The sequence below is a fragment of the Streptomyces sp. NPDC029296 genome (assembly GCF_055569255.1).
On sequence record NZ_JBVHXT010000017.1, the window covers coordinates 52,629 to 107,849 of the forward strand.

A 55,221-nucleotide genomic window follows, 5' to 3' on the forward strand; every position below is an offset into this window, starting at 1 on the left:
AAGCAGATCTCCGGTGCGTTGGTGCGGATCGCGGTGGGGTCGCGCACGAACGTGTGGGGTGTGAACTCGGCGGGGAACATCTACCGCTACACGGGCAATGACGCGAGTCCGTGGGTGCAGATCCCTGGTGGGCTGTCGGACATCGGGGCGGGTGCGGACGGCGCGGTGTGGGGTGTGAACTCCGCCGGGAACATCTACCGGTACACCGGTGACCAGGAGTCCGGCCACTGGAAGCAGATCTCCGGTGCGTTGGTGCGGATCGCGGTGGGGTCGCGCACGAACGTGTGGGGTGTGAACTCGGCGGGGAACATCTACCGCTACACGGGCGACGACGCGAGTCCGTGGGTGCAGATCCCTGGTGGGCTGTCGGACATCGGGGCGGGTGCGGACGGCGCGGCGTGGGGTGTGAACTCCGCCGGGAACATCTACCGGTACACCGGTGACCAGGAGTCCGGCCACTGGAAGCAGATCAGCGGCGGACTGAAGGCGATCGCCTCGGGCTCCCGCACCACGGTCTGGGGCGTGAACTCCGCCGGGAACATCTACCACTACACCAACAACGACGCGAGCCCATGGGTGCAGATTCCCGGGGGCCTCTCCGACATCGGCGCGGGCACGGACGGGACCGTGTGGGGGGTCAACTCCGCCGGGAACATCTACCGTTACACCGGTGACCTGCCCGGCTGACCGGGTACGGCGGCGCCCCGGACATCAGCCGTCGAGTCCGGGGCACCGCGGCCGTACGGCCCTCGTGGCGAGGTCAGCCCGCGGCGAGCAGGTCGAGCGTGTCGAGCACGCGGTTCGAGAAGCCCCACTCGTTGTCGTACCAGGCGACCACCTTGACATGGCGGCCGTCGACGCGGGTGAGGGCCGAGTCGAAGATGGACGAGGCCGGGTTGCCGGTGATGTCGGACGACACGAGCGGGTCCTCCGAGTATTCGAGGACACCGGCGAGCGGCCCCTCGGCGGCGGCACGGTAGGCCGCCAGCACCTCGTCCCGCGACACCTCCCGGCTGACGGTGGTGTTGAGTTCCACGATCGAGCCCACCGGAACCGGCACGCGGATCGAGTCACCCGAGAGCTTGCCGTCCAGGTTCGGCAGCACCAAGCCGATCGCCTTGGCGGCGCCCGTCGTGGTCGGCACGATGTTCACGGCGGCGGCACGGGCACGGCGGGCGTCGCGGTGCGGACCGTCCTGGAGGTTCTGCTCCTGGGTGTAGGCGTGCACCGTCGTCATGAAACCGTGCTCGATACCGGCGAGTTCGTCCAGTACGGAGGCCAGCGGCGCCAGCGCGTTCGTGGTGCACGAGGCGTTCGACACGATCGTGTGCAGGGCCGCGTCGTACTCCCCGGTGTTGACCCCGTACGCGAGCGTGACGTCGGCACCGTCCGACGGAGCGCTGACGAGCACCTTCTTCGCGCCCGCGTCCAGGTGTGCGCGGGCCGCCTTCGCCGAGGTGAAACGGCCGGTCGACTCCAGCACGATGTCGACTTCGAGTTCGGCCCACGGCAGCCGCGCCGGCTCCCGCTCGGCCAGCACCTTGATGCGCCGGCCGTCGACGACGAGGGTGTCCCCGTCGGCGCTCACCGGGCGGCCCAGCCGGCCGGCCGTCGTGTCGTAGGCGAGCAGCCGCGCCAGGGCGGCGGGCTCCGTGAGGTCGTTGACGGCCACGACCTCCAGGGCGCTGTCGCGTTCGAGCAGCGCGCGCAGCACGTTGCGTCCGATGCGGCCGAATCCGTTGATGGCTATGCGGGTCATGAGTGCGCTCTCCTTCCGTTCACCCCCATCGTGGTCCGCCCGGACCAGCCATGACCACGGCGTGAACGCCATGGTTCGCAAGGATCGCGCCAAGCCACCGGGAGGTGGCTGAGGCGGGCACACTTGCTCAGATCTCGCTCAATTGCCGCCAATTGCGACCGCAGGTGTGGTGTCGTTCACCCGGACGCCGGACGATCACGTACGGCGCGGATGACGTCGTACCGCGCCCTGACCAGGGCGCGAGAGCACATGGGGGCGGCTATGGCGAAGGCGGTGCGCGCCTTGCTGGGCGACACGTGGATCACCTGTCAGATCTGCCGGGGCGATGTCTTCCGGGAACGCGGCGTGAAACTCAACAGCACCGGCTTGGAGTTCGCGAAACTGGCCTGGGCCGACGAGACGGCGACGGGGCTGATCTGCTGGACCTGTGGGTACGTGCACCTCTTCGCCAACCGGAACATCGAGTTGTACCGGGTCAAGACGTGACGGACCGGCCGCCCGTTCCCGCGTCCGTGCCGCCCTCGTCGTCGTCCCGTCCCTCCTCCGGTAACCGGGTGAGCCGGGTCGCCAGGCGGTAGTCGACCAGGGCGTCGCGGTAGTCCTGGCCGGCGACGACCTTTCCGGGGAGGTTCGTCCGCTCGCTGCGGGACGCCGACATCCGCTTCCCAAGGCCGGGAAAGCGGACGGACGTTCGCGGCTCCTCCTCGAAGCGGAGGTGACCGGCGCGGACGGTCGCCCGGAACGCGATGTCCCACACGGGCTGCCCGGCTTCCGGCCCCCTTCCGCCGGCCGTTCAGGGTGGCTGGTCCCGCTCCCCGGCGGCGCGGCGATCGGGCCGAGGCGCCGACTTCCCCTCCGCGTCGCGGACCCGACGCGCGCGGGTGGCCCGGCGGCTCCGGACGGCCGGGTCGTCGCCGTGTTCGTCGTCGGGCCGCCGTGGACGGGTCCGCCCGGGCGCCGGGGCCCGTCGAACGGCGCCACCCGCCCGGTCCGGTACGTCGGCGATGTCGGGGGCGGCGACAGCCGGTGCGTCGGCGACTTCCGGTACGCCGGCGACCTCCGGCACGTCACCGGCAGCCGGTACGTCCTGGACGACTCCGCCCACCCCGGTCGCGGCCCCCTCCACGGCGTCCCCCGCCACGCGGCCCACGCCTTCCACCGCCGCACCGGCGCCCCGGCCCACGCCTTCCACCGCCGCACCGGCACCTCGGCCCACGCCCTCCACCGCCGCACCGGCGCCCCGTCCCACGCCCTCCACCGCACGCTCGGCCCCGCGGCCCACGCGTTCGACCCCCCGGCCCGCGCCCGCGCCCACGTCCCGCACGGCGGCACCGGCTCCGCTGCCGATGTCGCCGACGGCCCTGCTCGCGCCCGTACCCAGCTCGCCGACGGCCTGCCGCGCGCCGACCCCGACGTCCTGTACGGCGGCCCCCACGCCACGGGTCAGGTCCTCCAGGATCTGCGGATTGCGGTCGAGCGTGGTGAGCACCCGGTTGATGATCAGCGCCACGTTGTCGAGCCGCACCTCCAGCCGGGCCCGCGCCTCCACCCCCGAGATGCCCAGGTGCACCCGGCCCAGTGCGACGTCGGCGCCCACGTTCAGCTTCAGCAGGTCCAGCACCTCGGCCTGGAGCGAGACGTGTGCCCGCAGGTCCTCGACGTCCAGGTCGATCTGGTCGACCTTGAGCAGCGGGACATCGAGGAACACGTCGGGTTCCGCGTCGGTCGCGCTCCTCCGGCCGACGGGCTCACCGTCCGGGCCGGCCGCGGTGTCGTCGATCTCCTCGTACGGGCCGTCCGTGTCGTCGTAGACCTCGTCGTCGGAACCGGCCGTCTGCTCGTAGAGCTCTTCCTCGGGAGTGCCCTCGTCCTCCTCGTGCAGCCCGGGCTGCTCCTCGATCGGCTCCTCGCCGCCCTCGGCGCTGTCGCGCATCACCGAGCCTCCGCTGGTTCGCCGGACATTTCGTCCCATTCTGCTGTGATATGGCCGCAGGCGCTCGGTGCGCGGTCCCATAGGAAGACCCTTGCGCGGTGGTCATCATTTCGTCTTTGACCTATGCGGCCGCCGGGCGTGCACTGGAAGAGAAGTCCCCGAGCGGTGCGCACACCGCCCCGGTCCGATATGGCCGGTGAGGACTCATCTGCCCGGTGTCCGGGGAACCCGGGACCGGTGCCCCGCACGTTTCACCGTCACGGAAGGGCGATCATGGCCGCGCAGCACAAGAAGATGGACCCGTTCGCCGTCGAGGGCGACTTCTTCCGGATCAAGGACCTGCTCGACCCCGGGGAACGGCGGACACTGGAGCGCATCCGCTCCTTCCTCGCCGACAAGGTGGAACCGTCCGCGGGCGAGCTGTGGGCCCGCGCCGAGTCCCCCCTGCACCTGGTGGACGCGGTCCGCGACCTGGGCATCACCGGCATCCCCGGCGACGCTCCCGGCATCACCGCCCGCAGCCCCCTGCTGAGCGGCCTCATCAGCATGGAGATGGCGCGTGTCGACCCCTCCTTCGCCACCTTCTACGGGGTGCACAGCGGGCTGGGCATGGGCTCCATCCGCGAGTGCGGCTCCGACGAGCAGCGGCAGCGGTGGCTGCCGCAGATGGTCGAGTGGCGCAAGATCGGCGCGTTCGGCCTGACCGAGCCGCTGGTGGGTTCGGGCACGGCCCGCGGACTGCTGACCACGGCCCGCCGGGACGGCGACGACTGGGTGCTCAACGGCGAGAAGAGGTGGATCGGCAACGGCACCTTCGCCGACCTGGTGGTGATCTGGGCGCGCGACGAGGCGGACGGGCAGGTCAAGGGCTTCGTGGTGGAGAAGGGCACCCCCGGTTTCACCGCCCGCAAGCTGGAGGGCAAGATCGCCCTGCGCGGCGTGCAGAACGCCCACATCGTCCTGGACGACGTCCGTGTCCCGGAGGAGAACCGCCTCCAGCGGGCCGAATCCTTCCGCGACACCGCGCGCGTGCTGAAGGTCACCCGCGGCGGTGTCGCCTGGCAGGCCATCGGCTGCTCGATCGGCGCCTTCGAGGCGGCCCGCGCCTACGCGGTGGAGCGCGAGCAGTTCGGCAAGCCGATCGCCGGCTTCCAGCTGATCCAGGACCTGCTGTCCCGCATGCTCGGCAACATCACCGCCTCCCAGGCGATGGCGGTGAGGATGGCCCAGCTGCACGCCGAGGACGCGCTGAGCGAGGCCCAGGCGGCCATGGCCAAGATGTTCTGCACCACCCGGATGCGCGAGACCGTCGCCTGGGCCCGCGAGGTCTTCGGCGGCAACGGCATCCTGCTGGAGTACAAGGCGGCCCGCTTCTTCGCCGACGCCGAGGCCCTCTACTCCTACGAGGGCACCCGCGACATGAACTCCCTGATCGTCGGCCGGGCGGCCACCGGCATCAGCGCCTTCGTCTGAGCCCCCGGCTCCCGCGCCGCCCCCGCGCCCGGGGACCGCCCCGGACCCCGTACCGCACACCTCCGCATTCCGCACAGGGATGAGACATTCCGCAAGGGGATGAGACGTCCATGAGCCACTCCACCCCGGCGTCCGGCACCCGGCCCCTCGACGGCCTGCGCGTCATCGACCTGGCCAGCGTCATCATGGGGCCTTACGCCTGCCAGATCCTCGGCGACCTCGGCGCCGACGTCATCAAGATCGAATCACCCGTCGGCGACGTGATGCGCCATGTGCACCGGCGGGACGCCGACACCATCGGGGCGCTGGCGCTCAACCTCAACCGCAACAAGCGCAGCGTCCGCCTGGACCTGAAGACCCCCGAGGGCAAGCGGGCGGCGCTCGCGCTCATCGGCACGGCCGACGCGCTGGTCACCAACATGCGCCCGCGGGCCCTGCGCAAGCTGGGCCTCACCTACGACGACCTCGCCGAGAGCAACCCGCGCCTGGTCTACTGCAACGCCCAGGGCTTCCGCTCCGACTCGCCGGCCGCCGACTACGCCGCCTACGACGAGGTCGTCCAGGCGGCCTCCGGCATGGTCGACCTGATGCGGCGGGTCACCGGCCGGCCCTACTACGTCCCCACGGCCATGGCCGACAAGGTCTGCGGCATGACCATCGCCTACGCCGTGCTCGCCGCCCTGCTGGGCCGGGAATGCACCGGCAAGGGGCAGCACGTCGAGGTGCCCATGGCGGACACGATGTTCGCCTTCACCCTCGTCGAGCACATCGGCGGCCAGGCGTACGAGCCCCCGGCCGGTCCCGTGGGCTTCCCGCGCTCCCTGGAACCGGGGCACGCGGCGTTCCCGACCAAGGACGGCTACGCCTGCGTCCTGCCCTACAACTACCGGGACGCCGAGGCCTTCTTCACGTTCGTCGGGCACCCCGAGGCACTGGAGGGCTTCACCCCCGAGAACTTCCAGTCGAAGATCGGGGAGCTGTACGAGCTGCTCGCCCACTACACCGACGGGCACACCACCGAGGAGTGGGAGGCGTTCTGCTCCGCGCACTCCATCCCGTTCGCCCCGGTCATGAACCTCGACCACGCCGGGGAGCACCCCTACTGGGCCTCCGGGCACATGCTCGACGTGCAGCGGCATCCGCACGTCGGCGCCTACCGGGTGATCGGCGACCCCGTCCGCTACTCCGACTCGCCCTCCGGGGTACGGCGTCCCTGCCCGGAACTCGGCGAGGACACCGCGTCCGTCCTGGCCGAGATCGGCTACACCCCCGAGCAGGTGGCCGCGGTGACCGGCGCGGAGCGGTGACGGACAGGACCCCCTCACGCCCTGGGCACTCCGCGGTCCGGCCCGTCGGCGGACCGCGCGGCGCACGTCTCCCGCAGGATGTCCAGGAATACCTGGCAGGCCGGGGAGAGGGGCTCGCGGCGGCGGGCCACGCCGAACGGGGCACGCACGGCCGGGCCGAGGGGGCGTACGACCCCGCCCTGTTCCGCGATGCGCTCGGCGTACCAGCGGTCCACCAGCGCCGCGCCCGCGCCGGTCAGCACCAGCGGGATCACCGAACCCAGGTGCGGGGTCACCACACCGGCCCGGGCCCCCTCCGCCGCCGGCTCCCGGCCGTCCTCGTCGTGTCCGGCGCCGGCCAGGGCCCGGCGGATCGCGTGCCGGGCGGAGCCGCCGTGCAACACCGCCACCAGAGGCATCGTGGCCACCTCGGCCGGCGACACCGGTCCCGGGGCGACGGCGGTGCCCGGGGCCATGGCCAGCCAGATGTCGTGGTGGCCCAGCTCCTCCGTCACCAGGGCGGGCGCCGGGGGCAAGGGCAGCGAGACCACCGCCAGTTCACGGCGCCCGTCGGTGAGCGCGTACACCAGCTCGTCGTCGCCGGGCGCGTCCTCGACCAGGACGCCCACCCCCGGATGGGCCCGGCGGAACGCGCCCACCGCCCGGGCCAGCGGGTCGGCCGTCACCGAGGCGTGCGCCACCAGTTCCAGCCGTCCGGCGCGCAGCGACGCCACGTCCGCGACCGCCCGGACGGCCGCCCGGCGGGCCGCCAGCAGCCGCCGCGCCGGTTCCACCAGGGCCCGGCCCGCCGCGGTGGGCACGACTCCGCGCGGGGTCCGCTCGAACAGCACGGTGCCCGCCTGCCGTTCGATCGCGCGCACGGTCTGCGACAGGGACGGCTGGGCCACGCGCAGCCGCCGCGCCGCCGCGGTGATGCCACCGCTGTCGACCACCGCCAGGAAGTACTCGGCCTGCCGCAGCCCGGTGAACGGCGACCCCCACCGCGGTTCACCCGGCAAAGGACCCACCGCCCACGCGCCCTTGCCACTCCGGCGCCGGAGCCAGGCCGGCCAGCGCCCGGGCGGCCGGCGACAGCCGGCCCGGCACATACGCCAGCCCGTACGGCTGGCGCAGCGGCGGATCGAGCCGGCGGACCCGCGCCCCCTGCCCGGCGGCCCAGCGCGCCACCCGTCCGGCGAGGAAGGACATGCCCGCCCCGGCCAGTACCAGGGGAATCACCATCTCCCGGTGCGCCACCTCCACGGTGATCCGCGGACGCACCCCGTGGGCCGCCAGGTGATCGCCCACCAGTTCCCGCTGCCGACTGTGCCCGGTGACGCCCACCGTCTCCCGGCCGGCCAGCAACCGGACCGGCAACGGGTCGGGCAGCGGCGGCTCGCCGGGCGGGAACACGGCCATGATCTCGTGCTCCGCCCAGGCGCGCACCACGATGCCGTCCGCGTCCAGGGGCAGATAGGTCACCCCCACCTCGGCCCGGCCGTCGGCCAGCATCTCGCGCACCTCCGCGTCGCGGTCGGTGACCCGGACCCGCACCCGCACCTCGGGATGCAGACCGCGGAACCGCCCGAGGAGGAGGGCACACGGATCGACCGCCAGCACCGGTGTCGTGACCAGGTCCAGCTCCCCGGCCGGTCCGCCGTCCAGCCGGCCGATCACATCGCCCGTGCGGCGCAGCTCCCGCAGCAGCAGCCGCGCATGGGGCACGAACGCCCGCCCGGCGGGCGTGAGGACGGCCCCCCGCCGCACCCGGCGCACCAGGGCCGCGCCCAGCTCCTTCTCCAGCGACCCCAGGGCCTGCGACAGCGACGGCTGACTCACCCCGCACGCCACCGCCGCGTGACCGAGGCTCCCGTGCTCGGCGACCGCGAGAAAGTACTCCACCTGCTGACCGTTCACGCTCGCACCGTACCCGCGCGGCCACCCGGCCCGTCCGCCCGCCGCCGGATGCCTAGTCCTGCCGGAAGAACGTGCGCCGGTATTCGCTCGGGGTGGTGCCGAGGATGTGCTGGAAGTGGGTCCGGAGATTGGTGCCGGTGCCGAGGCCGACGTCGGCGGCGATCTGCTCGATGCTCCGTTCCGTACGCTCCAGCAGCTCGCGGGCCAGGTCGATGCGGGCGCGCATCACCCACTGCATCGGCGTGTACCCCGTGTCCTCGACGAAGCGCCGGGAGAACGTGCGCGGCGAGACCGCCGCGTGCCGGGCCAGCGCCCTGAGGGTGAGGGGTTCGCCGAGCCGGTGCAGCGCCCACTCGCGGGTGGCGGCGAACCGCTCGCCGAGCGGCTCGGGCAGGCTGCGCGGCACGTACTGCGCCTGGCCGCCGCTGCGGTAGGGGGCCGCGACCAGGCGCCGGGCCGCGTGGTTCGACGCGGCCACCCCGAGGTCCCCCCGCAGGATGTGCAGGCACAGGTCGATGCCCGAGGCGGCGCCGGCCGACGTCAGCACGCTGCCCTCGTCGACGAAGAGCACGTTCTCGTCGACCCGGACCAGCGGATGCCTCGCCCTGAGCGCCCGCGTGTAGTGCCAGTGGGTCGTGGCCCGCCTGCCGTCGAGCAGGCCCGTGGCGGCGAGCGCGAAGGCGCCCGTCGAGATGGCGGCGAGCCGCGCGCCCCGGGCGTGGGCGGCGAGCAGCGCGTCGACCACGGCGGCGGGCGGGTCCTCGCGGTCCGGGAACCGGTAGCCGGGGATGAAGACGATGTCGGCCCACCGAAGCGCGTCGAGGCCGTCGGCGACGTGGTACGACAGCCCGTCGCCGCCGGTCACCAGGCCGGGCGCCGCGCCGCACACCCGCACCTCGTACGGCATGCTCGCCCGGGTCGTGAACACCTGGGCGGGAATGCCGACGTCGAGCGGCTTGGCCCCCTCGAGCACGAGGACGGTGACGCGGCGCGGACGGGAGGACGGCACGGGTACAGGGTACGAGTCCCGTGCCCCCGGCTCAGTGGCGCCCGGTGGTCCGCGCGGGGGCGGGATCCCGGCCGCCGGCGGGGGGCGGGCCGACGCGGGCGCGAGCGTGGAAGGACGGCCGGAGCCGGCCGGTCAGCGCCAGGAAGGCGGCGAACGTGCCGGTGACGACCCAGCCGGGCCGGCCGGCCATGCCCATGTGCAGCGGATCGAGTGCCGCCGTGGGGTCGGCGAACTCCCCGGCCATGTCGACACTCGCCGAACGCACGAACGCGTGGCCGATGACGGCGGGCACGACCGACCCGGACCGCAGCCGCAGCCAGGTGAACACCGGCAGGACGAGCACGCAGCCCACCAGCACGGCGGGCACCGACACGTACCAGGGGCGTCCCGGGTACTGGCCGCCCATCATCGCCGTCCCCGCCGGACCCGCTGAGCAGGAGCGGTGACACGGCCGCCCACATGCCGAGGTAGGCGGCACCGAGGAAGACGAACAGGCCGCGCCGCCGGCGGACGCGGGACAGGGATCCCGAGGAGAGCGTCATGCCGGGGGACGCTACGAGCCCGGCCGGTCGCGAGGAATGCGGCCGGGACCCGTACCGGAGGTGGTCCTGACACCACCTCCGCCGGCTCAGGCGTCCTCCGGCCGGGGCCGCCGCCAGCCGCCCGTCACCTCCTTCGTGGGCTTGTGCGGGAAGCGCCGCTCCGCGTACCGCTGCGCCGCGGAGCCCGGGAGGACGTACAGCGTCTCGGTCTTGTCCTGGAGCGGGCGCAGGACCGTGTCCATGAACCCCTTGCGGTCGTCGAGGTAGGGGCCGAGGACGTCCTCCCCGGCGGGGCAGACGGCCACGCAGTACCCGGACTTGTAGTTCGGCTTGAACGCCAGGCTCTGCCACATCGACGCGTTCTCGGGATCGGTGACGCGGGAGCGGAAGTCGGCGGCGTCCGTGCTGTCGGCCACCGTCTGCGCCCAGTCGGTGAATCCGCTCATGAACTCCCGGTAGTTGTGCGTGACGCAGGCGAGGAAGTCGAAGTCGCCGTCCTTGGTGAGGGCGCCGACCGGGCAGGCGGCGACGCACAGCTTGCAGTCGATGCACGGGTTGTCATCCAGCGGCCGCCCGTACGCGCTCACCTCCGCGTCCACCAGTACGGTGGCCAGCAGCACGAAGGTGCCGAACCTCGGGTGGATGACGTTGCGGTGCAGCCCCATCACGCCGAGGCCCGCCGCCACGGCGACCGTCTTGTGCGCCACCACCCAGATCCGGCCGGGGAAGCGCTCCATCTCCTGCGGGAAGCCGGCCGACGGGTTCAGCGCGCGGTGACCGGCGTCCTGCAGGGCCCGGGTGACCGCCCGGGCGGCGTGGTTGATCTGCTCGTCGGCCTGGTGGAACTCCTGGTTCGCCACGCTGCGGGCCGGCGAGCGGTAGTTGTCGCGGTTCATCCGGACCACGAGCGAGACGAGGGTGCGCGTGCCCGGCAGGGCGGTCAGCGCGTGCTCGCGCTCCCCGGCGAGATCGGGATGGCCGAGACTCACCGCCGCCGCGTCGTCGGCCCCGGCGGCGAGACACAGCTCGCGCAGCCACTCCGCGTCGATCACCGGCGGCGGCCCGTCCGCCGCGCCGGCGTCCCGGCGCGCGAGGACGGCCCGGACGGACGGATGGCCGGCGAGCTTCGCGGGCAGCTTCGGCCGCCCGGCTTCCTCCGTGACCCGTGGTTCGCGCATCCCGGCACCCTCCCTGAGAGTTGGATTTTCAAACTCACTATGCCGGGAGACGGACCGATGGGCAAGATCGCGGTGACCGGCCGGTGGGCGGGCGTCACCCGGCCGGGAGCAGCAGCACCGTGTTGGAGACCGCTCCCGCCGCCGTGTTCACCGGCGCCCCGGCGGGCGAGTCGGGACTCGCGTGGCGGACGTAGGCGCCAGCGGGGCGGCCGTTCAGCAGGAACGGCGAGAGAACGAACGGCACCCGGGCCGTGCCGCACACGCCGTCGAGGCTCCGGAACCGCATCCGGACGGTGTCGGGCACGAGCCGGTGCTGCAGCACGAGCGTCTCCTCGCGCGACCGCCGTTCCAGCAGGCCGAGCCACTCCCGCTCGGTGACCTCGGCACCGGAGACGAACCCCGTGCCCCCGTGGCCGCACGAGGGTTTGGCGACGAGGCCGGTCCGCTCCCGCACGGCGCGGGCCAGGAGGCACCGGCGTCGTGCGGCGGACTGGCGGGGCCCCAGCCACGCCGTCCACGGCACGTGCCCCTCGATCAGCTCCCGGTCCGCGGGCGCGTACCGGTCCAGGTCCTCGTGCATCCAGGCCAGCACCCGCTTGGCGCCGAGCAGGCACGACGCCTCCGGGACGAACAGCCGCACGCCGCCGGCGAGGACCGCCTCGCGCAGCACGCCGAGCGCCGCCGGGTCCGTCACCACGGACCCGAGGAACTGGTTGAACACCACATCGACGCGGTCCTCGCCCACCCACAGCCCGTCGGCGCCACCGCGCACCTCGGACAGATCCGCGACCGTCACCTCCAGTCCCGCCTCCCGGGCGGCCTGCGCGGCCGGGCGCAGATAACGGCGCAGCGCGCGGACGCCGTCCAGCTTCGCCGCGATCCCCGAGGCCGCCCGCCAGGTCGGCACCAGCACCCGGGCACGTCCGCCGGCCGGCTCCGGCACGGCCCCGGCCAGGGCCGCCGCCCGGGCGCGCAGGGTCGACGGCGGCGCCACCAGCGTGCCGTCCGGCCAGTCGCGGGCGAACGCCGCGCTGCGCCGGTCCAGCCCGGGGACGCCGTAGATGTTGGGGCCGGCGTTCAGCTCGACGAACCACGGCCTGCCCCCGGCCAGCAGCGCGTCGGGACGGGCCAGGCGCAGCAGCGCGGGGTCGGACAGCCGCTGCGCCGGGTCCAGCAGCCGGGGCTCGCGGTGGTCGTCCAGCGCCCGGTACAGCTCGCCGGCGGTCGCGGCCCGGCGCCGGCAGGCGAGGAGCGCGCACCGGAGCACGCCCGCCGCCAGCTTGCCGAACCGCTGGTAGTCCGGCGCGGAGAAGACCAGTGGGCGCAGCGCCTCCCAGCGGCCCGGCAGCGCGTCGAGGACCCACCGGCCGCGGGCCCCGGCGCTGCGGCGCAGCAGCTCCGCGCGGGCGTCGCGGGGCAGCCGGTCCCACAGGTCGTCCAGGGTCGCACTCGGGCCGCACACCAGGCACGCCTCCCTCCGCCCTCCATCCTGCGCGCCCGCTCGGCTCCGCGCCCGCGCGGTGCTACGCGGTCGGCCGCACCAGTACGCTCGGCTTGTCCGCCGCGGCCGCCGTGGAGGTGCGGAGCATCAGGTACGTGCACACCGCCACCGCGGCCGTGCCCACGGCCCCCACGTACAGCGCCGCGTGCAGACCGTCGAGGAACGCGGCGTGGAACCAGCGGCGCACCTCGCCGGCGCCGGGGCCCGCCAGCGCCGCCGCCGGCCCGCGGGCCAGGGCGCGGTCGGCCAGAGCCTCCGCCTGGTCCGCCGGCAGGACGGTCTCCGCCCGGCGCAGGAACGAGTCGCTCATCCGGGAGTTGAGCACGGCCCCGAGCGCCGCCACACCGGTCACACCGCCGAGTTCGCGCAAGGTCTCGGCGATCGCCGTGGCCATGCCGGCCCTGGGCCCGCGCACCCGCTCCACGACGAGGACGTTGACGGGGACGAAGGTCAGGCCCACACACACCCCGATGACCGGCAGGACCCAGCAGTACTCGGCGTAGCGCGCGTGGTCCCCGTACAGGGCGAGCCCCGCGAGGGCGACCGGGCACAGCGTGACCCCGGCCAGCAGCGGCCGGAAGGCACCCCAGCGCGCGGACATCCGGCCCGCCAGGGGCCCCGTGACCACGATGAACGCGGACGCCAGCAGGAAGACGAGGCCGGCGCCGGCCGGCGACCAGCCGAGGACGTACTGCAGGTACAGCGACAGGAAGAAGATCGCACCGAACAGGGCCAGGCTCGTCGAGAAACCGGCCAGCGCGGCCACCGCGCAGGGCCGGTCGCGGAAGAAGGACAGATCGAGCATCGGCTCGGCGGCCCGCGTCTCCACGGCCATCAGGGCGGGCAGCGCGAGCCCGGCCGCGGTGAACCCGGCCAGCACGGCGGGGTCGGTCCAGCCCTCGGAGGGGCCCTGGATGAGCGCGAAGATCAGCCCGCCGACACCGGTGACCGCCAGCGCCTGTCCGGGCAGGTCCCAGGAACGGCCGCGGCATGCGGGCGCGTACGGCAGGAAGAGCGCACCGAACACCAGCAGGCCCACGCCGATCGGCACGTTGATGAACAGGACGCTGTGCCAGCCGAACCGCTCCACGAGCGGACCGCCGATCACCGGCCCGAGGGCGAGGCCCAGCCCGGACGCGGCGCCGCGCAGCCCCAGCGCCCTGGCCCGGGTGGCGTCCTCGGGGAAGACCTGCCGCAGCAGGGCCGCGCTGGACGGCAGCAGGGCCGCGCCTCCCGTGCCCTGGACGACCCGGCCGGCCACCAGCATCTCCCAGCTGTCCGCCGTCGCCCCGAGGGCCGATCCGAGGATGAACGCGGCCAGTCCCGCGAGGAACAGGCGGCGCCGCCCCAGCCGTTCGCCGACGATGCTGCCCGGCAGCAGTAAGGCCGCCAGGACCAGCGTGTACGAGGCCACGACCCACTCCAGGCCGCCGACCCCCACCATCAGGTCCCTGCCGATGTCCGGCAGTGCGTTGTTCATCGCGAGGTTGTCGAGCATGACCATGAAGACGGTCACGGACTCGACGACGAGCACGGCCCCGGGCCGGCAGCGCCGGGGTCCGGGCGGAGAGGGGGCGGCGGGCGCGGGCGGGCCGGTACGCGGCAGTGACATGACGTCGTCCAGACGGGCGGAGGGACGGGGGGTCGGGGGAGCCGATGCGGGCCGGCGGACCCGGATCAGCGGATGCGCCCGGCGCCGGGCGGCGGTACCCACGCGGGCGAGGTGCGGCACGTCGCCCGGCAAGGCCGGGGAAACGCCTTGCCGGGATCGTCGAAACGGAGTCGGTCGAGCGCGTGGCCCGGGATGTCCCGGGCCTTGACGACGAGTTCCGGATATCGCCCGGGCAATTCCGCGCCCGTACCGGGGCGGTGGGCTCCTCGCCCGGGGAAAAGAACTGCGGTCACCTGGCAAAAGGTACGCCTTGCAGGCCGGAACGCGGGCTCACGGCTGGGAAGATCACTGACAGAGGTGAGGTACGTATGCCTTGCGGATTGTCGTAGGAACTGTCTCCCCGGCCGATGGCGGCCGGGTTCCGGTTTCCTTTTCGAGCTCTCCGGACCGGCGGAAGAGGTGACCGGCGATCCTTTTCGATCCGCCCCGGCCGTCGGCCGATGTGCGCGGTCCCCGGGGTTGCGGAAGCATCGGTAGGGGCGGCCCCCACCCCGCGGCCGAAGCGCGGGCCTCGCGCCGCCCCCGGTGAGCCGGTGCCTGACCCGGCCGGCACCCGGACAACCCCTTATCGTGCGTCCGTACCGGAGCACTCAGATGACCAAGCGCGACACCGGCCAGTCGTCGGCTGCCACGGGACCGCCCGCACGGCGTTCCCCGGCCCCCGGTCCTACCGCCGGCGACTGGGGACTTCTCCTCCTCCGGCTGGCCTTCGGGCTGCTCATGGCAGGCCACGGCGCCCAGAAACTGTTCGGCCTGTTCGGCGGCCCGGGGCTGACGGCCACCGGCAAGCAATTCGCCGGCCTCGGCTTTCACCCGGGGAAGCCGTACGCCCTCGTCGGCGGCCTCTCCGAGTTCCTCGGCGGCCTCGGCCTGGCCGCCGGCCTGTTCACGCCGCTCGCGGCCGGCGCGCTGGTCGGCGTCATGATCAACGCGATGGTCACCGTGACCGGTGCCCACGGCCTGTGGGACACGGACGGCGGCGTCGAGTACAACGTGGCCATCGCCGTCGTCGCCCTGACCGTGGCCGCGACCGGCCCGGGCCGCCTGGCCCTGGACCGCTTCTTCCCCTGGCGCGCAGGCGGCTGGCCCGCGGTCGGCATCGCCCTGCTGCTGGGAGGCATCGGCGCCGCGATCACCCTGATCCTGTGAGGGCTACCGGAGCCGGGGCGCGCTGATCAGAGCCGGGCGCGCACCCACCGCGGGTCGGGGTTGACGTACGCGTGGCCCGCCACCACCACGGTCGGCACGGTCTCGTCCCCGCCGTTGACCGCCCGCACCGCCGCCGCGCCGGCCGGATCGCGCCAGATGTCGACCCAGTGGAGCCGACGGGCGTCGCGGCCCAGCCGGATCCGCAGCCGCAGGCAGTACACGCAACCCGCCCGCCAGTAGACGATCGGCCGGCCGTCGGCCGCGCCGAGGTCCCGCGCCTTGGCCGCACCGGTCAAGCGCGGGAACGCCAGCGGGGAGTGCGACCACGCGAGCAGCGTGAACACCGGTGACAGCACGACGGCCGGTCCGACGGACCCGCCGGTGGCCGGGACGGCCGCGACGACCGCGCCGCAGGCCAGGAACAGGAGCGGCAGGTACCAGGCGCGCATCATGACCAGGCAGCCTACTGGTGGGGCGGGTTCGGCGGACCGGCAGGCGGGCGCTCCCGGCGCGCGGGGGCTCCCGGCCGACATCGGACCCGCCCCGACGAGTGCCCCTGCGCGCCGCCGTGAGAGGGGTCAGCCGGTGTGGTCGAGGCGGGCGGTGCGTCGTTCGTACGACTCGCGGGCCTCGATCAGTTCCTCCCAGTGCTGCGCGGCCCAGGCACAGGCGACCGCTATCGGTCCGAGCAGGCTGCGGCCCAGCGGCGTCAGGTCGTACTCCACGTGCGGGGTGCCGTTCGCGTGCGCGGTGCGCGTGACGAAGCCGTCCCGCTCCAGCGAACGCAAGGACCGGGTGAGGACCTTGGGGGTGACCCGCCGGAGCGGCACGCGCAACTCCGAGAAGCGGCGCGGCCCGTGTTCGAGGCAGCGGATGACGAGCCCGGCCCACTTGTCACCGAACCGGATCGGACTGAGCGACGACGGGCACAGCTCGTCGAACATGTCGGCGGGTAACGGTTCCCTCATGGTGCCACGATAGCCGGTATCCCCTTGGTAACCACGGCCGTTGTTAGCGTCGGCGCACCGGCCGGGCGCACGGGCCCGGCCCTGGTGAGAGGCGGTTCCTCATGGACATCGTGGTCTTCGGCGCGGGTGGCAGGGCCGGTCGGCAGGCTGTCGCGGAGGCGCGTCGGCGCGGCCACCGGGTCACCGCCGTGGTGCGCGACCCCGCGCGCCACGGCGGCCTCGGCGACGCGCGGCTGGTGGCGGGCGACGTCACGGACGCGGCCGACGTCGCGCGGGCGGCGGCCGGGCACGATGCCGCCGTCAGCGCCGCCGTGGACCTGTCCGCGCCCCCGCACGACTTCTTCACCGGCTCCGCCCGCGCCCTGGCCGCCGGTCTGACCCGGGCGGGGGTGCGCCGGCTGGTCGTGGTCGGCATCGCCTCCGTCCTGCCCGGGGCGACCGGCGTCCCGTTGATGGACGAGCCCGGCTTTCCGGGCGAGTACCGTCCGTTCAGCCTCGGCCACGCGGCGGGCCTCGACACGCTGCGGACCTGCGACCTGGACTGGGCCTACGTGGCGCCCGCGGGCGACTTCGACCACGACGGCACGCGCACCGGCCGGTACCGGCTCGCCGACCACGGCGACCCGGCGAGCCGGATCGGTTACGCGGACTTCGCGCTCGCCCTGCTCGACGAGATCGAGGCCCCCCGCCACCACCGGGCGACGGCCGGCGTCCGCCGCTTCGAGGAGACCGCAGGCCGGCCCGGCGCGGGCCGCTGATGGTCCCGGCGACACGCTCCTCGTGCGTCGGCGTCCCGCCGGCCGGCCGAAGGGCGAAGCCAGTCGTCGCCGGCGCCGTCGTGGCCCGCGGGGTTGACCTCAAGCCGAGTTGAGGTCGCAGGGTGGGCCGTATGAACATCGATACTGCGGACGCGGAGGCCGTCGTACAGGTGGTGGCCGGCGTCGAGCGTGCCCAACGTGCCAAGGACGTCGAGGGTTTCCTCGCGCTGTTCCATCCGGAGGCCTTCTGGACGACCGCCCACGGCGAGGTCCTCCTCGGCCTCGACGCCATCGCCCGGTTCACCCGCGCCGAGCTGCCCCGTGCCGGCTGGGACGGCGAGGTCACCTACGAGGTGGTCCACACCCGGTTCCTGCGCCCCGACGTGGCGGCTGTCAAGGTACGCCAGGTCTACCACTCGGCAGCCGACGGCGACTCGGAGGGCACCCCGCTGTACGTCATGACCAAGCAGAACGACGGGAGATGGCTGCTGCACGCGTGCCGGAACACCGGGGTGCGGGGCTGAGGGGGAGGGCCGGAAAGAGGAGATGAGCGGCGGAGCCCCCCTTTGCTATCGTGCGCCGATGTCAACGATCAGGCAGTTCCAGGTCACCTTCGACTGCGCGGAACCGGAGCGCGTCGCTCGTTTCTGGTGCGAGGTGTTGGGGTATGTCGTATCGGCCCCGAAGGGGTTCGCCAGCTGGGAGGAGTACGACCGCTCGCGGCCGCCCGAGGATCAGGGTTCCTGGTGGGCGTGCACCGATCCCTCGGGTGTGGGCCCGCGACTGTTCTTCCAGCGTGTACCCGAGGAGAAGGTCGTCAAGAATCGGGTGCATCTTTGCGTGCGCGTCGGCACCGGTCTCGTGGGTGAAGAGCGTCTGGCCGCGCTCGAGGCCGAGTGCGCGCGGCTGGTCCCGCTCGGCGCGGTACGCGTGCGACTCCTGTACGACGGCAATGACTCGTGCATCGTGATGCAGGACATCGAGGGCAACGAGTTCTGCCTCGACTGAGCGTCCCGGCCGCGTGCGCGGGCCCTGCCGGCGGAAGGATCCCGGCGCGCGGGATCCTTCCGCGGCCCGCTCACCCGGCCTCCGTGCGCTGCCGGACGTCCTCGGCGGCGAGCGGCGCCGGGGTGGTGTTCCGGCGCGGCGGGACCAGGGCGGCGCAGATGGCCACCGCGCCGATCGCGCACACGGCGGCCGTGCCGCATCCGTTCCCGTACTGCGGTCGCACGGCCTGGGGTACTGCCAGGACATCACTACCGCCATCGTCGAGACGCTGGCCGGCCGCACCGGCGCCGCCGCGGACGCCTTGCGCCTCCGCCTCACCGTGGAGATCTTCGTCGCCGCCTGGCACACGGTGTGCCTGGACTGGACGGCGCAGGGCGGCCGGGGAGGCCGCGACGGCCTGACGCGCCTGGTCGCGCGGACCTTCGCCCTGATCCCCGACGCCCTCACCTGCACCGCCTAGGCCCCGCCCCCTCGCCGTCTCCCGGCGCGGAGGGGACGGAGCCGGGCTCCCGGGCCCCGGAAGCCGAACGCGCCGGCGGCGGTCGGCCGGGGCCGTCGTCAGGAGTGGTCGTCCACGAACGAGTGGTAGTGCGTGTACCGCTTGGTGCCGGTGTCACCCGCCGCGGCGGCGTCGGCCCATTCCGTGACGACGACGGCGCGCTCGCCGTCGGGCGTCACGTGGAAGTGCGCCGCGAGCAGGCCGGGTGCCGGCGCGACCGCGCTCTCCGCGTCGGCGGCCGGCATCGTGCGGACGGCGAACAGGCCGGCCGGCCGTTCCGCGTCGTGGACGACACTGCGGACGAGGCGTGTCCGGGTCAGTCCGGGGCGCTCGATGCCGGGCACGCGTGTGTCGACGCGGCCGACGAGTCCGGCACGCTGGGCGCGGGCCCAGGCGAGGTGATCCTCGTCACCGGTCCACTGTGCGTAGAAGAAGAGGCCGGTGCCGTCCAGGGACAGGAAGACGTGCTGCGCGAGGCGCCCGGGAGGCGTCGGCGCCGTCGCCCACTGCTCGCGCACGGCGTCGACGGCCGCACGCGACCGTTCGGCGGTGCCGGTGAGCCACTCGCTCATCAACGTCGTTCCGGCGGAAGGGTGATGCAGATCCATGAGGCGTGTCATGGGACGCGACTCTGGTACCTCAAGCACCCTTGAGGTCAAGGTCCGTCCTCTGCCGTCGCCGGCGGCTCGGGCGCGCCGGCGGCCCCGCCCCTCCCCCCGGCGGGGGGCGCCGCGCGGGGCGGCAGAATACCGTCGGGGCCGCGTGAGTGACCGGGTTCCGTATTGCCCGCGAGGGCGATCTTCGTACTGCCTGTAAGAGGCAAACCCGTGCCGCACCACTCGGCTAGCATGATCGAACTCATGACGAGCGCACCCATCGCCCGTCATACACCGGAAAACCGCACTGTCCGGCGCGAAGAGTCACCTAATTAGACAACGACTAACAAATCGGCCAAACAATTGATACCTATACCAACAAGGGTGCTTACCCGAATAAAGGACGGAACCGGGGACGCGGCGGGCCGTCGGTCACGGGCGATCCTCTGGACCGCGGCGGCTGTGGCGACCCTCGGTTTCATGATCGTACTGGAGATCACCGCACGTCACTACGGTCTGCGGGGACCGCTCACCACCGAGGCCCGAGAGCTGGTGCTCCCGCCCAAATCAGGGTTCCTGCTGTACGCCAGCATGGGCCTGATGATGGTGGTGCTCACCTGGCGGCAGCGGCTCGTCGCCTTCGGCACCGCGCTCGGCATCGATGTCGTGTTCCTGCTGGTGCGGTGGGTGTTCGATCTCAGGATGACCGGGGGCCACCCCTTCGGCAACGGCGCGCTGTGGGTGCTCCTGGGCTGCGCGGTGTTCGCCGTCGTCCGCCGCAGCGGGCAGGAGCGCGCCCTTCTGCTGAAGGGTGTCGGTCTGGGCCTGCTGCTCATGGCCGGCCGCAAGACCGGTGACACCTGGCTGGTCATCACGTCGAAGGCGCACCCGATGGTGCTCGACCAGTACGTGGCGACCGCCGACCACGCGCTGGGCAATCCGTCGTGGCTGGTGGGCCGGCTGGTGAACGCCAGCGGCCCGGTCGGCACGCACCTGCTCGACTACGTCTACGCGCAGCTCGCGGTGGCCGCCGTCGTCGTCGCGCTGTACCAGCTGCGCAACGTGGCCGCCGAGCGCCGCTTCCCACGCCATCACCTGGTGCGTACCTTCCTGGTGATCGGCCTCCTCGGACCGGGCATCTACATGATCTTCCCGGTGGTCGGGCCGATCTTCGCCTACGGCCCGGGCGCCTCCGGCACCGGCGGCCTGGAATGGGCGGCGGCCAACTTGTGGCCGCACACGCCGACGCCGGTCACCACACCGCACCCGATGCTGTACGACGGGATCACCCCCCGCAACTGCATGCCCAGCCTGCACACGGCCTGGGCCACCGCCATTTTCATCCACTCCCGCAAGGGCCCGCGGGCTCTGCGGTACGGGGGCACGTTCTGGCTGATCGCGACGCTCGCCGCGACCCTGGGATTCGGTTACCACTACGGCGCCGACATCGTGGCCGGCGTGGTGTTCACGCTCACGATCGAGGCCGCGCTGCGCTCCCTGGCGCGGGGCTGGGACCGGTCCGGGACCCAGCTGGTCGCCTACGGCACGGCGGTTTTCGTGGCGCTCCTGCTGGCGTACCGCTATCTGCCCATGGACATGGCGAGACTGCCGTGGCTGTTCGGGCCGCTCGTCGTTCTGGCGATGCTCTCGGTGATCTACGGCTACCTGCGGACCACCACCCGGTGGGAACCGAAGATCGCGGCGGCGCCCCGACCGGAGCCGCAGCCCGAACCGGTGTGAGCCACGGCATCCGCCACCCTGACCCGGGGCCGGCATCGGTCCCACGGTCACGGCGACCGCCGCCGGCCGGGCCACCGACCCGGGCGGCGGCCGCCGCCGGCGCACGCTCCTCGAGTGCCGCGCGCCCCGCTCGCGCCGGCCGTCCCGCCCCCGTCGACGAGCGGCCCGGGCCCGCCGGAGACCGGCGGCAGCGGCCCGGGCGAACTGGTCGATCCGCGTCCCCTCGGCGGAACCCGCGCGATACGGCACTTCGACCCGGACACCCCCGCCAGGGCGCTCCGGCCTCAGATCCCCAGGTGGGCGAGCACCGTACGCACGGCGCGGGTCACCGCCTCGCGGGCCTCGTCCGTCGGGTCGTGCAGCTCGAATCCGTGGGCGCCGTGCGGCACGTCGACGATCCCGACCGGGGCCTTGGTCTCCTCCGCCGTGTCCAGGAAACGCGCGACCGTGGCGGCGATCTGCGGGATCTCCAGGCCCGCCCGGGTGAGCAGGAGCGGGGGCAGCCGCCGTCCGTCGGCCGGGAGCGCCTCGACGGGGCGGAAGCGGGGGGAGACGGCGTCCCAGCCGGGCAGCGGGGCCAGGACGGGATAGGTCAGGGCCAGGCAGCACAGCCACCGAGGCGGGGCGGTGAGCCAGTCCGCGGCGAGCAGCCCGCCGCCGGAGAAGAACCACAGGGCGATCCGCTCCGGATCCACGCGTGGGTCCGCCCGCAGCAGTGCGACGGCCTCGGTCACGTCGTCCGCGGCCCGCGCGTAGTCGGCGAGGCCGTGCAGGCGGTGCTCCACGACGGCGCCCACCGCGCCCAGGCTCGCCGCGAGACGGGCGTAGCCGAGGTAGACCGGCCAGTCGCGCGGCGTCGGCTCGACATCGGGTGCCAGGGGCCCGCCGTGCACGAACAGCACCGCCGGCCGGGGCCCGTCCGCGTCCCCCGCTTCCGGCAGGTGCAGGTCCACGCGGCCGGTCCGGACCCGCGGCCGCTCCGGGACGTCCAGGAGGAACGGGCGCAGGAAGGAGGGCTCGCCCTCGGGCACGGTCAGCCGGTGGCCCTCGCCGGCGGCGGCGCTCCGCAGCACCTCGGCCAGCTCGTCCGGACAGGACAGCATCGGCCAGTGCCCGGTGGCCAGCTCGAAGAAGCCCACCCGCGGATCGGCCAGCTTGCGCAGGTGCGGCGGCCCGACGCGCACCAGCGCCTGGATTCCCTCGATGGTCACCCCTCCGGCCGTGCACAGGACGGCGCTGACCGGCACGTCGGCCGCCGCGCCGGTCAGCCGCAGCGGCTGGGTGAGCGTGCGCGGCGGCTGGGCGACGGCCAGCCCGCTCAGGAACTCCAACTGGTCCGCGTCAAGCCCCTCGGTGCTGCCCCAGCGATGCCAGCCGGCCGGCCCGGGCGGCGGCACCGGTCGCGGGTCGTCACCGTCCTCCAGGAGCCGGCGCACCGCCGGATCCGGGACGAGGGCCAGCGCCGGGTCACCGGGCCGCGGCAGACCGGCGTCCAGGTGGACGACGCGGGCGACCCGGTCCGGGCGCCGGTCGGCCGCGCCCAGCACCGGGTGGATGGCGTAGTCGTGCCCGACCAGCACCACCCGCGGCACGTCGAGGGAGTCGATCAGCCGGACCACGTCCTCGATGTGGGTCTCCAGGTCCGCCCCGGGCCGCGTACCGAGGTCCACCGGGTACGCCCCGGCGCCCGTCCGCCGCAGCCGGCCGGCCACCGCACTCCAGATCCGCCCGTCGGTGAACGGGCCGGAGACCAGGACAAACGCAGACATCAGCGCCTCCAGACAGTAGGTGAGTCCCGGGTAACGTAGGAACTCCCCCTGAGGGAGGTTCAACTGGTGTCAACGGACGGCACACTGAGCATCGGCGAGCTGGCCGCGCGGGCACGCACCACGGTCAAGACCATCCGCTTCTATTCCGACCAGGGCCTGCTCCCCGAGGCGGCCCGCAGCGGCGGCGGCCACCGGCGCTACGGACCGGACGCCCTCGCCCGGCTGCGCACGATCCGGTCGCTGCGCACCCTCGACGTGCCCGTCCCCGAGATCAGACGCGCCCTGGGCTCCGGCGCCGGCCTGGAAGGCGTCGTGGCACGCCGGCTGGACGACATCGGCGGCCAACTGGCCGCCCTGCGCTGGCGGGAGGCCGCGCTGCGGGCGCTCCAGGAGAGCGAGCCGGAACAGTTGGCGGAGCGCCTGGAGCTGATCGGGTCGGTCGGTGTCCCGCCCGACACCTCCGCCATCGCCCACTACTGGCGCCGACTGCTGCCCGCCCGCCTCTCCGCCCGGCTCCGGGCCGCGATCACCGAGGCGGCCGTACCCCAGCCGCCCGCGGACCCCACCACGGACCAGGTCCTCGCCTTCGCCCGCGTGCACGCGCTGGCCACGGCCGCCACCGACCACTGCCTCGCCTCCCACCGGCCCCTCACCGAGGCACACCCGGACCTGCTCTACGACGGCCTGCACGAGGCCCACCGACTGGTGGAGGCCGCCGTACGGGCCGGCCGCGCCCCGGGCCCGGGCGAGGCCCTGGACTGCTACGCCGCCGCCCACGCGCGGGCCGCCGGCATCCGGGACGGACCCGTCTTCCGCCGCGCCCTCGCGGCCCGACTCGCCGCGGCGGACCACCCGGTGATGCACCGCTACTGGCACCTGGCGGGGAAGCTCACCCCCGGCCTCACCCTGGGCGCGGCCGACGCCTGGCTGCGCGACGCACTGGCCCGGGCCACGGCGACCGGCTGAGCCCGCCGGACGGCCGGAGTTCAGCCCCTCCACTCCCGGGCGAGCATCGCGTAGACGTACTCGCTGCCCCAGCGGTCCCCGTCGAGGTCGCTCTCGACCAGATGCGCCTCCCGGCGCATCCCGAGACGTTCGCACACCCGCGCCGACGCCGTGTTGAGGGCGTCGAGCCGGGCGTAGACCCGGTGGACACCCAGTTGCCCGAAGGCCAGCGCGATCAGCGCGGCCGCCGCCTCGGTGGCGTAACCCCGCCCGGCGTGCCGAGGGTCGAAGACCCAGCCGATCCCGGCCTGCCGGGCGTGCGCGCTCGTCAGGGTCAGGACCACCTCGCCGACGACACCGGGCTCGTCCGCCCGGCACACGGCCAGCAGCAGTGTGTCGCCGTCGGCCCGCCAGCCGGTGCCCTCCGCCCGGGCCGCGATGGACTCGGCACAGCCCTCGCGGGTGAGCGGCGGGCGGTACAGGTAGCGCGCCACCTCCGGCAGGCACTGGTACGCGTACCGGTCCTCGGCGTCGGCGGGTGTGAACAACCGCAGCACGAGCCGGTCGGTGGCGACGGGCACCGCGACGCGCCCCGCGGTGTTCTTCGAGACGGCGGTCATCGCGTTCCCCCATGTCCGGCTGCCGGGCCTGCCTGCCCGGACAGACTAGCCGGGCACCGCCGGCCGCTCCTCCGGCATTGCCCGGGGGACCGTCCCGCTCAGCCCAGGGGGACGACCACCTCGCCCGTGCCGGTCGCGCTCGCGCCGTCCGCCGCGACGCGGACGGTGAACGGGCGGTCGGTGCCGCGCGCGGTGACCCGCAGCCGGGTGCCCTCGCGGCGGACGGTGAAGGTCGCGGCGGGGGCGCCCGTCGGACCGGGCACCGTGACCTCGGCGGTGTGGTCCGGCGCGGAGGCGGGATGGACCAGCAGGGTGGGGGAGTCCAGCCAGTCGCCGTCCGGGCGGCCGTCGTCGGCGGCCAGCGGCAGGACGGCGCCCTCGCGGACGTACAGCGGCAGGCTGTCGTAGGCGTGCCGCTCGGTGCGCCAGGCCGGGCCGGTGACCCGCTCGCCGGACAGCAGATGGGTCCAGGTGCCCTCGGGGAGGTAGACCTCGACCTCGCCGTCCTCCGTGAACACCGGGGCCACCAGCAGATCGGGACCCAGCATGTACTGGCGGTCCAGCGGGCGGCACGCCGCGTCGTGCGGGAACTCCAGGACCATCGGGCGCATCATCGGCACACCGGTGCGGTGGGCCTCGGCCGCCGCGCCGTAGAGGTAGGGCATGAGACGGTGCTTGAGCAGCGTGAACCGCCGGGCGACCGTCACCGCCTCCTCGCCGAAGTGCCACGGCACCCGGTAGGACGTGGAGCCGTGCAGCCGGCTGTGCGAGGAGAGCAGGCCGAAGGCCAGCCAGCGCTTGAACACCGCCGGATCGGGGGTGCCCTCGAAGCCGCCGATGTCGTGGCTCCAGAACCCGAAGCCGCTCAGCGACAGGGACAGGCCGCCGCGCAGGGACTCCGCCATCGCCTCGAAGGACGCCCAGCAGTCGCCGCCCCAGTGCACCGGGTACTGCTGGCCGCCCGCGGTCGCCGAGCGGGCGAAGAGGACGGCCTCGCCCTCGCCCCGCTCCTTCAGCAGGAGGTCGAAGACGGTCCGGTTGTACAGGTGGGTGTAGTAGTTGTGCATGCGCTCCGGATCGGAGCCGTCGTGCCAGACGACATCGGTGGGAACGCGCTCGCCGAAGTCGGTCTTGAAGCAGTCCACGCCCTGGTCGAGCAGCGTCTTGAGCTTCGCCTGGAACCAGGCGCGGGCGCCCGGGCTGGTGAAGTCGACCAGCCCCATGCCGGCCTGCCACAGGTCCCACTGCCAGACGTCGCCGTCCGGGCGGCGCACGAGATGGCCGAGGGCCGCCGCCTCCTCGAACAGCGGGGACTTCTGCGCGATGTACGGGTTGATCCACGCGCAGATCCGCAGGCCCTTCTCCTTCAGCCGGGCCAGCATGCCCTCCGGGTCGGGGAAGACCGCCGGGTCCCACTCGAAGTCGCACCACTGGTACTCGCGCATCCAGAAGCAGTCGAAGTGGAAGACCGACAGCGGGATGCCGCGCTCGGCCATGCCGTCCACGAAGGACATCACCGTCGCCTCGTCGTAGTCGGTGGTGAACGACGTGGACAGCCACAGACCGAAGGACCAGGCGGGCGGCAGCGCGGGGCGGCCGGTCAGCGCGGTGTAGCGGGCGAGCACCTCCTTCGGGGTGGGACCGGCGATCACGTAGTACTCGATGCTCTGGTCCTCGACGCTGAACTGCACCTGCCCGACGGACTCCGAGCCGACCTCGAAGGAGACCTTGCCGGGGTGGTTGACGAACACGCCGTAGCCGCGCGAGGAGAGGTAGAACGGGATGTTCTTGTAGGCCTGTTCGCTGCTGGTGCCGCCGTCGGCCTGCCAGATGTCCACCACCTGGCCGTTCTTCACGAACGGGGTGAAGCGCTCGCCGAGGCCGTAGACCTGCTCGCCCACGCCGAGCGCGAGCTGGGCGAGGACGTGGTGGGCGCCGTCGTCGGTGGTGGCGAAGGCGGTGCCCTTGGCACCGGCCCGGGTCAGCTCCCGGCCGTCCGCGCCGGTGAACGCCAGCGCCCACGGGGCCGCCTCGTCCAGGCGCAGCGTCAGCGGTCCGCTGGCCAGCTCCGTGACCGTGCCGTCGCGGCGCACCACGCCCGCGCCGTCCGGCTCCTCGCGGAGGGCGAAGTCCGGTCCGGGCCGGAGCCCGCCGGCGTGGTGGGTGACCCGGACACCGATGACGCCCTCGGCGGGGGAGAAGCAGTCGACCGTGAGCAGCGGCGCGTTGAGCGTGTCCCCTCTCCGCGCCACGTTCTTCACGGCCGCATACGCGGTGAAGCGCTTCGATGACAGGCGTACGTCACGTGTCTGAGTGGCGTACGCGATCTGCACGCCGTCGCGGACGCGCCAGAAGCCGTTGGTGAACTTCATGTTCTTCCTCGGGGGAGCTGGAGTGATTCGAGTAGGGCGCGAAGGCGCCGCCCGGCGGTTCGATCGTACACAGAACACCTCGCCGCCCGGCAGGTGCGCGCATCGGTAAATCCCTTCTGAACAGCGGTGTTAGCGGATTTCTCGACAGGTCTCGCCGGGGTGCGCGCCGAACGGACACGTGCTCGGGTCTGGCGCGACGGCCCGCGCATGGCGTATTAGTCATCACCATAAACAAAGGCGTCCGGCATCGCTGCCGGACGGTACGACAGCAAGGGCCGCCCTATGTCGAAGCGCTTCAATAAACGCCCTCGCGAGGCCGTGATACCCCTCGCAGTGGTCTGCGCCCTGGTCGCCGGGGCGGCACTGACCGGCTGCGGCCGGCAGCGCGACGGCTCCGTCTACACCGTGCTGAACTCCTCGACCGACGAGACGTACCACCGCTGGGACGCGGAGGCGATGGCCCGCTGCGGCAAGCGGCTCGGCGTCACCGTCGAGCAGCAGAGCGTCCCGGCGGCCCAGGTGATGACGAAGGCGCTGCGCATGGCGTCCTCGAAGTCGCTGCCCGACATCGTGCAGTTCGACGCCTCGGAGATGCCTGTGTTCGCCGAGGCCGGCGGGCTGACCGACCTCAGGACGCTCGGACTGGACACCGGCGGCGTCCCGCGCGGGATCGTCAACTTCGGCTCGTACAAGGGGACGTACTACGGCGCCGCCCGGTCGGTGAACACCCTCGCGCTGTTCTACAACAAGGACCTCCTCGCCCAGGCGGGCCTGAAGGTGCCCACCACCTGGGCGGAACTGCGCGAGAGCGCGCGGAAGCTCACCCGGGGCAAACGGTACGGCGTCGCGCTCAGTGCGGGCGGTGCCGAGGACGGCGTCTTCCAGTTCACGCCGTTCATGTGGTCCAACGGCGGCGACGAGACGCGGCTCGACGGGCCGAGGGTGGTCGAGGCGCTGGACTACTGGAAGAGCCTGCTGAACGACGGCTCGCTGTCGAAGGCGACGGTGGGCTGGACGCAGGCCGACGTCAACGACCAGTTCATGGCGGGCAACGCGGCGATGATGATCAACGGGCCCTGGCAGGTCGAGACCCTGAACACCGAGAAGTCCCTGCACTGGGGCCTCGCGCGGATCCCCGTGCCGAGGACCGGCGCGAAGTCCGTGGCCCCGCTGGGCGGCACGGTGCTCACCGTCCCCGACACCGGCGACGAACGGCGGGAACGGATGGCGGGGAAGATCGTCGGCTGTCTGTCGGGCGAGCGCGAGCAACTGACCTACGCGCGCCACAGCTGGACGGTCCCGGCGAACGAGAGGGCCGCCGCCGTGTGGCGCCGTCAGGTGCCGGAGCTGGACGCGCTGGCCGACCAGGTGGCCGCGGCCCGCTCCCGCACGGCCCGGCTCGGCGCCGGCTGGCCGGGCGTGTCGCTCGCCCTGCAGAGCGCCTTCCAGGCCGCCCTGACCGGCCAGTCCAGCCGGGCCGCCCTCCAGCGCGCCCAGCAGCGGGCCACGAGCGGGAACTGAGGAAGACGCAGATGACCACGTCCACCGTCACCGCGCGCACCGCGGTGTCCGCGGCCGGCGTACCGGCCCCCGCCCGGCTCCGCCACCGGCGCCGCCTCGCCCAGTGGGGGTTCATCGCCCCCGCCGTCCTCTTCATGCTGCTCTTCTTCGGCTACCCGCTCGTCCGCAACGTCGTGATGAGCTTCCAGCACTACACACCGAAGACGTTCTTCACCGGCGAGGCACCCCTGAACGGCTTCGACAACTGGTCGACGGTCTTCCAGGACGCCCTGTTCGGCAAGGCGTTGTGGCACACGCTCGTCTTCACCGCGGGCTCGCTGCTCGGCCAGTTCTGCGCCGGCCTCGCCCTCGCCGTCTTCTTCACCCGCAGGTTCCCGCTGAACGGCGTCCTGCGGTCGCTGATCCTGCTGCCCTGGCTGGTGCCCATGGTGGTCTCCGGGATCGTGTGGCGGCGCATCCTCGACCAGGACACCGGTGTACTGAACTCCTTCCTCGACACCCTCGGCCTGGACGGCCATACTCCATGGTTGACCAGTCCGCACCTGGCCCTGCTCTCGGTCATCCTGGTCAACATCTGGACCGGCATCCCGTTCAACATGGTCATCCTGTACGGCGGTCTGCAGGAGGTCCCCCGCGAGCTGTACGAGGCCGCCGCCCTGGACGGCGCCTCCGCCTGGCGGACGTTCCGCTCCATCACCCTGCCGACGCTCCGTCCCGTCATCACGGTCGTCCTCGTCCTGGGCTTCATGTCGACGGTCAAGATCCTCGACCTCATCCTCGCCCTCACCGACGGCGGCCCCGCCGACGCCACCCAGACCCTGGGCACGCTCACCTACCAGAACTCCTTCGTGCGGCTCGACTTCGGGGCCGGAGCCGTCGTCGGCAACGTACTGATCCTGATCTCCGCGGTCTTCGCGGTGCTCTACCTGCGGGCCAACCGCACCGAGGGGAAGTGACCGGCCATGGCCGCTGAGAACGCGAAGCCGCAAAAGCGCGAGCGCCGCTGGGGCTCCACCGTGGCCGGTGTGCTCGTCCTGGCCGTGATGCTGTTCCCGCTGTACTGGATGCTCAACACCGCCCTCCAGCCCGAGTCCGGGCTGCTCGAGGTCGACCCGGTACCGCACGGCCTCGATCTGTCCGGCTTCTCCAAGGCGCTCGACGACCAGGGCGGGCACCTGCTGACCTCGCTGCTGGTCTCGCTCGGCGCGGTCGTCGTCTGCCTGGCGATCGCGGCGCCGGCCGCCTACGGGCTGGCCCGGTTCCGGCTGCGCGGCACGCGCACCCTGGTGTTCGGCACCCTGATCACCCAGATGGTGCCGGGCATCGTCATCGCCAACGCCCTGTACACCTCGTACGTCGACCTCGGCCTGGTCAACTCCTACGTCGGCCTGATGCTCGCGGACGCCTCCCTGGGCATCCCCTTCTCCATCGTGCTGATGCGCTCGTTCATGCAGTCCATACCCGGCGAGGTCATCGAGGCGGCCGAGATGGACGGGGCGGGACGGCTGCGCACCTTCGTACGGGTGGTGCTGCCGATGAGCCGCAACTCCCTGATCACGTCCGGTCTGTTCGCCTTCCTGTTCTCGTGGAGCGACTTCATGTTCGCCCTCACCCTCAACACCACCGACGACGTCAAACCGGTCACGCTGGGTATCTACCAGTACATCGGCGCGCACGTCGGCGACTGGGGCTCGGTGATGGCGGCGGCCGTGCTGTCCGCGATCCCCGCCGCGGTCCTGCTCGTCCTCGCCCAGAAGTACATCGCCGCCGGCATCACCGGCGGTTCCGTCAAGTGACCCCTGGAGGACCGCACATGACCGGCTTCCCGCGCTTCCCGCAGGGATTCGTCTTCGGCGCCGCCACCGCGTCCTACCAGATCGAGGGCGCGGTCCGCGAGGACGGCCGCGGCCCGTCGATCTGGGACACCTACAGCCACACCCCCGGACTGGTCGCGAACGGCGACACCGGTGACGTCGCCTGCGACCACTACCACCGCTACCGCGAGGACGTGGCGCTGCTGCGCGAGTTGGGCGTCACCTCCTACCGGTTCTCGATCGCCTGGCCGCGGATCGTGCCCGACGGATCGGGCCCGGTGAACCCTAAGGGGATGGACTTCTACGCGCGGCTCGTGGACGAACTGCTCGCGGCGGGCATCGAGCCGGCCGTCACGCTCTACCACTGGGATCTGCCGCAGGCCCTGGAGGACCGCGGCGGCTGGCGGGTCAGGGAGACCGCCGAGCGGTTCGCCGAGTACACGGAGGCCGTCGCCGGCCGTCTCGCCGACCGCGTGCCGCGCTGGATCACCCTGAACGAGCCGTGGTGCAGCGCCTTCCTCGGCTACTCGGTCGGCCGCCACGCCCCCGGCGCCCGAGAGGGCCGGGGCGCGCTCGCCGCCGCCCACCACCTGCTGGTCGGACACGGGCTGGCGGTCCAGGCACTGCGGGCGGCCGGGGTGCGCGAGGCGGGCATCACCCTGAACCTCGACCGCAACCTGCCCGCCACCGGGTCCGCCGCCGACCGGGCGGCCGTCGTCCGCGCCGACACCCAGCACAACCTGGTGTGGACCGAGCCGCTCTTCGCGGGCCGTTACCCCGGGACCGAGGAGGAGACCTGGGGCGAGCTGATCACCGGTCAGGACTTCCGGCGCGACGGCGACCTCGCCCTGATCGGCCAACCGCTGGACTTCCTCGGTGTCAACTACTACCGGCCGATCGTCGTCGCCGACGCCCCGCACCGGGAGGCCGACCCGGCGCGGCGTACGGCGACCGACAACCGGTACACGGAGGTACGGCTGGAGGGCGCCCGGCACACCGCGATGGACTGGCCGGTCGTCCCCGGCGGCCTCACCGATCTGCTGGTGGCCCTCAAGGAGCGGTACGGCGGCGCGCTGCCGCCGGTCCACCTCACGGAGAACGGCTCCGCCGAACACGACGAGCCCGGCCCGGACGGCACGGTGCACGACCACGACCGGATCGCCTATCTGCGCGACCACCTCACCGCCCTGAGGACGGCACTGGACGCGGGCGTCGACGTGCGCGGCTACTACGTCTGGTCGCTGCTGGACAACTTCGAATGGGCCTACGGCTACGGCAAACGGTTCGGCATCGTCCGGGTGGACTACGACACCCAGCGACGCGTCCCGAAGGACAGCTACCACTGGTACCGGGCGCTGATCGCCGCCCAACGGTCCTGACGCCGTTCGGACGGACGTGCGGACGCGGCGGTCGTCACCCGTCTGCCGCAGTGCCCCCGGCCGGGCCCCCGCGGGCCGTGGGGAAGCGCCCCGGTTCGCGCAGCGGCAGGTGGGAGCCGGTTCGACTTGCCGTCGCGGGCGGGCGGTCGCAGCATGGCCGGAAGACGGATCCGAGGGCGACAGCCGTAAGGCAGGTGAGACCCGGAGACACACGAGGCAGCATCTCGGCATTGTGCGCCCGCGGATGACGTGCCTCCGATCGACCCACCGTGGTTTCGGGCCGCCCGCTGCCGTTCACCGGGGCGCCGGGAGGCCGAGGACGTCTGGGAGGCCGGCCAGTGGTGTACTTCACGAACTCGATCGACCGAATGGTCCCCGACGCACTGGCCGGGTTCGCCCGCGTCCACGCCGACCTCGTCGTCCACGACGAGCGGGCCGGATTCTTCCGGGCCCGGAACCCGGCTCCCGGCCGCCGCGTGGCGATCGTGTCGGGCGGTGGCTGCGGACACGAGCCGCTGCACCTCGGTTTCCTCGGCGCGGGCATGCTCGACGCCGTGTGCCCCGGCCAGTTGATGGCCTCGCCGCACAACCGCCAGGTGTTCGACGCCTCCCGCGCCGTGTCGCGCGGCGCGGGCGTCCTGCACCTGGTGAAGAACTACACCGGGGACAGGATCAACTTCGGTATCGCCGCCGAGCGGCTGGCCCATGAGGGCATCGACTGCGCCCGGGTGCTGATCGACGACGATCTGGCGTCGGACTCGCCCGACTCGGCCACGGGCCGCCGGGGCACCGGGGCCGCCGTGCTGATCGAGAAGGTCCTCGGGGCCGCCGCCGACACCGGACTCGGTCTGCGGGAACTCACCGAACTGGGCACGGACTTGGCGGGCCGCTGCCGTAGCCTCGCGGTCGCCTCCGCCGCACACCGTACCCCGGCCACGGGACGGGCCGCGTTCGACCTCGCCGAGGGCGACCTCGAGTGGGGGGTCGGCATCCACGGTGAGCGGGCCCGCCGTACGGAGTCCCGGCCGGCGCTGGACGAGCTGGTCACACGGATGACGGAGGAACTGCTGGCGGCGCTGGACCCGGACGCCGGCGACTCGGTCGTCGCCCTGGTGAACGGGCTCGGCGGGGTGACGCGTCTGGAGTTGTACGGCGTGGCGCGGGAACTCGCGCTGCGGCTGGACCGGTGGAAACTGGTCCCCGAACGCGTCCTGGTGGGCGACTTCGTGACCGCGCTGGACATGCGCGGCTTCTCGCTCACGCTCATGCGGGCGGACCCGGAGACGGTCAAATGGTTCGACGCGCCGGCGCACACGCCCTCATGGCCGCGATGACCGGGGGCGGGCAGGAGGTGGCACGATGCTGGAGCACTATTCGGCACAGGACGACGCAACATCCCCGAACGCCGGTCTGCCGAGTGCGACGTGGACGGACACCACGTCCGCGGACGCGGCTTTCACCGCGGGCTGGATGCGGAGGTTCGCCGCCTCCGTCCGGGCCACGGAACCCCAGCTCACCGCGCTCGACCAGCGGGTGGGCGACGGCGACTTCGGCACGAATCTGCGAACGGGCCTCGACGCCTCCGTGCGCGCCCTGGACCGGGCGGCGGCGGTGTCACCGGCTGTCACCGGGCGGGCCGGCGAACCACTGCGGACGGTGGCGACGGTCTTCCTGGACGGCGTCGGCGGCACCAGCGGCCCGCTGTTCGGGCTGCTGCTGACGGAACTGGCGCTGGCGGCGGCCGGCCCGGTACTGGACGTGGCCGCGCTGCGGGCCGGTCTGGCCGGGGGACTCGCCGCCGTACAGCGGGTCGGCGAGGCACGGCCGGGGGACAAGACCCTGGTGGACGCGCTGTATCCGGCGTGCGAGGCGCTGCGCGTGTGTCCGGAGCGGATCGGCAGCCGGGTGGCCCTCGCCCATGCGTCGCGCGCCGCATGGGAGGGGGTGCGCTTGACGGCGCGGCTGCGTGCGCGCCGTGGCAGGGCCAGTTACGTCGGCGAGCGGGGCAGGGGAGTGCCGGACCCGGGTGCGGTGGGCGTCGGCCTGCTGCTCGCCTCGGCCGGCGGTGTGCTCACCGAACTGCCGCCGTCCGTGACGGAACCGGCGCCGGAGGGGCCGGAGTGACCGGGCGGCGACCCGCCCCCGGGGACGGGCCCGCACCCCGTTCACACGGGGGACGGCCGACTCGACCGGGCGGGGCCGCGACCGGCGTCCACGACTCCGTGGCGGGCGTCCCCGGGCCTCCTGGTGGCCCGTGCTGGTGAGGCCGCGGTCTCGCGTTCACGGCGTGGTAGCCCGCCGCAGCGCGGAGCCGGTCGGCGCGGGTGCCGAAGCGGGCTTCGGCGGCGTGGTGCGCAGCGGCGCCCGCTCGGCGGCCCAGCGGCTGATCCGTGGGTCCTCCAGCGTCTCGACCCACAGGTCGGTCAGGCCGGTGGTCTCCTCGCCGGGCCGGCGGCCGACACCGAGCACCGTCAGCCCCGCCCGTACCGCGGCGAGGACCCCGCAGTGCGTGTCCTCGACCGCCATCGTGTCGGCCGGATCGGCGCCGCAGCGCTGGGCGGCCGTCAGATAGACGTCCGGGGCGGGCTTGGGCCGGATCGTGCCCTCGGGCACCACCACGGCGCGGAAGTGACGGAGCAGCCCGGCCTCCTGCAGACCGGGTTCCACCACGTCACGGGGGCAGTTGCTGGCGACGGCCAGGGGGGCGAAGGCCGCCGCCGTCCGCACCAGGTCGCGGGCGCCCGGCATGATCACCGGGTGGTCGCAGACCAGGTCGCGGAAGTGCCGCAGCAGCCGGCCGGCGAGGTCCGGGCCCAGGTCGGGACGGCCTCCCTCGTCGGCCATGAGCTGCCCGCACTCGGTGTAGTGCAGGCCCTTGGCCCGTTCCGCGAAGCCCGCGGCGGGAGTGAGGCCCACGTCGTCGAAGACCCGCTCGCGAGCGGTCTCCCAGTGTCGTTCGGTGTCCAGCAGCGTGCCGTCGCAGTCGAAGACGACGGCCGCCGGTGTCCAGGAAAGGATGCGATGAAGCGTCATCTGTGTGCTTTCCGTTCGGATGGGCCGCGAGACCGCGGACCGGGGCGTGACGTCCTCTCACCGCAGGGAGGCGAGCGGCGTCGACGGGTCACCGTGTGCGCGGGGGCGGCGCAGGGTTCCGGGCGGGGCCGTGAGTCGTACGGCCGTTGACGTCCGTACGGACTAGTCCCACCAGGGAACATAACGATCGTTACGCTAGATTTAGTCACGTATGGCAGTCAAGCCGTTACGTCAAGTTACGCTCGCAAGGGTGAGTGATAGTGCAGAACGCCGAGAGCCGGATACCGGCCGCCCTGGCCGCCCTGGCCGCCCTGGCCGTCATATCCGTCCTGCTCGAACCGGAAGGCACAGGTGAGGCGGTGGGGCACGCAGACGAGCCGCGCGGGCGGGGCGAACTCCGTGAAGCGCACCGCGGTCAGCCGGGCTCCGGTGGGCCGGGACAAGGCTCCGTCGCTCGCCAGCGCGGCGGCCTGGCGTGCCGCCTCCAGCAGCACCATGCCGGGGACGTGGTCGGTGGCGTGGTCGAAGAAGAAGGGATGCCAGGGGTCGGCCGCGTCCACCAGCACGTCGGCGCCGCCGGGCCCGGCGTGCCCGCGCCGCCCGGCGAGGGCGATGACGACGTCCCGGGCGTGCGGCACGCCGAGCCGCGCCGGGTCGGGCCGCGGCAGCCCCGCCGACGCCGGGGGCTGGCAGGTGCCGGCGAGCGGCCCGCGCAGGGCGGCGTACCGTTCGGGGGAGAGGAAGCGGGCACCGCCGCCGGCCCTGGCGAACAGCGCGCCGCCCGCCAGGTACTCCGCGCGCAGCCGCAGCCCGGCCGTGGCACCGTCGGGACCGGCGCGCAGCCCGGTGACCCGCACCCGGCAGGTGATCTGGGTGGCGCCGTGGGAGGCCCGCGGCTGGGCTCCGGGACGCGTGGTGAAGAAGACGTCGGTGATGAGCATGCGGGTGTCCACCGGAACGCCGAAATAGCGCAAAGGGATGAAGATGCCCAGCTGCCGCAAGGTCTCCACCACCATCAGCGGATGGTGTACGGCGTGACCGTCGACCGGGAAGGTCGGATGGGACCGCGACCAGCAGGCGGCCGCCGCGAAACGCGTTTCGTCGACGCGTAGTACGTCGGTGAGCAGTACCTCCGCCACGGACGCCCGGTGGACCAGTTCCCGGGGGACCGTGCGCGACCAGCTCAGGGCCCGCGGCTCTTCGACGGTGCCACGGATTCGAGCGTCCATTCCCCCAGCAGACCCCAGTCCGGCGAATTCCGCACACCGGCTCGACAGTCCGGGCGGGGTCGGGTACTACATTGCCTAGCGGCAGGAGAGGTACGGGAACCTCGGAAAAGGTTGCGACGCGTGCGAGCGAATCTGACACGGCGGGCTCTGCTGGAAACCGCGGCACAATTGTTCGATGAACGGGGTTACGCCGGGACCAGTATCAGCGATATCAGCGCACTTTCGGGGCGCACCAGCGGCGCCATCTATTTCCATTACGCCAGCAAGGAGAAACTGGCGCTCGCCGTGGTCGAGGAGCACTTCGCCTCCTGGCCGCGCATGATCGAACACCATCGGTCCTCCGGCCGCCCGGCCCTGGAGAAACTGGTGGCGCTGAGCTTCACCGTCGCCCGTGCCTTCCGTGACGACGTCGTCGTACGGGCCGGCTCCCGCCTCTGGATGGAGCGCAAGGCCATCGCGGCGCCGCTGCCCACGCCCTTCGTGGAATGGATCGAGGTGGTCACCGAACTGCTCACCGAGGCCCGCGCGAACGGCGAACTGGCGGCCGGCGTCGATCCGGTGCCGGCCGCGCACAGCGTGGTCTGCGCCTTCTTCGGTCTGCACACCGTCTCGGACGCCCTGGACGGCCGCGAGCACATCGAACAGCGCCTGCGTGATCTGTGGCGGCTGCTCCTCAACGCCCTCCAGGCCCACCCGGACCCGGCGGCCCTGCTCGACCGCGTCCGCACCGCCCCCGCGTCCGGCTCCCCGGCCACGGAGCCGCCACTCGGCGGGGCCGTACTCGGCCGCGCCGAGGCATAGCCCCGCACGGAGAGGAACGGCGACCGGTATTCCGGAGACCCAGGGGCCCGCTCCGCGTTCTCCTCGGCCGCTCGGGATCTTCGTACTGCCGACGTGCGGGCAGGCCCCCGCGGAGCCATCCTGAGTGCGGGGGCGAACACCCCTCGCCGCCACTCGCCGCGGGAGGGCAACGTGCAGCACAACGACCTCACTGACGCCCAGAAGAAGGCTTTCGCGGAAAACGAGGCGGACTTCCGCAGATTCGACGATCACGTACGCGCCATCCGGGAAACCGCCCGAGCGCGGCTGAAGAACAACGGCTGGGAATCCGAGCCGAACGGTTCCATCCCCTGCTTGTCCTGCCCATGCCCCGACTTCCAGCCCGGCGGCCCGCAGGGCACCTGCGAACGAGGCAGCTGCCGGCACCCGTTCATCGACCACGACCTGCCCGTCTGACCTTCGCCCGCACGGAGGCCGGCCATGTCACGAGCAGTGTCGGGAGTGACCTCCCGGAAAGGCGGGGCGAGCCCGGGGCCCGCCCCGCCCTTCGGGGTCAGGCGGACGGGTTGAGGGTCAGCCTGGCCGAGTTGTTCCCGGGGTTCGGGTCGAAGGCGAACGACGTGCCGTAGTCGGGCCGGGCGACGACGCGGCCCGTGGCGTCGAGGACGACGCGGTCGACGCGCAGCCGGAACGGGAAGCTGACGTCCAGGTCGGGCTTGGCCCACATCGGCAGGGTGCAGGCGTAGTGGCCGCCGGACGCCCCCGCGCTCTCACAGGTGTCCGGTACGGACGTGGCGGTGGTGCCCTCCGGGAGATAGACGTCCAGCACGGCGACCGGGTCGCCCGAGCTGACGTCGCCGACCCAGGCCGGGCCCTGGTTGGTGAAGCGGAAGGCCGCGGTGACGGTGTCGCCGGCCGCGCCGCTCACCTCGGTGCCGTGCACGGCGAAGTCGGCGGTGTTGCGGGCGCTTATGCTCCAGGACCGGCCGTTGTCCGAGCCGTCGAGGTCGGTGGCGCCGCCGCCGGGCTGCACCTCGTAGTCGAACCGCTCGTACAGCGCGTGACCGGTGACGGCGAGCCGCAGCGGTTCCGGCAGCCCCACCGTGGCGCCGGGCGCGATCTCGGTGTCGAAGGAGCACGTCACGTACGTCATGGGCGTGTACTCGACGTCGTCGTCCGGCCCGGTGTAGGCGCACTGCGGGTAACGGGTGAGGACGTCGAGGCCGTAGGTCGCCCACAACCTCACGGTGAAGCCGTGGGCGGTCTCGTCGCCGGTGTTGGTGACGGAGAACGGCACGGTGAGGGTGGCACCCGGCGCGATGTCGCGGGCGGTCTGCGGGGCGTTCACACCCAGGTCGGGCCCGGAGCCGACGGTGACGGAGGTCTCCGTGCCCCGCGGGGCGACGAGCCTGCCGTCGGGACCGCCGGCGGCCTCGGCGGAGTACGCGATCGCGCCCCGCGCCCCCACGGCGGCACCGGCGGCGGCCCGCACCCTCAGCCGGACCTGGGCGGTGTAACCGGTGGGCACCTCACCGGTGTCGCACACGGCGACCGTACCGGCCTCGTCCGGCGCGCAGTTGTCGGGCCAGGCCACCTCGGCGACCCCGGCCAGCCCCGAGACGTCGACGGTCAACCGGCCGTCGGTCACGGTGAAGTTGGCGTTGTCGTGGTACAAGCCGAGGTCCAGCGACCGGTAGTCCGCGGTGCCGCCGTCCGGGCCGACGGTGACCGACTGCTCGGACGGCGCCTGGATCCACAGCTGATCGCTCTGGGGCTCGTCGGCGAACGCGACCCCGCTCCCGAGACCGGCGACCAGCAACGCCCCCACGGCTCCGGCACATGCACCGCGACGCAGCACACGGCCGACGGAGACAGAACTCATGGCATCTCCCACATCGGAATGGTGAAACCCGGCGCGGTGATCGGCACCGGACTCCGGTTGGACGGCCGACCGTGCCCACAGGTTGTAACTGACCTGCGACGACGTGGCGTTCAGCACGCGATCAGGAGCCCGCGCACACCTCTGGTCCCGACTCGGCGAGCGCGCTCAGGGCGCAATAGGGACGCCTTGCGGCCGGCGGCGCGGGCAGCTCCGCCCCCGGCCCCCACGTACTGCTGAACGGCACGCCGCGGTCGGTGCGCCCCGACGGCCTGGCGGCGCTCGCCCGCGAGGTGGCCGCGGACCTCACGCCGGGCCAGCGCGCCACCCCGGCCACCACCGTCACGGCGCTCGCGCCCCGGATCCCCCGCCCGCGCGCCCCCTCGGCACCGGACGCGCGGGCGCAGGGCGGTGGGTACCAGGCGCCCACGAGCGACGACGACCGGACCCTGGCGGTGGGGCTCGCCGGCGAGGCGGCGGTGGCCGAGTGGCTGCGCGAGCGGTTCGGGGTGGCGCCGCAGGACTCGTGGAAGTCCGACCTGCGGGTCCACGGGCTGCCCGGGGCCCCGCCGGGCGACGACCGGCTCGGCTACGACTTCCTCATCCACGACGGCGACGCGACCTACCTCTACGAGTCAAGGCGTCGCAAGGCAACAGCGGCGAGATCGTCCTCGGCGAGTCCGAGGCGCGCCGCGCCATGCGGCTCGCGCCGGGGGAGACGTACTTCATCGTGTACGTCTCCCCCGTCCTGGACCGCGACCGTCGCGCCCTCACCGTCCCGCCCAACCCGTTCGGCGCCCTGGACCTCGTTGGGTACGAACTGGTCGGCACCCGGCTGAGGCTCCGCTTCCGCACCGGCTGACCCCGCGCCGAAGGACGGGCGGTGACCTTTCCCGCCCGCTCTCTTGACGTGCACCTGGCATAGCTGGCTGTATGGGAGCGCTCCCACATATTTTCGGCCGACTTCTTCACCCCACCCATGGAGTCGCAGTGCGAACAACGCGAAGTACGACACCGAGGAACCCGGTCGCCGTGCTCCTGGCCGCCGTGGTCACCCTGCTGGGCCTGCTCGCCCTGGCCCCGTCCCCCGCCCGCGCCGATTCCCGGCCGGCCGCCGCCGCGACCGGTCTGCACATCGCCGACGGCCGCCTCCTCGAAGGCAACGGCAACGATTTCGTGATGCGCGGCGTCAACCACGCCCACACCTGGTACCCGGGCGAGACCCAGTCACTGGCCGACGTCAAGGCGCTCGGCGCCAACACCGTGCGCGTCGTCCTCTCCGACGGCTACCGCTGGTCCCGCAACAGCGCGCAGGACGTCGCCGCCGTCATCCAGAACTGCAAGACCAACCGCCTGATCTGCGTGCTGGAGGTGCACGACACCACCGGATACGGCGAGGACTCCGCCGCCGGCACGCTCGACCACGCCGCCGACTACTGGATCAGCCTCAAGGACGTCCTGGCCGGCCAAGAGGACTACGTCGTCATCAACATCGGCAACGAGCCGTGGGGCAACACGAACCCGGCCGGCTGGACCGACCCCACCATCGCCGCGGTCAAGAAGCTGCGCGCGGCGGGCTTCCGGCACACCATCATGGTGGACGCCCCCAACTGGGGGCAGGACTGGCAGGGCGTCATGCGGGCCAACGCCCGCGCGGTCTACGACGCCGACACCACCGGCAACCTCCTGTTCTCCATCCACATGTACAGCGTGTTCGACACCGCCCAGGAGATCACCGACTACCTCAACGCGTTCGTCACCGCGAAACTCCCCCTCGTCATCGGCGAGTTCGGCGGCCCGGCCGACCAGTACGGCGACCCCGACGAGGACACCATGATGGCCGCCGCCGAGCAGCTCCACCTCGGCTATCTGGCCTGGTCCTGGAGCGGCAACACCGACCCGATCCTCGACCTCGCGGTCGACTTCGACCCGGCGCGGCTCAGCTCCTGGGGACAGCGCGTCTTCCACGGCGCCAACGGCATCGCCGCGACCTCGCGCGAGGCCACGGTCTTCGGCGGCACCGCCCCCGACACCCAGGCCCCGACCGCGCCGGGCGCCCCGGCCGCCTCCGGCGTCTCGCCCACCTCGGTTACCCTGACCTGGCCCGCGGCCTCTGACAACGTTGGCGTGACCGGTTACGACGTGGTCCGCGTGAACGGCACCACGGAGACCCCGGCCGCCTCCGCCACTGCCACCACGGTCACCCTTTCGTCCCTGACGGCCGACACGACGTACACGTTCGCGGTCTACGCCAAGGACGCGGCCGGCAACCGCTCCCCCCGGTCGGCGACGGTCACCGTCAAGACCGAGAAGGGCACCGGCACTCCCGGCGCCGGCTGCTCCGTGCGCTACCGCGTCGTGGGCGAATGGCCCGGCGGCTTCCAGGGCGAGATCACCATCGGCAACACCGGCACGGCCGCCATCAGCGGCTGGACTCTGGGCTTCGGCTTCCCGAACGGCCAGACCATCAGCAACATGTGGGGCGGCACCCCGACCCAGAACGGCGCCTCGGTGACGGTCGCCTCCGCGTCGTACACCTCGACGGTGCCCGTGGGCGGCTCGGTCACGGTCGGCTTCACCGGCACCAGGCTGACGGCCAACACCGCGCCTGCGGCGTTCACCCTGAACGGGGGCGCCTGCACGACCGGTTGACGGGACGCGCGGACGCGTCGCCGGCTGTCGGCCGCCCGGTGGCCGGCTGTGGGCTCCCGCCCCGTCCTCGGCCTTCCTGGATGCCCACGGGGGCCGAGGACTGGTGCCGGGATGTCCGTCCCCTGTGTGAGAGATGCCCGGAGGACGGGGAACCCGTGCCACGAGCGGGCATCTCCCGGTGCCCGGCGCCACCGGCGACCGTACGGCTCAGGCACGCGTTGGGAGATGTCATGCAACCCCGCACCACGGCACAGCGGACCACCGCACGCAACGCCCCCGGGGCGGCGGCGGACGGGAGGCTCGGCGGGGGTGCCGGGGACAGCCCCGCACGGCCTGTGCGGGTCATGCCGCTGGGGGACTCGATCACGGCCGGCATGAACAGCACGGGGGCGGCCGGATACCGCGACGCACTCCTGGACCACCTCCACCACCTCGGCCACGACATCGACTTCGTCGGCCCGTACGTCAACGTCTGGCAACCGCGGGGGGATCCGCACTACGCCGCCGTCTGCGGCATCGCCATCCAGGAACTCACCCCGCTGCTGCCGCGGTGGCTGCCGGCCGCCCGCCCGGACTGGCTGCTGGTCCACATCGGCACGAACAACATGTACGGCCCCGACCACACCGACGCCCCCGGGCACCTGCGGACCTTCCTGGAGACCCTGCTGCGCCTTGTGCCGTCCGCCGGCGTCCTGCTCGCCTCGATCATCCCCTCGCGGCTGCCCGAGTGGCAGGCGCACATCGACGCGTACAACCACCATGTACGCGCGACGGCCGAGGAGTTCGGGCGCCACGGCAGGGTCTTCCTCGTCGACATGGCCCCCGCCCTGCACGCCTCGCCCGAGGGCGGCGACGACCTGTCCGACCTCGTCCACCCCGACGACCGGGGCTACGCCAAGATGGCGGCCGTCTGGCGGGACGCCCTCCACGCACGGCTGCCCGCCCCCGAGGGTGGACCGATCCTCAACCACAACCCGCACCTTCGGACCCCCTGGCTCTCCGAGGCGGCGCAGCGGGCCCGGGGCGACGCTCCCGCCTCCTTCCCGGGCTGGACGAACCGAGGGGTGAACGTCTGCCCCGGGCATCTCGCCGGCCTCGACAACGGCTCGAACGCGGTGGGCCTCGTCAGCGCCCCCGGCCACCTCGGCATCTCCACCCGGCTCGCGACCACCCCCGGGCGCCCGGTCCGCGTCACCTTCCGCGCCCGCGCCGACACACTCGGCGGGAGCGAGGCCCGCGGCGAGGGCGCGAGCCCGGCACGGACGTTCGGTATCCAGGCCGCCGGCCACCCGAGGGCCACCGTCACCGCCACCGACGACTGGCGCACCTGGACGTACGACTTCACCCCCACCGCCGCGGCCACCGACCTCCGTTTCACCCCGGGCACCCGGCCCGGCCGCGGCCCCCTGCTCACGGACGTCCTGGCCCGCGAGTCGCCGTCCTGAACGCACCCAGCCCCCTCCCTGCGCGCCGTGCGCTTCCGGCCGGGGTGAGCGTCGTCAGCGCAGGCCCGGTCTGCCGAACAGGTCCGCGTAACCGGGCGGCAGCCGGGACAGCAGGTGGTCGACCTCGCCGCCGGACACCACGTCGGCGACGGTGGACAGGACGGCGCTGGCGTCCCACTCCGCGGTACGGGGCCGGGCGCCGGTCCGCTCCGCCACGCGCCGCAGGAATTCCTCGTACCCGAGGGACTCCGGCCGGTCCGGGTGGGTGTGCAGGACGTCGTCCAGCGGCGCGGGCAGTCCCGCCGCCAGGTCGTCGGCCTCCTGTGAGGGGATCCGCTCGGCGAGCACCCGCAGCACCGACGTGCTGATGTGTTCGGCCTCCTCCTCGCTGCGGTACTCCCCTCGGTCGCGGACCTGGGCCAGAAATTCCGCCAGCTTCACGGTGCCCTCCTGGTGCTGGTTCCTTCGGCGTGCCCGGACAGGCCCTCCAGGGCCGCCGGTGCGCGCGGGCGGCACCTCCATGACTTCCGCAGGGTGCCCCACCGGGTCCCCGCCGCGCCGCACCCCGAAACCGGCCGCGCGGGAACGGTGCCGTGCCGCCCGCAGGAGGAGGACCCTCCGCCCGGCCGATGTGACGAATGTGATGTGAATCACACTGTGAGGCGCATGAAAGCCGCTTCACTCACCCAAGTGGGGGAATTCGGATAAAAAGCACATAAGCCCAATGCTGGAGAGGGGACGACGCCCATGTCGTATCCGCAATACTCCACCGGCATGACCGGACACCCCGAGATGGCGGAGATGAGGGATCGGCTCGAACGCACCGCCTCCACCGGCAAGGCGATCGCCCTGGAAGGGCTGATCCTCCTGACCGGTGTGTACACCGCCATCTCACCGTGGGTCGTCCACTTCTCCGGTCAGCCCAACCTCACCGCGAACAACCTGATCATCGGCATCACCACCGCCCTGATCGGTCTCGGCCTGGCCCTCGTGCCCGAGCGGATGTTCCGCCTGGCCTGGGCGCTGGTGCCGCTCGGCATCTGGCTCCTGATCTCGCCGTGGATCGTCACCCCCACGCACGGCGCACGGGCCGGCGTCATCTGGAACAACGTCCTGACCGGCGTCCTCACCATGGCGCTCGGACTGGCCGCCATGGGCCTCACCATCGCGGTCTCCCGCCCGGAGCACCGCTGAGCCGAGGAGCGCGCCGCACCGCACCGGTCCGGCGCGCTCCCCGCGCGGGCGCACGGTACGACATCGACGGCCGGGTGAACCGCTCCGTCCACGTCAGCCGCACGGAGAACCGCTGAGGGCCGCGAGGGCCTCGGACGCCCGGTCGTAGATCTCGAACACGCCGTCCGGCCCGGCCGCGCGGGAAGCCGACGGACGCCGGGTGGTCGGACAGCCTCGCCAGGCGCAGCGGCTCCGGATGCCGGATGAGCAGGCCCAGGATGCCCTCGCCGCGCGGATAGGGTCCGATGCGGGCGATGGCCTCCTCGTCCGTGCCGACCGTGACGAACTGTGTGATCGTGCCGTCCTCGCCCAGCACGCCCAGTGCCCCGTACTCGGCGTCGACCAGGGCGACCGCGGACTCCACTATCCGGTGCAGCACGACTTCCAGGTCCAGGTCCGAGCCGACCGCCAGCACCGCGTCGAGCAGCGTGTGGACCCGGTCCGGGCCGCCCGCACCTGTGCCACCTGCTGCTGGAGGTCGTCCAGCAGCGCGTCCAGCCGCAGCCGCGGAGCCCTGGCGGGTGTCTCCACCTCACGCGAACCCCGCGTGCGCTCGTCCACCCCGGCTCCCCTCACCTTCCCACCGGCCCGCCCCAGGATGCCCGATGGGCCGAACCCGTCCGGCGCCATCCGGCCGCGCAGCGACAGCGCTGCCCGGACATGCCAGGCCAACGGCTGATCTTCGTACGGCCGGGGCCGGATCGTCCCGCGGCCGGGCGGGGACGTACGCGGAGCACCGCCGTTCTTCCGCACGCCGTCGGTGTCACGGGCGTGCCCGAGGGCTCCCGGCCGCCCCGGCCGATCTTGGGTGTGGGGCGGTGTTCCACGGGATACCCGCAGGTCATGACGCTGCTATCGAAAGTGCGCGAAGTCGATCGGGTGGGGACGACACGGGTGGCCTCCCGTATCCCGCCCGGGGTGGGCAGAGCCCTGTCGGCGGTGGAGGAGGCGGCCGAGGGCACCAAGCTGTGGTGCGGCGCGGCGGCGGTGATGACGTGGCGCGGCGGGTGGCGCGGCCGGAAGGCCGCGGCCGCGGGCCTCGCGGCGCTCGCGGTGGCACAGGTGGTCTCGAACGGCCTGTGCAAGCAACTGGCCGGCCGCCCCCGGCCCCCCAAGGAATGGATCCCCCACGACGAGGTCGACGACCGTCCCGAATCGTCGTCCTTCCCGTCCGGGCACACCGCCGCCGCGGTCGCCTTCACCGCCGCCGTCGCCCCCTCGTGGCCGCTCGCCGGTGCCGCGTGCGCGGTGCCCGCGGTGATGACGGCCGTCGAACGGGTGCAGAGCGGCGCCCATTACCCCAGCGACGTGGCAGCCGGTGCCGTCATCGGCCTGGCCAGTGCCTGGCTCGTCCGCCGCGTTCCTCGTCTCTGCCGTCGCCATCCGGTGCGACTCGCCCGCCTGCTGTAGACGGTGGCCCGGTCCGCGGGGCCTGCGCCGGACCCCGGGCGAGCACCGGCACACAGGGCGCGGTGAACGGGGAATCGGCCGGCCGGTCGCTCGTGGCCGCGACGGTCTTCTGCCGGCGCCCCGAGCGCCGGCTGCCGTCCAACGGGCGTCTGTACCCGTCGAGTTCAGCCGCGCGCGAACTCGGGCCGGTACAGATGATCACCCAGCGCGCGGTGCACCAGCTCCAGGACCATGGCGATCACCCGGGGCTCCTCGATGCCGACGCCCCCGTCGCCCTGGCCGATGAGATCGTCCAGCAGGCCGTCGGCCGCGTGGTAGGCCATCCGGAACGCCGTGCGGGTGTCGCCGGCCTGGAACGCGCCGGCGTCCGTGCCCTGCTCGACGAACTCGCACATCAGGTCGATGACCCGTTGGTCGGCCTGCCGGCACAGCTCCAGCGCCTTGGCGTTGGCCGAGCCGTGGACGATCCGGTGCAGTTCGGCGTTCTCGACGGCATGGCCGACCAGGGCGCTCATCACCCGGTCGACGGTGGGCCACCAGTCGTCGCTCTCGTCCAGGATCTCCTGCGTCGTGGAGACGATGGCGTCGACACAGCGCTCCCACAGGGCGCCGAGCAGATGGTCCTTGGACTCGAAGTACAGGTAGAAGGTGCCCTTGCCGATCCCGGCCGCGTCCGCGAGTTCGGAGATGGTGGCGCGCTCGAAGCCCGTTGTGCCGAACACGCGCCGCCCCGCGCGCAGGATGTCGTCCCTGCGGTCGTCGGGGCTCTTGGTGACTCGCTTCCTCCGCGTCGTCGCCGGCATGCCCACCTCCGTTCGAGCGGTGTCGTGGAGCCCGGTCCGGTCGCCCAATATATCCGACCGGCCGTCGGTTCCCGACCGTTGACCGACCGTCGGTCACGCAGCCTTCCCGACCCGCAAACCGCCACGGACGGAGCGGTTTTGACGTGTCGTCAAACCATATGGAGAACCACAGGAGGCGTGGAAACGTCCCTCCAGACGTTCACAAGATCACGCACCCTGCCGGAGGCCCGACGCCATGACCACAACGGCTGCCCGCTACCTCTACCTCACACGGCACGGCGAGGCCACGCCGGACGAGAGCGGGCTCACGGACGCCGGCCGCCGCCAGGCCGGACTGCTCGGGAAGCGGCTCCGGGACACCCCGCTGGCCGCCGTGCACCACGGGCCGCTGCGCCGCGCGGAGGAGACCGCCCGGCTGATCGGCGCACAGCTCGACGGCGTACCCCTGCACATGTCCGAACCGGCCGGCGACTACATCCCCTACATGCCCCGGCGGGAAGAACTGCCTCCGGAATCGGCCGACGCCCTGCTGGACCGCCTGTCCCGGTTCCCGGCCGAGGAACGTGAGCGGGGTCCCGCGCTGGCCCGGGCGGCCCTCGCGCGGTTCGCGGGGCCGGTCGCCGGTGACGAGCCCCGCCACGAACTCGTCGTCACGCACAACTTCCTCATCGGCTGGCTCGTCCGCTCCGCCCTCGGCGCACCCAAGTGGCGCTGGACAGGCCTCAACCACGCCAACGCCGCGCTGACCGTCATCCGCTACGCACCGGACCGCCCCGCGTCCGTCCTCCTCTACAACGACACCGGACACCTCCCCGACGCACTGCGCTGGACCGGCTTCCCACCCGAACTCCGCGTCTGATGCCGGCGGCCACGCCCTCAGGTACGGCCATGGGCCGGGCACGCGGCGGGCCGGGACCGAGCCGACGAGCGGGCGAACGAAGGGGGCCCGTCCCCCGACGCCGGTGCCGCCGCGGGGAATGCGGGGCACCGCCCCCCGGGTTGCCGGTGACAGGACGCGCGGCATCCGCGCACCGGTGAGAGGGAGCGGCACATGGCCACGACAATCGCGTTTCGCAGCTACGGAGGGCCCGAGGTGCTGGCGGCGCTGGACGTGGAGGACCCGGTCGGTGTCCGTGCCGACCGACTGGCGGAACCCGGCGACCAGGCCGGCCGTGGCCTCCTCCCAAGCGGGGTAGAGGGACCGCCCGCCCGGATCGAGGAACACGTCGCGCGGCCGGTTGCGGTAGGCGGCCAGACGGGGTGAGAGCGCCGTCGCCAGCGGGTTGGCCGCCAGTACGTCGAAGAGCGGCCTGCGAGGAAGGCCGGCTGTGCCAGGGAGCCGAGGAGGCCGCGGATCCCGGCCGGCACGGACTCCCCGCGGGGCCGGCGACGGGTGCGGCGGGGCCGGTCGGAACCCGGGCCGAGCAGGTACGCGGTACCGGCGTCGTCGAGCTGGAGCACCCGGGCGAGCGATCCGAGCACCTGGACGGAGGGGTTGCGGTCCCGGCCCTGTTCGAGGCGCAGGTAGTAGTCCGCGCTGATCCCGGCGAGCAGCGCGGACTCCTCGCGGCGCAGGCCGGGAACGCGGCGGACACCGATCCGGGGCAGGCCGGCACTGGCCGGCGTGACGAGTTCGCGAGGGGCGCGCAGGTGCCACCCATGACCCCCGCGCTCCAGCGAGGGCGGCCGCGGCCGGCGGGCCGGCCGTCAGGCGCGGCTCGGCGCCGGGTCCGGCTCGGGGCGGGACGTCGCGGCGCGGCGGGGGAGGAGCAGCGGGGTCGCGAGCACGAGCACGCCGGCCAGTCCGAGGGCCGTACGCGGACCGAGCAGGCCGCCCAGGACTCCCCACCCGGCCGTCAGGAGCGCGGTGGCGGACCTGGTCGTCACCGTCCACGCGGACAGTGTGCGGGCGACCCGGTCGGGCGCGGTGCGCTGGAGACGGTAGGTGGCGCAGACGGGGTTGAACACCCCGCAGCAGAAGATGAGCCCCAGCTCGACCGCCATCACCAGCAGCAGCCCTCCGCTGCCCGGTCCCAGGAACGCCAGGCCGACGGGCCACAGCGTGCGCAGCGTCCCGGACCACACCAGGACCCGGTGCTGCCCGAACCGGGTGACGAGCGGCCGGGCCAGCCGCGAGCCGGCCAGCCCGCCGAGGGAGGGTGCGGCGAAGGCGAGGCCGTACTCCCACGGCGTGAACCCGAGCCGGCCCAGCATCAGGACGGCCAGCAGGGGTTCGGCGGCCATCACCAGGCCGTTGAACAGGGCGGTGTTGAAGAACAGCGGACGCAGCGCCGCGTCCGCGAGGATGTACCGCCAGCCGTCGAGCAGGTCCCCGGCCCGCATGCGCGCGGCCCGCCGGTGCCCGGGCCGGGCCTCGGGGCCGCCCATCGCGCGGATGCCCAGGGCCGAGAGCAGATAGCTGACCGCGTCGGCCACCACCGTCGCCACCGGGCCGAGGAGCCCGATCGCCACGCCGCCCAGCGGCGGCCCGACGATCGTGGTCGTCCAGGCCGTGGACTCGAACCGGGCGTGGGCGACGAGCAGGTCCCCGGCCGGCAGCAGCGTCTTCAGATACGCCCCGGAGGCGGCGCGGAAGGTGATGTCGGCCGCCGCCACGACGACCGAGACCAGCAGGAGCTGGAGGAAGGTGAGGGCGCCGAGCGCGAACGCGGCCGGGATCGTCAGCAGTGCCGCGCACCGCGCCAGGTCCATCGCGATCAGCACCGGCCGCTTGCGGCGGAACTCCATCCACGGACCGAGCGGCACCGCGACGGCGGCGCCCACCGCGGCCCCCACGGAGGAGAGCGCGGCGACCTCGGCCGGCCCCGCGTGCAGCACCCGGACGGCGATCAGCGGGAACGCGCCGAAGGCGAGCCAGGTGCCGAGCGCGCTGGTCCCGTACGCCGCCCACAGCCACCCGAACTGCCGCCCCAGCCGATGTCCCGGCCCGTGCCGCCCGCTTCTCATACCCGCATCCCCTCGCCCTGCCCACAACCGATCCGCGACCGGGAGCATCAAACCGAGCGCCGTACCCTGCGATCAAACAACCGCCGAGCCACACACCACAACCGACGGTTGTGGCCTTAGGGTGACCGCATGGACCTCGACACCGTCCGGACCTTCGTGGCCGTCGCCGACGCGGGGCAGTTCCAAGGGGCCGCCGCCGAGCTGTCGCTCACCCAGCAGGCCGTCTCCAAGCGCATCGCCGCGCTGGAGCGGAACCTCGGGGTGCGGTTGTTCACCCGCACCCCGCGCGGCGCCGAACTCACCATCGACGGGCAGGCGTTCCTGCCCCACGCGCGGGAACTGCTGCGCCTCGCCGAGCGGGCGGTCACCTCCGTGCGCGCCGGCCGCCGTCCGCTGCGCGTCGACGTGATCGCCTCGCGTGGCGCGGCGTCGGGCCTGATGCGGGCCTTCCACCGCGCGCACCCCGGGATCGAACTCGACGTGCTGTGGCTGTTCGACATCGAGGCGGCCGTCACCGCCCTGCGGTCCGGTGAGATCGACGCGTCCTTCCGCGCCGTGGCCGCGCCCGGCCGGCCCCTGCCCGAGGACATCGAGTCCGTGCGGGTGCTCGACGAACCCCTCGAACTCCTCACCGGACCCGCCCACGCCCTGGCGGGCGCCCGCTCCGTGCCCCTCGCGCGGCTCGCCGGACACCGCATCTGGATGCCCGGCGTCGTCCCGGGCACCGAATGGGCCGCCTACTATGACGACCTCGTGGCCGAGTTCGGCCTCACCCTGGAGGCGACGGGACCCAACTTCGGCTCCGACGCGCTCCTGGACACCGTCGCCGACACCCCGGCCCTGGCCACCTTCATGGGCGGGCACACCCGCCTCGTCTGGCCCGCCGGTCACGGCCTGCGCCGCATCCCGGTGACCGACCCGACCCCCGTCTACCCGCACTCCCTGCTCTGGCACCGCGACAACCCCCACCCGGCCCTGGCGGCCCTCCGCGCCCACCTCGCCGCCACCACGGCCGGCCACGACGCCGCCGGCACCTGGGCGCCGCGCTGGGTGCTGCCGCGCTGACCATCGCCGCGCCGGTGCCCACCCGGCCCGACGCGTGGACGGCGGCCCACCGGGCGCGGGCGGCCACCCTGCCCGCGCCGCGGGCGGCGCACGCGGCCGGGTCCCGGGCCCGGCACGCCGGCGAGCGGCTCGGCCGTGCCCCGCGCCGCGCCCTCCGGGCGGGGAACCGCAGGCAGGCGGCGACCACTGCCGTGACGCGCCCCGGGAAGCCCGGGCCGCCGGCCGCCGTCGGACCGCCGGCCCCCGGTCGCGACCGCCCCTCAGCCCTCCGGCGTACGACCCCGCCCGTCACCCGATCGGCCCGCGTCCGGGCGCGGCCGGGCGTGCGGCCCGCACCGTGGAGACGGGAACGCAGACGGCGGGAGCGACCATGAGCGACGACACCACACCGGCGGACGGCGGGCTCACCTGCCTGGTGACCGGCGCCACCGGCTACATCGGCGGCCGGCTGGTGCCGGAACTGCTCGGCGCGGGACACCGGGTGCGCTGCCTGGTCCGCACCCCGGCCAAGCTGCGCGACCACCCCTGGGCCGGGCAGGTGGAGATCCTCCGGGGGGACGTGACCGACGCCGGGTCGGTGGCACGGGCGATGGACGGCGTGGACGTGGCCTACTACCTCGTGCACGCCCTCGGCACCGGGCGCGGTTTCGAGGACACCGACCGCGCGGCGGCCCGGATCTTCGGCGGCGAGGCCCGCCGGGCCGGCGTCGGCCGGCTCGTCTACCTCGGCGGTCTGACCCCCGCGTCCGTGCCCGAGGAGGAGCTGTCGCCGCATCTGCGCTCCCGTGCCGAGGTCGGCCGGGTCCTGCTCGCCTCGGGCGTCCCCACGGCCGTACTGCGCGCCGCCGTGATCATCGGCTCGGGCTCCGCGAGCTTCGAGATGCTGCGCTACCTCACCGAGCGGCTGCCGGTGATGGTCACCCCGCGCTGGGTGCGCACCCGGATCCAGCCCATCGCCGTACGGGACGTGCTGCGCCTGCTGACCGGCTGCGCCCGCCTGCCCCGCGAGGTGCACCGCGCCTTCGACATCGGCGGCCCGGAGGTGCTGACGTACGTCGGCATGATGCGTCGCTACGCCTCCGTGGCGGGGCTGCCCCGGCGGCTGATCCTGCCGGTGCCCGTCCTCAGCCCCGGACTGTCCAGCCACTGGGTGGGCCTGGTGACGCCGGTCCCGGCCTCGATCGCCCGCCCGCTGACCGAGTCCCTGCGCCACGAGGTGGTGTGCCGCGAGAACGACATCGAACGGTACGTGCCGAGCCCCCCGGGACACCCGATCGGCTTCGACGACGCCGTCCGGCTGGCCCTCCGGCGCATCCAGGAGGCCCAGGTGAGCACCCGGTGGTCGTCGGCTTCCGTGCCCGGCGCGCCCAGCGACCCGCTGCCCACCGACCCCGACTGGGCGGGCGGCAGCCTCTACACCGATGTCCGCGAACGCGACGCCGATGTCTCGCGGGAGGCGCTGTGGGACGTCATCGAGGGCATCGGCGGGGAGAACGGCTGGTACTCCTTCCCGCTGGCCTGGGCGGTGCGCGGGCGGCTCGACCGGCTCGTCGGCGGCGTGGGCCTGCGCCGGGGCCGGCGGGACGCCCGCCGCCTGCGGGCCGGTGACTCCCTGGACTTCTGGCGGGTCGAGGAGATCGAACGCGGCCGGCTGCTGAGGCTGCGCGCCGAGATGCGGCTGCCCGGCCTGGCCTGGCTGGAGATGTGCGTGGACGGCGGAGACGGCGGACCCGTCCGGTACCGGCAGCGGGCGCTGTTCCACCCGCACGGACTCCTCGGCCACCTCTACTGGTGGGGTGTCTCACCGTGGCACGCGGTCGTCTTCGGCGGCATGGCCCGCAACATCGTCCGCACCGCCGAGCGCGCGGCACCGCCACCGGCCGGGCGCCGGTGAACCGGCCGGGACGCAGAAGGCACCGGGCCGTGGGTCAGAAGGCGTACCGGATGCGCAGCCAGGGCGCGTGGGCCGCGACCAGGTCGCGCAGGGTGTGCACGGCCCGCGCCTTCACCCTGCTGTCGTAGCGGATGTTCAGCGCCCCGTTCTCGGAGCGCTTGTCCTCTTGCAGCCCCGGCTGCCAGAGCAGTTCCTCGGCCCGGGGGTGCCAGCCCAGGTTGACCTCGTGCAGGTCCCGGTTGTGGGTGAGCAGGATGACCTCCGCGGCGGCCTGCCGTTTGACCCGGCCGGGCAGGACGTCGTCGAGCTGCCGGAGCAGCTCGGTCCAGGCCTCCTCCCAGCCGGGGCGCAGCACCACGGGGGAGAGGTTGAAGTGGACCTCGTAGCCGGCGTCCAGGAAGTCCGCCGCGGCGGCGATCCGGTCGGCCACCGGTGAGGTGCGCACGTCCAGCAGCCGTGAGTCCGCGGCGGGCATCACGGAGAAGCGGACGCGGGTGCGTCCCCGTGGGTCCAGCGCCAGCAGGTCGGGGTTGACGAACTTGGTGGCGAACGAGGCCTTGGCGGTGGGCCAGCGGCGGAAGGCCCGCACCAGGTCGGCGGTGTTGTCGCTGATCAGCGCGTCCACCGAGCAGTCGCCGTTCTCGCCGATGTCGTAGACCCAGGCCGAGTCGTCGCACTGGTTGGGTTCCGGTTTGCGTCCCTGGCGCGCGATGTGCCGGGCCAGGTGGGCGATCACGGCGTCGATGTTGGTGAAGACGGTGATGGGGTTGGCGTACCCCTTGCGGCGCGGGACGTAGCAGTAGGCGCAGGCCATGGCGCACCCGTTGGAGGGGCCGGGGGCGATCCAGTCGGCGGACCGCCCGTTGGGCCGTGTGGCCAGCGTCTTCCGCTCGCCCAGGACCAGCGTCTCGCCCTTCACCCGCACCCAGCGCTCGATGTTGCCCTCGTTGCCGTGCAGCCCCGGGATGCCCCAGTGCGAGTCCACCTCGATCAGGTCGGCGTCCGGGAAACGGGCGAGGATCCGGCGGCCGCGCGCGGAGGAGGCGGCGGCCGGTTCCGCGTAGATCGTCCGGACGGACAGCAGACGGCGGGCCGCCGGCGACTCGCGGAACGGGGCGCGGCCGTCCGGCCCGCTCCCGAGTCCGGTGCCGCCGCACTCGGGCGCCCCCGAGGCGGCGTCCAGCGCGTCGAGGCCGAACAGGGCGTCGAGGCCGTCGTCGCCGGGGCCTGCGGAGGGATACGTCATGCGCGTTCTGCCGATGGGTAGGGGAAGGGCTGCCCGTGGGTCGGGGAGCGCCTTCCACTGTAGGCGTCCGGCGCGCACCGCCGGCGCCCCGTTGGGAGCGCGGGGGCGTGCGGAGCGCGGGCGTCACTTCTTCCGCTTCAGGGCCGACGGCTTGTGCACGGCCGTACGTCCGGACTTGTCGCTGCGCACCTCGTACTGGGGTGCGTCGGGCGAGGCGTCCACCGTGCGCCCGGACGCCTCGGTCCGCTCGGTGATCTTCTTCTCGACGGTGCCCGTGGTCTCGCCGCCGTGACTGCGCCAGGCGACCTTGTCGCCCTTGGCCGGCTCTCGCCCGCCGGAGGTCTTCTTCGTCCTGGCCATGCCGGGTGCTCCCGTGCGGAGGTGGGGGGATGGGCTCACTTCCAGCGTGCGCGCGGGAGCGGCGGCCCGCATCCGCGCACGCGCCGGAGGCCGCCGGTCCGGTCACGGCTCCCGCTCGCGGCCCCGCGGATCACGCAGGCTCGCCGCCTTGTCGGCCTCGCCGCCCGCGCCCAGCAGGCCGGTCGCGGCGAGGCGGCCCTCCATGCGGGACAGGCCGTGCCGGGACAGGCGCAGGATCAGGGGCGGGAGCGCGGCGCGCGCCGGTTGCACCAGCCGTAGCCAGCCGGGGGCGTACACGGCGGTCCTGCGGTGCTCGATGCCGCGTACGATCCGCTCGACGACCGGCTCCACCGGGTGGACTCGGCGGGCCGGACCCGGCATGCGGCCGCGCAGCTCGCGCAGCGCCGCGTGCCGGCCGGCGTCCCGCACCAGGTCGGTGTCGGTCCAGTTCGGATACGCGATGCCGACGGCCACGCCCTGGCAGGCCAGCTCGGCGCGCAGCGCGTGCGCGAAGGCCTCCGCGCCGGCTTTCGAGGCGCAGTAGGCACTCATCAGCGGAACCGCCCCGAGGGACGCGAGGGACGCCATCAGCAGGTAGTAACCGGCCGTGGCCCGCAGATCCGGCAGGAAGGCCCGCGCGGTCTGGGCGCTCCCGGTGAGGTTGACGTCGATCACCCGCCGCCAGTCGGCCGGGTCCGTGGCGGCGAACGGTCCGCCCTGCGCGACACCGGCGTTGGCCACGACGACGGACGGCGGCCCGAGACGGCGCCGCACCTCGTCCGCCGCGCTGCGCAGGGCCTCCAGGTCGGTCACGTCCGTCTCCACCGCGATCGCCGGCGCCGGCAGCCGGGCGGCCAGCTCGTCCAGCAGGCGCTTCTCGTGCCCGAGGAGCGCGGGGCGGGCGCCCCGCCGGGCCACCTCGCGCGCGAGTGCGGCTCCCAGGCCCCGGGCGGCACCCGTGACGACGACGGTCCGGCCCGCCAGTGGACTTTCTCGCACGACCTCCGCCTTCCGTTCGCGGGTGCTGCCCGGCCCCGTTCAGCGCTTGCGGCCGGTGCGGTCGCGGCCGGTCAGGAGGCGTTGCGCGCCGGCCAGGGCGGTCGTCCGGGAGGTGCGCAGCGCGGCGCGGGCCGCGTTGGCGCCGGGAGCGCCGTGCACCCCGCCGCCGGGATGGGCGCCGGCGGAGGCGAGGAAGAGACCGTCCACGGGTGTCTCCGGACGCCCGGTCCCGGGCACCGGGCGGAACACGAGCTGCTGGTGGACGGCGGTGGTGCCGCCGTTGATGGCGCCGCCCGGGAGATTGGCGTCGAGCGCCTCCATCGTGGGCGGCGCGAGGACGCGCCGGGCCCGGACGAGGCGGCGGAAACCCGGGGCGAACCGTTCCACCTGCCGTTCCACCCGGTCCGCCATGCGCTCCTGGTCGGCCGGGCCCCAGGCACCGGTGATGCCCTCCTCGCCCGCGTCCGCCCGGATGTCGTGCGGGACGTGCGTGTACGCCCAGGCGGACTCGGTGCCCTCGGGCGACCGGGAGGGATCCGCCGTGGTCATCTGCCCGAACAGGGCGAAGGGGCGGTCGGGCACCTGGCGCATGGCGATCTGCGCGGCGAAGCGGGTCAGCTCGTCCACCCCGTCTGCCAGATGCACGGTCCCGGCCCGCGCGGCCTGCGGGGCCCGCCACGGCACCGGACCGTCGAGCGCCCAGTCCACCTTGAACGTCGCGAAGTCCCACTGGAAACGCCGTAGGTCCTCCATCAGCTGCGCGGGCAGGTGCTCGGCTCCCACGAGCTGCCGGTAGAGGACGGGCACGGCCACGTCGG

Annotated in this window: 54 protein-coding genes and 2 pseudogenes (1 of these 56 cut by a window edge); 27 read left to right on the plus strand and 29 right to left on the minus strand. The window is 73.5% G+C overall.

Translation table 11 applies throughout. The annotated features are described in order from the left end of the window. On the plus strand, positions 1–687 hold a 687-nt coding region (locus ACZ4W9_RS16910), incomplete at its 5' end, for a tectonin domain-containing protein (RefSeq protein ID WP_467936309.1). A 73-nt stretch (positions 688–760) separates the two neighbouring features. Here ACZ4W9_RS16910 and gap read toward each other — a convergent pair. Beyond that, positions 761–1,759 carry a type I glyceraldehyde-3-phosphate dehydrogenase gene (gene gap / locus ACZ4W9_RS16915; RefSeq protein WP_467936311.1) on the minus strand — a complete coding sequence of 333 codons (999 nt, stop codon included), beginning with the start codon at positions 1,757–1,759 and terminating at the stop codon, positions 761–763. Between the two features lie 261 nt (positions 1,760–2,020). Here gap and ACZ4W9_RS16920 point away from each other — a divergent pair, with 261 nt between their 5' ends. Further along, on the plus strand, positions 2,021–2,245 hold the full coding sequence (locus tag ACZ4W9_RS16920; RefSeq protein WP_467936313.1) for a hypothetical protein: 225 nt from the start codon (positions 2,021–2,023) through the stop codon (positions 2,243–2,245). Here the strand turns inward: ACZ4W9_RS16920 and ACZ4W9_RS16925 are convergent. Further along, on the minus strand, positions 2,235–2,417 hold the full coding sequence (locus ACZ4W9_RS16925; protein WP_467936315.1) for a hypothetical protein: 183 nt from the start codon (positions 2,415–2,417) through the stop codon (positions 2,235–2,237). The genes ACZ4W9_RS16920 and ACZ4W9_RS16925 overlap by 11 nt on opposite strands. A 135-nt stretch (positions 2,418–2,552) precedes the next feature. Then, positions 2,553–3,692 (minus strand): hypothetical protein, encoded by a 1,140-nt coding sequence (locus ACZ4W9_RS16930; RefSeq protein ID WP_467936317.1) that lies wholly within the window; start codon positions 3,690–3,692, stop codon positions 2,553–2,555. Between the two features lie 273 nt (positions 3,693–3,965). Here ACZ4W9_RS16930 and ACZ4W9_RS16935 point away from each other — a divergent pair, with 273 nt between their 5' ends. Both ACZ4W9_RS16935 and ACZ4W9_RS16940 read left to right on the plus strand, forming a co-directional pair. Then, positions 3,966–5,165: an acyl-CoA dehydrogenase family protein gene (locus ACZ4W9_RS16935; RefSeq protein WP_467936319.1), complete on the plus strand. Its 1,200-nt coding sequence runs from the start codon at positions 3,966–3,968 to the stop codon at positions 5,163–5,165. A 110-nt stretch (positions 5,166–5,275) separates the two neighbouring features. Further along, complete coding sequence (locus tag ACZ4W9_RS16940) at positions 5,276–6,472, plus strand: CaiB/BaiF CoA transferase family protein (RefSeq protein WP_467936321.1); 1,197 nt, start codon at positions 5,276–5,278, stop codon at positions 6,470–6,472. Positions 6,473–6,486: 14 nt separating this feature from the next. Here the strand turns inward: ACZ4W9_RS16940 and ACZ4W9_RS16945 are convergent, their stop codons facing one another. The 7 genes from ACZ4W9_RS16945 to ACZ4W9_RS16975 form a co-directional block, all read right to left on the minus strand. After that, entirely contained in the window at positions 6,487–7,470 is a 984-nt protein-coding gene (locus ACZ4W9_RS16945; RefSeq protein ID WP_467936323.1) for a LysR family transcriptional regulator, read from the minus strand. Beyond that, on the minus strand, positions 7,460–8,368 hold the full coding sequence (locus ACZ4W9_RS16950; RefSeq protein ID WP_467936325.1) for a LysR family transcriptional regulator: 909 nt from the start codon (positions 8,366–8,368) through the stop codon (positions 7,460–7,462). Before ACZ4W9_RS16950 ends, ACZ4W9_RS16945 begins: the two co-directional genes overlap by 11 nt. A 52-nt stretch (positions 8,369–8,420) precedes the next feature. Then, positions 8,421–9,377, minus strand: coding sequence for a GlxA family transcriptional regulator (locus ACZ4W9_RS16955; protein ID WP_467936327.1), 957 nt, complete (start codon positions 9,375–9,377; stop codon positions 8,421–8,423). 31 nt (positions 9,378–9,408) lie between these two features. Further along, on the minus strand, positions 9,409–9,786 hold the full coding sequence (locus ACZ4W9_RS16960) for a hypothetical protein (RefSeq protein ID WP_467936329.1): 378 nt from the start codon (positions 9,784–9,786) through the stop codon (positions 9,409–9,411). 219 nt (positions 9,787–10,005) lie between these two features. Continuing rightward, complete coding sequence (locus ACZ4W9_RS16965; protein WP_467936331.1) at positions 10,006–11,097, minus strand: 4Fe-4S binding protein; 1,092 nt, start codon at positions 11,095–11,097, stop codon at positions 10,006–10,008. 94 nt (positions 11,098–11,191) lie between these two features. Beyond that, entirely contained in the window at positions 11,192–12,559 is a 1,368-nt protein-coding gene (locus ACZ4W9_RS16970) for a hypothetical protein (protein ID WP_467936333.1), read from the minus strand. Between the two features lie 61 nt (positions 12,560–12,620). Next, positions 12,621–14,210, minus strand: coding sequence for an MFS transporter (locus ACZ4W9_RS16975; protein ID WP_467936335.1), 1,590 nt, complete (start codon positions 14,208–14,210; stop codon positions 12,621–12,623). 654 nt (positions 14,211–14,864) lie between these two features. On the opposite strand from ACZ4W9_RS16975, the gene ACZ4W9_RS16980 reads away from it, so the two are divergent. Continuing rightward, positions 14,865–15,419 (plus strand): DoxX family protein, encoded by a 555-nt coding sequence (locus ACZ4W9_RS16980; RefSeq protein ID WP_467936337.1) that lies wholly within the window; start codon positions 14,865–14,867, stop codon positions 15,417–15,419. A gap of 26 nt (positions 15,420–15,445) precedes the next feature. On the opposite strand, the gene ACZ4W9_RS16985 is transcribed toward ACZ4W9_RS16980, so the two are convergent. Both ACZ4W9_RS16985 and ACZ4W9_RS16990 read right to left on the minus strand, forming a co-directional pair. Then, a complete protein-coding gene (locus ACZ4W9_RS16985) occupies positions 15,446–15,871 on the minus strand; it encodes a glutaredoxin domain-containing protein (protein WP_467936339.1) in 426 nt (141 codons plus the stop codon). Positions 15,872–15,997: 126 nt separating this feature from the next. After that, positions 15,998–16,387, minus strand: coding sequence for a winged helix-turn-helix transcriptional regulator (locus tag ACZ4W9_RS16990; RefSeq protein WP_467936341.1), 390 nt, complete (start codon positions 16,385–16,387; stop codon positions 15,998–16,000). A gap of 101 nt (positions 16,388–16,488) precedes the next feature. Here ACZ4W9_RS16990 and ACZ4W9_RS16995 point away from each other — a divergent pair, with 101 nt between their 5' ends. The 3 genes from ACZ4W9_RS16995 to ACZ4W9_RS17005 all read left to right on the plus strand — a co-directional run bounded on the left by ACZ4W9_RS16995 (position 16,489) and on the right by ACZ4W9_RS17005 (position 18,153). After that, positions 16,489–17,145, plus strand: coding sequence for an NAD(P)-dependent oxidoreductase (locus ACZ4W9_RS16995; protein ID WP_467936343.1), 657 nt, complete (start codon positions 16,489–16,491; stop codon positions 17,143–17,145). A 131-nt stretch (positions 17,146–17,276) separates the two neighbouring features. Then, positions 17,277–17,669, plus strand: coding sequence for an SgcJ/EcaC family oxidoreductase (locus ACZ4W9_RS17000; RefSeq protein ID WP_467936345.1), 393 nt, complete (start codon positions 17,277–17,279; stop codon positions 17,667–17,669). A gap of 58 nt (positions 17,670–17,727) precedes the next feature. Further along, a complete protein-coding gene (locus tag ACZ4W9_RS17005) occupies positions 17,728–18,153 on the plus strand; it encodes a VOC family protein (RefSeq protein WP_318199673.1) in 426 nt (141 codons plus the stop codon). Positions 18,154–18,223: 70 nt separating this feature from the next. Here ACZ4W9_RS17005 and ACZ4W9_RS17010 read toward each other — a convergent pair whose 3' ends face one another. Further along, positions 18,224–18,376: a hypothetical protein gene (locus tag ACZ4W9_RS17010; protein ID WP_467936523.1), complete on the minus strand. Its 153-nt coding sequence runs from the start codon at positions 18,374–18,376 to the stop codon at positions 18,224–18,226. 33 nt (positions 18,377–18,409) lie between these two features. On the opposite strand from ACZ4W9_RS17010, the gene ACZ4W9_RS17015 reads away from it, so the two are divergent. Beyond that, complete coding sequence (locus ACZ4W9_RS17015; RefSeq protein WP_467936511.1) at positions 18,410–18,613, plus strand: hypothetical protein; 204 nt, start codon at positions 18,410–18,412, stop codon at positions 18,611–18,613. A 98-nt stretch (positions 18,614–18,711) separates the two neighbouring features. Here ACZ4W9_RS17015 and ACZ4W9_RS17020 read toward each other — a convergent pair whose 3' ends face one another. Further along, positions 18,712–19,224, minus strand: a complete 513-nt coding sequence (locus ACZ4W9_RS17020) for a hypothetical protein (RefSeq protein WP_467936347.1) — start codon at positions 19,222–19,224, stop codon at positions 18,712–18,714. Positions 19,225–19,611: 387 nt separating this feature from the next. On the opposite strand from ACZ4W9_RS17020, the gene ACZ4W9_RS17025 reads away from it, so the two are divergent. Further along, positions 19,612–20,988, plus strand: a complete 1,377-nt coding sequence (locus ACZ4W9_RS17025) for a phosphatase PAP2 family protein (protein WP_467936349.1) — start codon at positions 19,612–19,614, stop codon at positions 20,986–20,988. 284 nt (positions 20,989–21,272) lie between these two features. On the opposite strand, the gene ACZ4W9_RS17030 is transcribed toward ACZ4W9_RS17025, so the two are convergent. Beyond that, entirely contained in the window at positions 21,273–22,757 is a 1,485-nt protein-coding gene (locus ACZ4W9_RS17030; protein ID WP_467936351.1) for an alpha/beta hydrolase, read from the minus strand. A 66-nt stretch (positions 22,758–22,823) separates the two neighbouring features. On the opposite strand from ACZ4W9_RS17030, the gene ACZ4W9_RS17035 reads away from it, so the two are divergent. After that, positions 22,824–23,723, plus strand: a complete 900-nt coding sequence (locus ACZ4W9_RS17035; RefSeq protein ID WP_467936353.1) for a helix-turn-helix domain-containing protein — start codon at positions 22,824–22,826, stop codon at positions 23,721–23,723. 20 nt (positions 23,724–23,743) lie between these two features. Here the strand turns inward: ACZ4W9_RS17035 and ACZ4W9_RS17040 are convergent, their stop codons facing one another. Next, positions 23,744–24,322 (minus strand): GNAT family N-acetyltransferase, encoded by a 579-nt coding sequence (locus ACZ4W9_RS17040; RefSeq protein ID WP_467936355.1) that lies wholly within the window; start codon positions 24,320–24,322, stop codon positions 23,744–23,746. A gap of 98 nt (positions 24,323–24,420) precedes the next feature. After that, positions 24,421–26,694 carry an alpha-xylosidase gene (gene yicI, locus ACZ4W9_RS17045; protein ID WP_467936357.1) on the minus strand — a complete coding sequence of 758 codons (2,274 nt, stop codon included), beginning with the start codon at positions 26,692–26,694 and terminating at the stop codon, positions 24,421–24,423. A gap of 282 nt (positions 26,695–26,976) precedes the next feature. Between yicI and ACZ4W9_RS17050 the strand changes: the two genes are divergently transcribed. From ACZ4W9_RS17050 to ACZ4W9_RS17075, 6 genes are all read left to right on the plus strand, one after another. Further along, positions 26,977–28,215, plus strand: coding sequence for an ABC transporter substrate-binding protein (locus tag ACZ4W9_RS17050; protein WP_467936358.1), 1,239 nt, complete (start codon positions 26,977–26,979; stop codon positions 28,213–28,215). Positions 28,216–28,226: 11 nt separating this feature from the next. Beyond that, entirely contained in the window at positions 28,227–29,171 is a 945-nt protein-coding gene (locus ACZ4W9_RS17055) for a carbohydrate ABC transporter permease (RefSeq protein WP_467936360.1), read from the plus strand. 6 nt (positions 29,172–29,177) lie between these two features. After that, positions 29,178–30,011 carry a carbohydrate ABC transporter permease gene (locus tag ACZ4W9_RS17060; RefSeq protein ID WP_467936362.1) on the plus strand — a complete coding sequence of 278 codons (834 nt, stop codon included), beginning with the start codon at positions 29,178–29,180 and terminating at the stop codon, positions 30,009–30,011. Between the two features lie 17 nt (positions 30,012–30,028). Further along, complete coding sequence (locus tag ACZ4W9_RS17065; RefSeq protein WP_467936364.1) at positions 30,029–31,408, plus strand: GH1 family beta-glucosidase; 1,380 nt, start codon at positions 30,029–30,031, stop codon at positions 31,406–31,408. A 368-nt stretch (positions 31,409–31,776) separates the two neighbouring features. Continuing rightward, positions 31,777–32,742 (plus strand): dihydroxyacetone kinase subunit DhaK, encoded by a 966-nt coding sequence (locus ACZ4W9_RS17070; protein WP_467936512.1) that lies wholly within the window; start codon positions 31,777–31,779, stop codon positions 32,740–32,742. A 136-nt stretch (positions 32,743–32,878) separates the two neighbouring features. After that, positions 32,879–33,532: a DAK2 domain-containing protein gene (locus ACZ4W9_RS17075; RefSeq protein WP_467936514.1), complete on the plus strand. Its 654-nt coding sequence runs from the start codon at positions 32,879–32,881 to the stop codon at positions 33,530–33,532. 156 nt (positions 33,533–33,688) lie between these two features. Here ACZ4W9_RS17075 and ACZ4W9_RS17080 read toward each other — a convergent pair whose 3' ends face one another. Together ACZ4W9_RS17080 and ACZ4W9_RS17085 are read right to left on the minus strand one after the other, a co-directional pair. Beyond that, positions 33,689–34,441 carry an HAD family hydrolase gene (locus ACZ4W9_RS17080; RefSeq protein WP_467936366.1) on the minus strand — a complete coding sequence of 251 codons (753 nt, stop codon included), beginning with the start codon at positions 34,439–34,441 and terminating at the stop codon, positions 33,689–33,691. A 236-nt stretch (positions 34,442–34,677) separates the two neighbouring features. Beyond that, positions 34,678–35,670: a ScbA/BarX family gamma-butyrolactone biosynthesis protein gene (locus ACZ4W9_RS17085; protein ID WP_467936368.1), complete on the minus strand. Its 993-nt coding sequence runs from the start codon at positions 35,668–35,670 to the stop codon at positions 34,678–34,680. A gap of 168 nt (positions 35,671–35,838) precedes the next feature. Here ACZ4W9_RS17085 and ACZ4W9_RS17090 point away from each other — a divergent pair, with 168 nt between their 5' ends. Together ACZ4W9_RS17090 and ACZ4W9_RS17095 are read left to right on the plus strand one after the other, a co-directional pair. Next, entirely contained in the window at positions 35,839–36,471 is a 633-nt protein-coding gene (locus tag ACZ4W9_RS17090) for a ScbR family autoregulator-binding transcription factor (protein WP_467936370.1), read from the plus strand. Between the two features lie 171 nt (positions 36,472–36,642). Further along, positions 36,643–36,906 (plus strand): hypothetical protein, encoded by a 264-nt coding sequence (locus ACZ4W9_RS17095; RefSeq protein ID WP_467936372.1) that lies wholly within the window; start codon positions 36,643–36,645, stop codon positions 36,904–36,906. Between the two features lie 97 nt (positions 36,907–37,003). Here ACZ4W9_RS17095 and ACZ4W9_RS17100 read toward each other — a convergent pair whose 3' ends face one another. After that, positions 37,004–38,332 carry a COG1361 family protein gene (locus ACZ4W9_RS17100; protein WP_467936374.1) on the minus strand — a complete coding sequence of 443 codons (1,329 nt, stop codon included), beginning with the start codon at positions 38,330–38,332 and terminating at the stop codon, positions 37,004–37,006. A gap of 694 nt (positions 38,333–39,026) precedes the next feature. Between ACZ4W9_RS17100 and ACZ4W9_RS17105 the strand changes: the two genes are divergently transcribed. The 3 genes from ACZ4W9_RS17105 to ACZ4W9_RS17115 all read left to right on the plus strand — a co-directional run bounded on the left by ACZ4W9_RS17105 (position 39,027) and on the right by ACZ4W9_RS17115 (position 42,426). Next, entirely contained in the window at positions 39,027–39,191 is a 165-nt protein-coding gene (locus tag ACZ4W9_RS17105; RefSeq protein WP_467936376.1) for a hypothetical protein, read from the plus strand. Positions 39,192–39,319: 128 nt separating this feature from the next. Then, entirely contained in the window at positions 39,320–40,981 is a 1,662-nt protein-coding gene (locus tag ACZ4W9_RS17110; protein WP_467936378.1) for a cellulase family glycosylhydrolase, read from the plus strand. A 230-nt stretch (positions 40,982–41,211) separates the two neighbouring features. After that, a complete protein-coding gene (locus tag ACZ4W9_RS17115) occupies positions 41,212–42,426 on the plus strand; it encodes a GDSL-type esterase/lipase family protein (RefSeq protein WP_467936380.1) in 1,215 nt (404 codons plus the stop codon). 54 nt (positions 42,427–42,480) lie between these two features. Here ACZ4W9_RS17115 and ACZ4W9_RS17120 read toward each other — a convergent pair whose 3' ends face one another. Beyond that, positions 42,481–42,867 (minus strand): DUF2267 domain-containing protein, encoded by a 387-nt coding sequence (locus tag ACZ4W9_RS17120; protein WP_467936382.1) that lies wholly within the window; start codon positions 42,865–42,867, stop codon positions 42,481–42,483. 306 nt (positions 42,868–43,173) lie between these two features. On the opposite strand from ACZ4W9_RS17120, the gene ACZ4W9_RS17125 reads away from it, so the two are divergent. Continuing rightward, positions 43,174–43,620: an SPW repeat protein gene (locus tag ACZ4W9_RS17125; RefSeq protein ID WP_467936384.1), complete on the plus strand. Its 447-nt coding sequence runs from the start codon at positions 43,174–43,176 to the stop codon at positions 43,618–43,620. Positions 43,621–43,792: 172 nt separating this feature from the next. Here ACZ4W9_RS17125 and ACZ4W9_RS17130 read toward each other — a convergent pair. Beyond that, a pseudogene (locus ACZ4W9_RS17130) lies at positions 43,793–44,220 on the minus strand (histidine kinase); the annotation flags it as partial. Positions 44,221–44,577: 357 nt separating this feature from the next. Between ACZ4W9_RS17130 and ACZ4W9_RS17135 the strand changes: the two are divergent. Further along, positions 44,578–45,069 (plus strand): phosphatase PAP2 family protein, encoded by a 492-nt coding sequence (locus ACZ4W9_RS17135; protein WP_467936386.1) that lies wholly within the window; start codon positions 44,578–44,580, stop codon positions 45,067–45,069. 164 nt (positions 45,070–45,233) lie between these two features. Here ACZ4W9_RS17135 and ACZ4W9_RS17140 read toward each other — a convergent pair whose 3' ends face one another. After that, complete coding sequence (locus tag ACZ4W9_RS17140) at positions 45,234–45,872, minus strand: TetR/AcrR family transcriptional regulator (RefSeq protein ID WP_467936388.1); 639 nt, start codon at positions 45,870–45,872, stop codon at positions 45,234–45,236. A 235-nt stretch (positions 45,873–46,107) separates the two neighbouring features. On the opposite strand from ACZ4W9_RS17140, the gene ACZ4W9_RS17145 reads away from it, so the two are divergent. Next, entirely contained in the window at positions 46,108–46,731 is a 624-nt protein-coding gene (locus tag ACZ4W9_RS17145) for a histidine phosphatase family protein (protein ID WP_467936390.1), read from the plus strand. Between the two features lie 264 nt (positions 46,732–46,995). On the opposite strand, the pseudogene ACZ4W9_RS17150 reads toward ACZ4W9_RS17145, so the two are convergent. Continuing rightward, a pseudogene (locus tag ACZ4W9_RS17150) lies at positions 46,996–47,549 on the minus strand (helix-turn-helix domain-containing protein); the annotation flags it as partial. Between the two features lie 30 nt (positions 47,550–47,579). Beyond that, positions 47,580–48,839, minus strand: coding sequence for an MFS transporter (locus ACZ4W9_RS17155; protein ID WP_467936392.1), 1,260 nt, complete (start codon positions 48,837–48,839; stop codon positions 47,580–47,582). Positions 48,840–48,968: 129 nt separating this feature from the next. Here ACZ4W9_RS17155 and ACZ4W9_RS17160 point away from each other — a divergent pair, with 129 nt between their 5' ends. After that, on the plus strand, positions 48,969–49,904 hold the full coding sequence (locus tag ACZ4W9_RS17160; RefSeq protein WP_467936394.1) for a LysR family transcriptional regulator: 936 nt from the start codon (positions 48,969–48,971) through the stop codon (positions 49,902–49,904). Between the two features lie 370 nt (positions 49,905–50,274). Further along, positions 50,275–51,798: an SDR family oxidoreductase gene (locus tag ACZ4W9_RS17165; protein WP_467936396.1), complete on the plus strand. Its 1,524-nt coding sequence runs from the start codon at positions 50,275–50,277 to the stop codon at positions 51,796–51,798. A 34-nt stretch (positions 51,799–51,832) separates the two neighbouring features. On the opposite strand, the gene ACZ4W9_RS17170 is transcribed toward ACZ4W9_RS17165, so the two are convergent. The 4 genes from ACZ4W9_RS17170 to ACZ4W9_RS17185 all read right to left on the minus strand — a co-directional run. Continuing rightward, complete coding sequence (locus ACZ4W9_RS17170) at positions 51,833–53,044, minus strand: spore photoproduct lyase family protein (RefSeq protein ID WP_467936398.1); 1,212 nt, start codon at positions 53,042–53,044, stop codon at positions 51,833–51,835. Between the two features lie 123 nt (positions 53,045–53,167). After that, the gene (locus tag ACZ4W9_RS17175; RefSeq protein ID WP_467936400.1) at positions 53,168–53,404 is read right to left on the minus strand and encodes a hypervirulence associated TUDOR domain-containing protein; all 237 of its coding nucleotides are present in this window, start codon (positions 53,402–53,404) and stop codon (positions 53,168–53,170) included. Between the two features lie 102 nt (positions 53,405–53,506). Then, positions 53,507–54,403 (minus strand): SDR family oxidoreductase, encoded by an 897-nt coding sequence (locus tag ACZ4W9_RS17180; RefSeq protein WP_467936402.1) that lies wholly within the window; start codon positions 54,401–54,403, stop codon positions 53,507–53,509. Between the two features lie 39 nt (positions 54,404–54,442). Further along, positions 54,443–55,221, minus strand: the 3' end of a protein-coding gene (locus ACZ4W9_RS17185; protein WP_467936404.1) for a phytoene desaturase family protein. 838 nt of this gene lie beyond the right edge of the window; 779 of the gene's 1,617 nt are visible here — the last part of the coding sequence; the start codon falls outside the window, past its right edge; its stop codon occupies positions 54,443–54,445.

Coding starts and splice junctions, on each gene's coding strand:
- ACZ4W9_RS17070 (WP_467936512.1), top strand. CDS start 31,777: ATGGTCCCCGACGCACTGGCCGGGTTCGCCCGCGTCCACGCCGACCTC.
- ACZ4W9_RS16925 (WP_467936315.1), bottom strand. CDS start 2,417: ATGTCGGCGTCCCGCAGCGAGCGGACGAACCTCCCCGGAAAGGTCGTC.
- ACZ4W9_RS17050 (WP_467936358.1), top strand. CDS start 26,977: ATGTCGAAGCGCTTCAATAAACGCCCTCGCGAGGCCGTGATACCCCTC.
- ACZ4W9_RS17055 (WP_467936360.1), top strand. CDS start 28,227: ATGACCACGTCCACCGTCACCGCGCGCACCGCGGTGTCCGCGGCCGGC.
- ACZ4W9_RS16995 (WP_467936343.1), top strand. CDS start 16,489: ATGGACATCGTGGTCTTCGGCGCGGGTGGCAGGGCCGGTCGGCAGGCT.
- ACZ4W9_RS16940 (WP_467936321.1), top strand. CDS start 5,276: ATGAGCCACTCCACCCCGGCGTCCGGCACCCGGCCCCTCGACGGCCTG.
- ACZ4W9_RS17000 (WP_467936345.1), top strand. CDS start 17,277: ATGAACATCGATACTGCGGACGCGGAGGCCGTCGTACAGGTGGTGGCC.
- gap (WP_467936311.1), bottom strand. CDS start 1,759: ATGACCCGCATAGCCATCAACGGATTCGGCCGCATCGGACGCAACGTG.
- ACZ4W9_RS17125 (WP_467936384.1), top strand. CDS start 43,174: ATGTCGTATCCGCAATACTCCACCGGCATGACCGGACACCCCGAGATG.
- ACZ4W9_RS17040 (WP_467936355.1), bottom strand. CDS start 24,322: ATGACCGCCGTCTCGAAGAACACCGCGGGGCGCGTCGCGGTGCCCGTC.
- ACZ4W9_RS17020 (WP_467936347.1), bottom strand. CDS start 19,224: ATGAGCGAGTGGCTCACCGGCACCGCCGAACGGTCGCGTGCGGCCGTC.
- ACZ4W9_RS17105 (WP_467936376.1), top strand. CDS start 39,027: ATGCGGCTCGCGCCGGGGGAGACGTACTTCATCGTGTACGTCTCCCCC.
- ACZ4W9_RS17075 (WP_467936514.1), top strand. CDS start 32,879: ATGCGGAGGTTCGCCGCCTCCGTCCGGGCCACGGAACCCCAGCTCACC.
- ACZ4W9_RS17175 (WP_467936400.1), bottom strand. CDS start 53,404: ATGGCCAGGACGAAGAAGACCTCCGGCGGGCGAGAGCCGGCCAAGGGC.
- ACZ4W9_RS17165 (WP_467936396.1), top strand. CDS start 50,275: ATGAGCGACGACACCACACCGGCGGACGGCGGGCTCACCTGCCTGGTG.
- ACZ4W9_RS17145 (WP_467936390.1), top strand. CDS start 46,108: ATGACCACAACGGCTGCCCGCTACCTCTACCTCACACGGCACGGCGAG.
- ACZ4W9_RS17005 (WP_318199673.1), top strand. CDS start 17,728: ATGTCAACGATCAGGCAGTTCCAGGTCACCTTCGACTGCGCGGAACCG.
- ACZ4W9_RS16975 (WP_467936335.1), bottom strand. CDS start 14,210: ATGTCACTGCCGCGTACCGGCCCGCCCGCGCCCGCCGCCCCCTCTCCG.
- ACZ4W9_RS16930 (WP_467936317.1), bottom strand. CDS start 3,692: ATGCGCGACAGCGCCGAGGGCGGCGAGGAGCCGATCGAGGAGCAGCCC.
- ACZ4W9_RS17030 (WP_467936351.1), bottom strand. CDS start 22,757: ATGTCTGCGTTTGTCCTGGTCTCCGGCCCGTTCACCGACGGGCGGATC.
- ACZ4W9_RS16960 (WP_467936329.1), bottom strand. CDS start 9,786: ATGATGGGCGGCCAGTACCCGGGACGCCCCTGGTACGTGTCGGTGCCC.
- ACZ4W9_RS17155 (WP_467936392.1), bottom strand. CDS start 48,839: ATGAGAAGCGGGCGGCACGGGCCGGGACATCGGCTGGGGCGGCAGTTC.
- ACZ4W9_RS17100 (WP_467936374.1), bottom strand. CDS start 38,332: ATGAGTTCTGTCTCCGTCGGCCGTGTGCTGCGTCGCGGTGCATGTGCC.
- ACZ4W9_RS17115 (WP_467936380.1), top strand. CDS start 41,212: ATGCAACCCCGCACCACGGCACAGCGGACCACCGCACGCAACGCCCCC.
- yicI (WP_467936357.1), bottom strand. CDS start 26,694: ATGAAGTTCACCAACGGCTTCTGGCGCGTCCGCGACGGCGTGCAGATC.
- ACZ4W9_RS16980 (WP_467936337.1), top strand. CDS start 14,865: ATGACCAAGCGCGACACCGGCCAGTCGTCGGCTGCCACGGGACCGCCC.
- ACZ4W9_RS17085 (WP_467936368.1), bottom strand. CDS start 35,670: ATGGACGCTCGAATCCGTGGCACCGTCGAAGAGCCGCGGGCCCTGAGC.
- ACZ4W9_RS16920 (WP_467936313.1), top strand. CDS start 2,021: ATGGCGAAGGCGGTGCGCGCCTTGCTGGGCGACACGTGGATCACCTGT.
- ACZ4W9_RS16990 (WP_467936341.1), bottom strand. CDS start 16,387: ATGAGGGAACCGTTACCCGCCGACATGTTCGACGAGCTGTGCCCGTCG.
- ACZ4W9_RS17060 (WP_467936362.1), top strand. CDS start 29,178: ATGGCCGCTGAGAACGCGAAGCCGCAAAAGCGCGAGCGCCGCTGGGGC.
- ACZ4W9_RS16985 (WP_467936339.1), bottom strand. CDS start 15,871: ATGATGCGCGCCTGGTACCTGCCGCTCCTGTTCCTGGCCTGCGGCGCG.
- ACZ4W9_RS17160 (WP_467936394.1), top strand. CDS start 48,969: ATGGACCTCGACACCGTCCGGACCTTCGTGGCCGTCGCCGACGCGGGG.
- ACZ4W9_RS17080 (WP_467936366.1), bottom strand. CDS start 34,441: ATGACGCTTCATCGCATCCTTTCCTGGACACCGGCGGCCGTCGTCTTC.
- ACZ4W9_RS16965 (WP_467936331.1), bottom strand. CDS start 11,097: ATGCGCGAACCACGGGTCACGGAGGAAGCCGGGCGGCCGAAGCTGCCC.
- ACZ4W9_RS16935 (WP_467936319.1), top strand. CDS start 3,966: ATGGCCGCGCAGCACAAGAAGATGGACCCGTTCGCCGTCGAGGGCGAC.
- ACZ4W9_RS17140 (WP_467936388.1), bottom strand. CDS start 45,872: ATGCCGGCGACGACGCGGAGGAAGCGAGTCACCAAGAGCCCCGACGAC.
- ACZ4W9_RS17065 (WP_467936364.1), top strand. CDS start 30,029: ATGACCGGCTTCCCGCGCTTCCCGCAGGGATTCGTCTTCGGCGCCGCC.
- ACZ4W9_RS17170 (WP_467936398.1), bottom strand. CDS start 53,044: ATGACGTATCCCTCCGCAGGCCCCGGCGACGACGGCCTCGACGCCCTG.